Genomic DNA, 50,979 nt, shown 5'->3' on the forward strand with positions numbered 1-50,979 from the left:
CCCCTCTGTCACTTCGTGACATCTCCCCCGCAAGGGGGGAGATTGGCCGGCCGATACATCTCGCCCACCAGACTTCAGTCCCAATTCACCCGAAATGTAATTTGAAAAGGAACCAGAGGCCCGACGTGAGGTGGCGCACGCGGCCCCCCATCTCCCCCCTTGCGGGGGAGATGTCGGCGTAGCCGACAGAGGGGGGTGAAGCCTGCTGCTCACCGCCGGACCTCCCATGTGGTCACCCGTTCCCCGGTCTCCGGATCCTTGCCGTCCTTGAGCTGGATGCCCTGCTCCAGCAACTCGTCGCGGATTCTGTCCGCTTCGGCCCAGTTCTTGGCAGAGATGAAGGCGAGGCGTTCTTGAATGCGCGGCTCGATAGTTGGGTCCATTTTGTCGAATACGATTTTTTCAGTCTCACCATCCGGCTTCTTCTTAAGATTCACAAAACCGAGATGATAAAGAGTGCTTCGAAGCCAATCCCGCGCCTCTTGGTCACCTCTTGAAGCCGATTTGCTCAACTGGTCTAGATAAACCTTGAGGGCAGAGAAATTCAGATCTTCCGACAGAATCTCAACAGCGTGCTCATCCATTCTGAATTTTAGCGAAGCCCCTTCAGAAGCGTCCGCCCATTTCCAAAGAGCCGCTTCCGCCTCCTCCAGCCGCTTCACGCTGAAATCGATCGGCTCCCGGTAATGCGTCATCAGCATGGCGAGCCTCAGCACCTCGCCCGGCCACTTGCGGCCGCCGAATTTCTCCGTCTCCAGCAGCTCCGCAATGGTGACGAAATTGCCCTCGGATTTCGACATCTTCCTGCCTTCGACCTGCAAAAAGCCGTTGTGCATCCACAGGTTCGCCATGCGGTCGGTGCCGTGGGCGCAGCAGGACTGGGCGATCTCGTTTTCGTGGTGCGGGAAGATCAGGTCGAGGCCGCCGCCGTGGATGTCGAAGGTCTCGCCCAGGTGATGCTCGCTCATCACCGAGCATTCGATGTGCCAGCCGGGGCGGCCGTGGATGGTGAGGGTCTGGCCGTTCTCGGTGAAGACACCGTCCCAGCCGGGCTCGTCGGCGGCCGATTCCTTCCACAGCACGAAATCCGCCGGGTTGCGCTTGTGCTCCTCCACCGCGATGCGGGCGCCGGCCTGCTGGTCCTCGAGCTTGCGGTTGGACAGCTTGCCGTAGTCGGGCATCGAGCCCACCGCAAACAGCACCTCGCGGCCCTCGCGGCCGGCCGTGACATAGGCGTTGCCCTTGTCGATCAGCGTCTGGATCATGGTCACCATGCCGTCGATATGGGCGGTCGCGCGCGGTTCGAATGTCGGCGGCAGGCAGCCGAGGGCTGCGGCGTCCTTGTGGAAGCGCGCGGCGGTCTTTTCGGTGACTTTCGCAATCGCCTCGTTGAGCGGCAGGTCGGGATAGTCGCGCAGCGCCCGGGCGTTGATCTTGTCGTCGACGTCGGTGATGTTGCGCACATAGGTGACGTGGGCCTCGCCATAGACATGCCGGAGCAGCCGGTAGAGCACGTCGAAGACGATCAGCGGGCGGGCATTGCCGATATGGGCGAAATCATAGACCGTCGGGCCGCAGACATACATGCGGACATTCTGCGGATCGATCGGCCGAAACTCTTCCTTGACCCGCGTCAGCGTGTTCCAGAATTTCAGTTCGCTCATGTCAACTCCCCGATGCCGGCCCCCGGCCCGGGTCGTTTGTCCTGTTTGTGAAAGAAGACGAAAACGGCCGAGCCAGCGGGGCGCTAGCGAATAATGATGCCGCAGATGCAGGTGGCGCGTGCGCCGTGTGCCGTTTTCATGCTGGTCTTATCCCCGATTGCGCGGGTCCGGTCAAGATGATTGCTGCACCCCTCACCCGGCGAGGAAGCGGGCGATGAGCGAGGCCGACAGCGCCGCCATCACCAGCGCGATCAGCCCGTCGAGCACCCGCCAGGCCGAGGGCCGCGCGAACAGCGGCTCGAGCGCGCGGGCGCCGTAGCCGAGGCCGAAGAACCACAGGAACGAGGCCGACATGGCGCCGAGCGCGAAGGCGAGCCGCGCCGCCCCCTCGTGGCGCGCGCTCAGCCCCCCTACCAGGAGCACGGTGTCGAGATAGACATGCGGATTGAGGAAGGTGAAGGCGAGGCAGGTGAGCACCGCCGCCTTGAGCGATCCCGGCCCGGCCTTGGCCGCCGTGAGCGCCGAGGGCGACAGCGCTCGCCTGAGCGCCATCGCGGCATAGACCGCCAGGAAGGCGGCGCCGCCCAGCGTGACGGCGGCGATCAGCAGCTCGGAGCTCGAGATGATCGCGCCGAGGCCGGCCACGCCGAGCCCGATCAGCACCGCGTCCGACAGCGCGCAGATCAGGCACAGGATGAACACATGCTGGCGCAGCAGTCCCTGGCGCAGAATGAAGGCGTTCTGCGCGCCGATGGCGACGATCAGCGAGCCGCCGAGCAAAAGCCCGGAGATGGCGGGAGCAAGAAGGGAGGTCATCGGATCTAGAACAGTTTCATCTGGTCGGGCGGAGCATCCGCCGGCTTGGGTTTGGCCGCCGGCTTGGCGGGCCTGGCGGCAGGCTCGTCCAAGGGCGCGGCATCGGTCGCCGGCGCCTGCACCTCGGGCCCGGTGTTGGCGACCTTGTTGACGAGGTCGGAGACGCGGATCGCCTCGAAATAACCGTCCGGCGCGGGCGCCATCAGCTCGGCCACGTCGCGCGGCTCCTGGGTGAGGCAGTCGAGCCAGCGCGCGAAATCCTCGGGCCGGATCACCACCGGCATGCGGTCGTGGATCGGCGCGATCTCGCGGTTCGGCCCCACCGTCAGGATCGCCGCCGTGTCGATCTCCGCCCCGTCGGCGCTCATGTAGGTTTCCATCAGCCCGGCGAAGGCGACGATGCCGCCGGCCCTGGGCCGGATCCAGTAGGGGACGGATTTCTGCTTCGAGCCTTTTGGCGGGCGGTGCCATTCGTAGAAGCCCGAGGCCGCCACCAGCACGCGGCGGTGGCGCATGGCGGCGCGGAACGAGGCTTTCTCGATCGCCGTCTCCGAGCGGGCATTGATCAGCAGCGGAAACTCGGCCGGATCCTTGACCCAGCCCGGGATGAACCCCCAGCGCGCCAAGAGCGCCCTGCGGTCGGTGCGGTTGTCGCCCGTCTCCCGGCGGCGGTCGCCGGCCACGATCAGGATCGGCTGCGTCGGCGCTATGTTGTAGCGCGCCGGGAAATCCTCGATCTCCTCGAGCCCGAACAGTTCCTGCACCTCTTCAGGCGTTGCTGTCAGCGAAAAACGGCCACACATCGCCAATCCATGGCTGAGGATTCCCGGAGGGTCAAGAAGCGCGCGAACCGGCGCAAGCTCCGAACGCGAAGACCGCGGCATGGCGGGCGGTCTAGACGGGCGAATTGACCATTCTGTCGGACACGATCCGTCCGTCTTCCAGGGTGACGATACGGTCCGCCAGTTCGAGGATGCGGTTGTCGTGGGTGACCATCACCGTGGTGGTGCCGCGCTTTTGCCCCAGTTTCTTGAGCATCGCCACCACGTTCAAGCCGCTCTCCTTGTCGAGCGCCGCCGTCGGCTCGTCGGCGAAGACGATGTCGGGATTGCCGACCAGCGCCCGGGCCACCGCCACCCGCTGCTTCTGCCCGCCGGACAGGTTGGCCGGCAGATAATCCATCCGATCGGCAAGCCCGAGCAGCGACAAAGCGTGGCGCGCAGCCTCCCGTTCGGCCTCCGGATCATTGAGGCGATGGACCTGCAGCCCCATCTGCACATTCTGCATCGCAGTCAGGCTGCCGTGCAGATTGTGCGCCTGAAAGATGAAACCGAGCCTGCGCCTGAGCGCCTCGTTGAGCGCATTGCCCGCACCCATCAGCTCATGGCCGAGCAGGTTGATCGAGCCGTCCTGCAGGTCGCGCAGGCAGCCCATCAGCGTCAGCACCGTTGTCTTGCCCGAGCCCGAAGGCCCCATCAGCACGGTCAGGCTGCCGCGCGCGACCTTCAGATCGACGTCGAAAATCGCCTGCTTGCGGGCCTCGCCCGTGCCGAACCAATGGTTCAGCCCGGCGACAATGATCGGAAATTCCTCGCTCATCGCCCGCCCCTCAAAACAGGTCTGCCGGATCGGCCGCCGCCAGCCTGCGGGTGGCGATGGCGCCGGACAGCGAGCAGGCGACCAGCGTTCCGATCAGCACGATGACGGCCATGTCCCACGTCATCGCCAAAGGCAGATTGGTGGCCTTCTTCATGCCGGCCAGCAGTCCTGTGCCCACAATCACGCCGGGAATGAAGCCGAACACGGCCAGGATCAACGCTTCCTCAAAGACAATGCCGAGGAAGAATGTCTGCGGATAGCCCATCGCCTTGAAGGTCGCGTATTCGGACAGATGATCGGCGACGTCGGTCGAGAGCACCTGATAGACAATGACGATGCCGACCAGCACGCCGATGATCACGCCGAAGCCGAAAATGATCCCGGTCGGCCGCTTGGTCTGCTGGTATTTCAGATCCTCGGCCTTGGCCTGGGCGTAGGAGCGGATGCGCAGCGACTTGTCGGAGACCAGATCGCGCAACCGGGCAGACACCACATCCGGATCCGCTCCCGGCGCCACCTTGAGCAGAATGTGATCGGGCGCCGCCGACCGGCGCGCCGGAAACAGCGACAGGAAGGTCTGGTCCGACATGATCAGATAGCCGTCGCCGCCAAACCCGCCGCCGCCCTGAAACGTGTCATAGAGCGTCAAGGTCTTGCCGGTCACCTCGAAGCTCGCCGGGGTCTGCGGGCGGATCGCGGCGGCCTCCTCGCGCGGCAGGCCGCGGGTGGCCATGTCGAGAATGCCGGAATCGTTGAGCTGCAGCGTCGCCAGCTTGGGTTTGAGCACCGGGCTCAGGAAATCCGGCAGCGTCGGATCGATGCCGAAGCTGGTGAGCCCCAGCGTCTTGGTCGGCCGCGGCCAGCTTGTGTTGCCGACGAAGATGCCGGTGCCGAGCGTCACCTCCGGATCGGCCTGGGCCTGGAACAGCCATTGCCGCGCGACATTGCCGCCCTCGGTCATGGAATTGGCGTCCGAGGCCGAGATCATGATGTCGGCGGCAAAGAACTCGTAGGGCTTCAGCGTCGCCGTCGCCATCGAGTTCATGATGCCCAGTTGCACGAACACCAGAACATTGGCGAAGGCCACGCCGGAAATGGCGGCTGCGAAGCGGGTGCGGCTGTGGCTCAGTTGCAGCCAGCCGATCGGCAGACGCCCGAACAGCCATTGCAGCCAGCGGTTCATGGATTGCTCTTGGCAGCGGGCGCCAGGGTGCGGGTGTCGATGCGGGCGATGACTTCCAGATTGGTGTAGCGCGCCGCCACCTTGGAGGAAGCCGCGTCCAGTTCGACCATCACCTTGATCACCCGTGCATCGGTATTGGCCGCGGTATCGTCCGACAGCAGGCCCTGGCGTCCGACGGTCAGGCCGATGGATTTGACCCGGCCCTGCAGCGTCTGGCCGATGGCGACGGCCGCCAGTTCCACCGGCTGGCCGATCGCGACATTCGCGATCCGGTCCTGATAGACCTCCACCTCGGCCATCATCTGATCGGTGTCGCCGATCTGCATGATGCCGTCGCTCGGCGGGCGTTCGCCCGGATTGGCCATCGAATCGAGCACCACGCCGCTGATCGGCGACAGAACGGCGGAGCGGATCAGATCCTGCTCGGCGCGGGCGAGCTCCGCCTTGGCGGCGTCGAGATTGCGCGCCGCGACGATCACATCGGGCTGCAACTCGGCTTCCTGGCTTGCAAAGCGCGACAGCGTCGCCTCGGCTTTCTGCACCGCAAGACCCGCCTGGCGCTGGGCTGCGGCGAGCGAATCGAGCGAAGCCTGGGTGATCACGCCGCGTTCGAACAAGGCCTTGGAGCGTTCATAGTCGGCGGCCGCCTCCATGCCTGAACTGCGGGCCTGTTCCAGGGCGGCGAGGGCTTCGGCTTGCGAGTTCTTGACAGACTCGGTGGTCTGCACCAGCGCCGCTTCGCGCACGGCGACATTTGCCTCAGCCTGAAGCACCGCGCCTTCAAGCTGGCCCCGATTGTCCAGCCGCGCCACCACCGCGCCTTTTTCAACGCGGTCACCGATGCTGACCAGCACCTCGGCGATACGGGCGTCGCCGGCGCCGAAGGGAGGCGCCACGATCGACACATCGCCACGCGGCATCAGCCGGGCCAATCCGACAACATCGCTGACCTGCATGGTTGCCGCCATCTCTTTCGGCATTTCCATATTGGGCGGCAGGGCAATCGGCTTCTTCGCACCGCCGCCGGGCTGCAGCCCGGTCAGCGCGTAGAATTTCTGCAAGGCGGTGGGCTGATAATACATGCCGATCACCCCGCCCGAGAACATGAACACCGGAATCAGGAACACCAGGAGGTAGCGCTTGTGAAAGCGGAAACGCCGCCGGGTCACTTGCGGGTGGGCGGAGGCTTGCCGGATGACAGGCAGCGGCAGATCGGTGTCAGGTGGAGTGGTCATGGCGAAGTCCGATTCTCAAGTACCGCGGGATCAAGCTCGATACATAGATTTATTTATATGTTTTCGCAATGCGCAAACCTGCCACGGCGACCGTGGCACACGGTTTCCCGGCCTTGTTCCCTCCGAAACAGCCGGACCCGTTTTCAGGGTTGCCTGCACTGGAAAACTCGCCACATTGCACAGGCTGTGCACGCGGGAGACAAGGCCAGGCCATGAAAGATCACAAGAGCGCACCCCGCCCCGGCCCGGCACTCGCCGTCTCGGTGGCGATCGAGCGGGGCGGCAGGTTCCTGCTGGTGCTGCGCGCCAATCCGCCGGCCCAGCACATGTATGCCTTCCCCGGCGGCCGGGTCGATCCCGACGAGGCGCTGGAGGATGCGGCGCTGCGCGAACTCGAGGAGGAGACCGGGCTGAGGGCGACCAACGCGCGGCCCTTCGCCAGTTTCGACCTCGGCGCGGACGACCCCGGCGGCGGCTCGCACTTCTTTTTGACCGTCTTCCTCGCCGACGATCCGGGCGGGGAGCCGGTGGCGCAGGACGACGCCAGGGAAGTGGGCTGGTTCACTTCCGACGAAATCCGCGCGCTCAGCACACCGCCCAGCATGATCGCCTGCATCGACATGCTGGCTGAGGGCCGGGACCGGCCGCGCTGAGCGCCATCGGCGACGGTCCCGGGCTCCCCTTCCCCCCGTTGGTCGGGATTTCATCCCGCGCTGTCTTGGTGTAAGGAGCGGTCATGTTCCGCTCCCGTGCGCCGATCCTCGCCCTCGTCCTGTCCGTGGCCCTCGCCGGCGGCGTAAGGGACGCATGGGCGCAGGAGGCCGAGGCGACGGAGGAAGAGGCGACCGTGGTGGTGCCGGACCTGCCGCCGCCGCCCTATGAGGCGCGGCTGTTGCGGCTCGCCGAAATCCTCGGATCGGTGCAGTACCTGCGCAATCTGTGCAGTCCGGAGGAGGAAACCGGCTGGCGCGACAGCATGCAGGCGCTGCTCAACAGCGAGACCGCCGGGGAGGCCGATCGCCGCGAGCAGCTCACCGCCGGATACAACCGCGGTTTCCGCGCCTTCGCCTCGGTCTACACCAGTTGCACGGAGGCCGCCGTGGTCGCCGAGGAGCGATACCGTCACGAAGGTGCAACACTTGTGGCGGAAATTGTTTCCCGCTATGGAAATTAACGGTTTGTTAACCGCTATCGACGCAGCCCCGTGCCGGAACGGTTCAAGCCGTGCTAGGCTCGTTAATGTCCTGGTAAGTTAAAGTTGGATTTATGACCCATCCCACCCCGCATACGCCCGAAGAACTCGACGATCTCATCGTCCAGGAGAAGCTTCAGGTCGCCCTCGAGCTCCAGCACGACGCCTGGGCCGAAAGCACGGCCGACGGCATCGAGCCGGAGATCATCGCCGATGCCGCGATGATCACCGCCATCCGCGAGACCGTGCGGGCGCTGGGCGAGGAACAGGCTGAAGCCCTGGTGGAATCGCTCCGGGTCCGTATCCTGGCTGGTGAATTCTCCCCCGAACGTGTGCTACAGTAGGAACTGTGTTTCACTAGGATTATCCGCGGGGATCAAGTTGGCCGGCAAGCCCAAGCGCGAATCGCGAAGCGGCGACATGGCGATCGCATCGGCCATGCTGCTGGCTCTGGCAATCGTTTTTTCCCCCTCCTCTTCCCTGGCGCTGAGCGAGCTGCAGGAAGTGCAGCCTCCGGCCGCGGATACCGGCCAGGCGCCGCCGCCGCTCGATGAACCGCAGATCGGCGAGGATGGCGGCCTGCCGACGCCCGGCCCGATCATCCGCACCCTGCCCGCTCCGGAAAATGACCCGGTGGTCGAGGAACCCGCCGCCGCGGACGCCGCCCCCGTCGACATCCTCACCGATCCCGCGCAATTGCCCGAGCCGGCGCGGCGCATGCGCGAGCTCATCATCGAGGCCGCGTCCACCGGCGAGATCGAAAAGCTGCGCGCGCTGCTGGGCTCCGGCCCCACCGCCACGCAGCTCGCCTTCGGCGAGATCGACGCCGATCCGGTGGAATATCTGCGCTCGGTTTCCGGCGACGGCGCCGGTCAGGAAATCCTGGCGATCCTCATCGACCTGCTCAACACCGGCTTTGTCCGCATCGACGCCGGCGAGCCGGGCGAGACCTATGTCTGGCCCTATTTCGCCGCGCTGCCGCTCGAAAGCCTCACGCCGCCGCAGAAGGTGGAGCTGCTGCGCCTCGTCACCGCCGGCGACGTCGAGGACATGAAGGCCTATGGCGCCTACAATTTCTACCGCATCGGCATCTCGCCCGACGGCGAGTGGCGATTCTTCATGGCCGGCGACTGATCCCGCCCGCGCCCTCCCGCATCCGGGCCCGGACCCGGCTCCGCCCTTGCCCCGCGCCGCGCGACAGCCTACCTATCGGGGACATCCATCCCCGATCAATCCGGAGTGCCCCACCGTGCCAGCCCTAGTCCTCTCCGACCGGAAGATCGTGCGCGTGGACGGCGCGGACGCCGGCCATTTCCTGCAGAACCTGATCACCGCCAATGTCGACTCGCTGCAGCCGGGCGAGGCCCGACCCACCGCGCTGCTGACGCCGCAGGGCAAGATCCTGTTCGATTTCCTGATCTCGAAATCCGGCGAGACCGCCTATGACTGCGACATTCGGGCCGACTGTATGGAAGATTTCATCCGCCGGCTGACGCTCTACAAGCTCCGCGCCGCGGTCAGCTTCGAGAAGCGCGACGACGATACTGTAATCGCCGGCTGGGGCGAGGCCGCGCCCGCGGGCGCGCTCGCTGACCGGCGCTTTCCCGCGGCGACGGGCGTCTGGCGCCTCTATGCCGACGGACCGTCCGCGGATGCCGAGCGGGCCGACTGGGATCGCCTCCGGATCGCCCATGGCGTGGCCGAATCGGGCGCCGATTTCGCGCTGTCGGACGTGTTTCCGCACGACGTGCTGATGGACAAGACCGGCGGCGTCGATTTCAGGAAGGGCTGCTATGTCGGCCAGGAAGTGGTCTCGCGCATGCAGCATCGCGGCACCGCGCGGCGCCGGGTGGCGACCGTGACCGCGGAAGCACCCCTGCCCGCCCGCGGCGCCGATGATCCGGAGCTATCCATCCTGGCGGGCGAAAAATCCGTGGGCAGCCTCGGCAGTACCGAGGGCACGACCGGCCTCGCCATCGTGCGCACCGACCGGGTCGCCGACGCGCTGGCCGAGGGCGCGGCGCTCACAGTCGCGGGAATCCCGGTCACGCTCGCCCTGCCGTCCTGGAGCGGGCTGTCCTTCGACGGCGCTGGCGCCGGCGCTGCGGACGCCTGACCGGTGGCCCCCGGTCCAAAGATCCCGCGCGCTTGGCAGCGCATGCTCTCGGGCCGCAGGCTCGACCTGCTCGACCCCTCGCCGCTGGACGTGGAGATTTCCGACATCGCCCACGGGCTGGCGCGGGTGGCGCGATGGAACGGCCAGACCCGCGGCGACCACGCCTTCTCGGTGGCGCAGCATTCGCTGATCGTCGAGACGATCGTCGGCCGGCTGACCGCGGCCTCGCCCGACACGCTGCAGTTGGCACTGCTGCACGACGCGCCGGAATATGTCATCGGCGACATGATCTCCCCGTTCAAGGCGGTGGTCGGCGGCGGCTACAAAAGCGTCGAGGGCCGCCTCGAGGCCGCCATCCATCTCCGCTTCGGCCTGCCGCCGGTGATGCCCGCGCCGCTCAAGGCGCTGATCAAGCGCGCCGACCGCATCGCCGCCTATTTCGAGGCGACCGAGCTCGCGGGATTCAGCGACGCGGAGGCCCGCGCCTGCTTCGGCCCGCCGCGCGGCATCGGCCGCGAGATGATCGACGTGGCGCCGCGCTCGGCGGCCGAGGTGCAGACGCTTTTCCTCGCGCGCTTCGAGGCCATCGAGGCCTTGCGCCGGCCGGAGCGAGGCTGATGTCCTACATCGTCGTCTGCCGCCTGAACCAGATCGCCGAGACCGCCGTGACCCATGGCGTGCAGGAAATGGTGAGCCTGCTCGCCGAGAACCAGGAGTTTCACCGCCCCGGGGTCATCGACCCGGCCCGCCACCTCAAGCTGGGCCTCAACGACATCGCCGAGCTCCGCCCCGGGCTGACGGCGCCGGGCGAGATCCATGTCGAGCGGCTGATCGGTTTCGCCAGGAGCTGGGACCGGCGCGCGCCGCTGCTGGTGCATTGCTGGCTGGGAATCTCCCGCTCGCCCGCCGCCGCAGCCCTTGTGGCGCTGGCGGTCGAGCCCGACCAGGACGAGATGGCGCTGGCCGAGCGGCTGCGCCAGGCCTCGCCCTTCGTCACCCCCAATCAGCGGCTGATCGACATCGGCGACGCCATGCTCGGCCGCGGTGGACGCCTCGTCCGCGCCGTCAAGGCGATCGGCCGCGGCGCCGATGCCTTCGAGGGCGGATGCTTCCGCCTAACCGTCGGGCCCGGCGACGATCTTCCCGCGAGCCCGCCGCCTTCGCGACGGCGCGGGGGCTGACCGCGCCATGGAACCGAGCCGCATCCCTCCCTTGCGCATCGGGCTCGACGCGGCCATCGTCGCCGTCACCAACCACACCCCGAGCATTCTCACGGTGCCGGAGGCGCCCGGCGCGGGGCCCGCCGACGGCCTGCCCTTCGGCCCGTTCGATCCGGTGCGTCACCGCACCTTCGAGGCCAGCCTGCGCGACAGCGTCGAAAGCCAGACGGCTCTCAACCTGGGCTATGTCGAGCAGCTCTACACCTTCGGCGACCGCGGCCGCCACGTGCTCAGCGACGACGGACGGGACGAGGGCAAGCCGCATCTGGTCTCGGTGGGCTATCTGGCGCTCACGCGGGTGGACGCGGAAAACCCCGAGGCGCTGGCCGCCACCGGCGCGCGCTGGCGCGACTGGTACGAGCTGTTTCCCTGGGAGGACTGGCGCGAAGGCCGCCCGGCCATGCTCGACGCCACCATCCTGCCGCGGCTCCTGCCCTGGGCGCAGGAGCCTGTCGAGCGACCGCGCAATCCGAGCCGCATGGCGCGCATACGCCTCGCCTTCGGGCTCAAGGATTTTCCCTGGGACGAGGAACGGGTGCTCGACCGCTACGAGCTGCTCTATGAAGCGGGCCTGCTCGCGGAGGCCGTCACCGATCAGCGCGTCAAGTCCACCGGGCTGGCCGCGCCGCTCGGCCGCGCCATGCGCTTCGACCACCGCCGCATCGCCGCCACCGCCGTGCAGCGCCTGCGCGCCAAGATCAAGTACCGCCCGGTGATCTTCGAGCTGATGCCGCCGGAATTCACCCTGACGGAGCTGCAGACGACGGTGGAGGCGATCTCGGGCCGCCATCTGCACAAGCAGAATTTCCGGCGGTTGGTGGAGGGCGCCGAACTGGTGGAGCCCACCGGCGCCTCAAGTTCGGCCACCGGCGGCCGGCCCGCGGCGCTCTACCGATTCCGCGCCAAGATCCTGGAAGAGCGCCCCGCCCCGGGTCTGCGGCTCGGCGGACGGGGCTGACGCTGGACCAGGCGCAGCCGGCAACGCCGCGGGCAGCGCATGAAAATCACAGAATTTATGGACTCTCTAGGTGGCGTTCTCTCGTCTCGCCAGCAGTTCCCGGCAATAATGTCACTTATTATCGCCTCGGATGCGAAGGTCATGGTCAAGATCATGCCTTGTTTCGTTTCATCGAGATATTTGCCTCTGATGCAGCGTTGCACGGAAAAATTTCGGGGAAATCGCGTCATTTGAGCGGGGAACGCCGATTTACGATCGACCCGCCCCGCGAAAGACCCTGGAAAACAGGGTCCCGGGTTTGCAACTTGGCCTTCGGTGCGTTAGCCTTTCGTCGCAATCGGAACACAATTCACCTTTTGCGACCTGACGGCCTGCCGCCGGATCTGTCAGGCGCGGAGAGACGCAAGCCTGCAGCGCCTGAGCCAGGCGAACCAAATCAAGAGGGACATTTTATGAGCGACACCAGCGCACCAGGCATACCGGCGCCCGAAGGGCCGACAACGTTGATCGACACCGACTACGAGGTCGGCCAGGACAATGTATCGATGTCGGTGGGCCCGTTCGGCCTCGACATCCACAATCCGGTCTTCGCCATTTCCGGACTGACCATCGTCGCCTTCGTCTTTCTCACCCTCGCCTTCCAGGAGAGCGCGGGCGCGGCCTTCGGTGACCTGCGCGACTGGCTGACCGGCACCTTCGACTGGTTCTTCCTCACCGCCGCCAATATTTTCGTACTGCTCTGCCTGTTCCTGATCGTCTCGCCCTACGGCAAGGTCCGGATCGGCGGCAAGGAGGCGACGCCCGACTATTCCTATTCCGGCTGGTTCGCCATGCTGTTTGCCGCCGGCATGGGCATCGGGCTGATGTTCTACGGCGTGTCCGAGCCGATCTCGCACTTCTCCGCCTCGGTGGCGGAAGGCGCGGGCTCGGCCGAAAGCTGGGCGCCGCTCGGCGGCGCCGCGGGCAACGCCGCCGATTCGCGCGATCTCGGCATGGCGGCGACGATCTTCCACTGGGGCCTGCACCCCTGGGCGATCTACGCCATCGTGGCGCTGGCGCTGGCGCTGTTTTCCTACAACAAGGGCCTGCCGCTCACCATGCGCTCGGTGTTCTACCCGATCTTCGGCGAGCGCGTCTGGGGTTGGACCGGCCACATCATCGACATTCTCGCGGTCTTCGCCACGCTGTTCGGCCTCGCCACCTCGCTGGGCTTCGGCGCTGAGCAGGCCATGGCCGGCCTCAACCACATCTTCGGCATCGAGGTGACGGACTTCTCCAAGGTGATGCTGATCGTGGGGATCACCGGCATCGCCCTGCTCTCGGTCGTCGCCGGCCTTGATGCGGGCGTCAAGCGCCTGTCCGAGATCAACATGGTGCTGGCCGCCCTGCTGCTGGTCTTCGTGCTGCTCGTCGGCCCGACCGTGGCGATCTTCACCGGCTTCTTCCACAATCTCTACGAATATGCGCGCTACCTGCCCGAACTCTCCAATCCGTTCGGCCGCACGGACGACAATTTCCGCCAGGGCTGGACGGCGTTCTACTGGGCCTGGTGGATTTCCTGGTCGCCCTTCGTCGGCATGTTCATCGCCCGCGTCAGCCGCGGCCGCACGGTGCGCGAGTTTCTCACCTGCGTGCTGATCATCCCCTCGCTGGTCTCGGTGTTCTGGATGACCACCTTCGGCGGCACCGCAATCGACCAGCTCGTCAATGACGGCTACCAGATCGTCGTCGATGCGCCGCTCGAGCTCAAGCTGTTCGCCATGCTCGAGGCGCTGCCGCTGCAGCAGATCACCTCGTTCATCGCCATCGTGCTGGTGATCGTGTTCTTCGTCACCTCGTCGGATTCGGGCTCGCTGGTGATCGACACCATCACCGCCGGCGGCAAGATCGACGCGCCGGTGCCGCAGCGCGTGTTCTGGGCCTGCTTCGAGGGCCTGGTCGCCATCGCCCTGCTGCTCGGCGGGGGGCTGGCGGCGCTGCAGGCCATGGCGGTGTCGACGGGCTTCCCGTTCACCATCGTGCTGCTGCTCGCCTGTTTCGCCATCCTCAAGGGGCTGCACAGCGAACCGCGCTGACCCCCGGACAGACGATAACGGAAGGGCCGCCCGTCAGGGGCGGCCCTTTTCGATTCCGGACTTCGGACCAGGCCGAATCGGTGGGTTGAGCACCAAGCCGTCTGCGGCCTGCACCCTCGCTCGGGTGTTTGAAAATCCCCGCCCGAAACGCCGCGAACTGCGCAATATCCGGGCGTCTTGCCCCCGCGATCGGCATTTGCGGCGCCGGGGCTTGCCCGACACTGGAGACATTGCCGATCGCGCCGTCCCGAGCGAGGTTTTGACTTGCGCGGGCGGGCTTTTTGAACAAGTTTGCAGTCCGACTGGCGCACGCCGCGAACAGTGCCCGAAGCTGGATTCCCCCGCCCATGGAACATTACGATTTCATCGTCATCGGCAGCGGGCCCGCCGGCCGCCGCGCCGCCATCCAGGCCGCGAAATTCGGCAGGAAGGTGCTGGTCGTGGAGCGCGGCCGGCGGGTGGGCGGCGTCTCCGTCCACACCGGAACCATCCCCTCCAAGACCCTGCGCGAAACCGCGCTCAACCTCTCCGGATGGCGCGAGCGCGGCTTCTACGGCCGCTCCTACCGGGTCAAGCAGAACCTGACTGCGAGCGATCTGCGCGCCCGGCTCACCATCACCCTGACCCACGAGATCGAGGTGCTGGAACACCAGTTCGCGCGCAACCAGGTGACCACGCTCAGGGGCGACGCCCGCTTCAGGGACCGCAGCACGATCGAGGTGGCGGGCGAGGAAGGCGAGACGTTCCTGTTCACCTCGGACGCCATCCTGCTCGCCGTTGGCACCGTTCCGTTCCGCCCCGACTATGTGCCCTTCGACGGGACCAGCATCTTCGACAGCGACGAGATCCTCGAGCTCACCCACCTGCCCCGGTCGATGACGGTGATCGGCGCGGGCGTCATCGGCATCGAATACGCCACCATCTTCAGCGCGCTCGACGTCCATGTCACGCTGGTGGAGCCGCGCACCACCATGCTCGATTTCATCGACCGCGAGCTGATCGACGATTTCACCCACCAGATCAAGGACCGCGGCATGGTGCTGCGTTTTGGCCGCAAGGCCGAAAGGATCATCAAGCTCGAGGGCGGCGGCTGCGAGATCCAGATGGAGGGCGGCCGCAACATCCGCTCGGAAATGGTGCTGTTCGCCGCCGGACGGATGGGCGCCACTTCCACGCTCAACCTCGAATCCTGCGGCCTCGACAGCGACGCCCGCGGCCGCATCAAGGTCAACCCGACCACCTTCGCGACCGATGTGCCCGGCATCTACGCCGCGGGCGACGTGATCGGCTTCCCCAGCCTCGCCTCCACCTCGATGGAACAGGGCCGCATCGCCGCCTGCCACGCGCTCGGCCAGCAGGCGCACGAGCCGCCGAAGTTCTTCCCCTACGGAATCTATGCGGTGCCGGAGATTTCCACCGTCGGCATGACCGAGGAGGAGGTGATCGAGCGCGGCATCGCCTATGAATGCGGCGTGGCGCGGTTCCGCGAGACCTCGCGCGGCCACATCATGGGCCTCGACACCGGCATGCTCAAGATGATCTTCTCGCTCAAGACCCGGCGGCTGCTCGGCTGCCACATCGTCGGCGAGGGCGCCACCGAGCTGATCCACATCGGCCAGGCCGTGCTCAATCTCAAGGGCACGCTGGATTACTTCGTCGAGAACACCTTCAACTATCCAACGCTCGCCGAAGCCTACAAGATCGCGGCCCTCGACGCCTGGAACCGCATGCCGCAGCATTGAGCGTCCGAGACTGACTGCTCCCGGGGGAGCGCCGCGCGACGCGGCGCCATCCCGCCTTTACCAGATCTCCCCGGATATAAATCTGCCCCGATACGGGTGTTCGGAGCCGATCCGCCGTGAGTCCGTTTCAAGTTTGTCACAGCCTGTGAATTGACAACATACCAACTGGTCGGTATGCAATAAAAGGATGGAGCCCTGGCGACCGCCAGGGAAGGAGACCCGAGGAGGAGACCAGCATGCCCAGCACCATTCGCCTGCACCGCGTCATCGCCGCCAGGCCGGAGAAGATCTATCGCGCCTTTCTCGAAAGCGACGCCGTGGCGAGCTGGATCCCGCCCTACGGCTATCTCTGCACGGTCCATCACCTCGACGCGAAGGTCGGCGGCAGCCACAGGATGTCGTTCCGCAATTTCACCACCGGCCACAGCCACGCCTTCGGCGGCACCTATCTCGAACTCGTGCCAGGCGAACGGCTTGTCTACACCGACAGCTTCGAGGATCCGAACCTGCCGGGCGAGATGCGGGTCACCGTCTCTCTCAAGGCCGTGTCGGTCGGGACCGAACTCAGCATCGAACAGCAAGGCGTGCCGGACGTGATCCCGCCCGAAGCCTGCTATCTCGGATGGCAGGACTCGCTCGACAAGCTGGCGCGGCTGGTCGTGCCCGAGATCAACCAGTAGCCGGGCCCGGGATGGTCGCCGGCGCGACGCCCTAGCCAAGGAATCGGCCTGGCCGCCAAGCCGATGAAATCGTGCCGTGAGGAGACTGACATGCTGACATTGCCCGAAAACGTGACCCGTGCGGCGCAGCCCTACGCCTACATGAGCTTCGAGGTGCGCATGGACGAGATGATGAAACCGGCCGAGGAGGGATTTCCAGCGGTGTTCGACTTTCTCGCCAGGCAGAACATCGAACCGGCGGGCCTGCCGATCTACAATTACCGGCGCATCGACATGGCCGACACGCTCGACGTGGAAGCAGGCGTGCCGGTGACGCGCATGGGTCAGGACAGCGACAGCATCAAATTCGGCACCCTGCCCGCCGGGGCGTTCGTGACGATGCGCTGGCATGGGCATCCCGACAAGCTCGAACCCGTCACCGGCCTGCTGATCGGCTGGGTCCGCCTCACCGAGCAGCCGCTCGACATGGAAGAAAGCCCTCGCGGCGACCTGTTCGCCTGCCGGCTCGAAATCTTCGAAATTGGTCCCGATGAGGAACCCGACATGAACAAATGGGTGACGCAGCTCGCGTTCAAGCTCAAGGACCGCCCGGGCGTCGGCTGAGGCTTGCGAAGCGAGGAGAAGGACGTGGCCATGATGCCGACCATCACCGCCTTTGAACGCTCGCCCGACGGCGGCAGGGGCCTGGCCCGCGACACGCGCGTGCGCTGGGCGCTCGAGGAAACGGGCCGGGCCTACGAGGTTCGCCTGGTCTCCTTTGCCGCGATGAAGCAGCCCGAGCATCTGGCGCTTCATCCCTTCGGACAGATCCCGACCTATGAGGAGGGCGATGTCGCGCTGTTCGAAACCGGCGCCATCGTGCTTCACATCGCCGAACGCCATGCGGGGCTGCTGCCGGATCATCCCGCGGCCCGGAGCCGCGCCATCACCTGGATGTTCGCCGCGCTCAACACCGTGGAGCCGCCGATTCTCGAGCGCGAACAGGCCCCTTACGTGGTGGGCGATCGGCCCTGGCGCGCGGAACTCCTGCCGCTCCTCGACGGCCGGGTGCGCGCCAGGCTCACCCAGCTCTCGGCGCGCCTGGGCGAGGCCGAATGGCTCGATGGCGCCTTCAGCGCCGGTGACCTGATGATGGTCTCGGTGCTGCAGCGGCTGAAATCCTCGGCCGTGCTCAAGGAATTTCCCACGCTCGCCGCCTATGTGGCTCGCGGCGAGGCCCGACCGGCCTACGCCCGGGCTTTCGCCGCCCAATGGAAGGTGAATGCCCGGCAACCGAGCGGCTGACCCGTCGCCTGCCAGACACCCCAGACCAACCCGAAGAACAGGAGAGACCCCAATGACCGACCTCATGACCTGCCTATGGTTCGACCACGGCGAAGCCAAAAAGGCCGCCGAATTCTACGCCGCGACATTCCCTGACAGCCATGTCGGGCGCGCCAACGCCGCGCCCGGCGATTTCCCCGGCGGCCAGGCGGGCAGCGAACTGACGGTCGAGTTCACCCTGCTGGGCCGCAAGTTCGTGGGCCTCAACGGCGGCCCCGTCTTCACGCCGAACGAAGCGGTGAGCTTCATGGTCGTCACCGAAGACCAGGAGGAGACCGACCGCTACTGGAACGCGATCATCTCCAATGGTGGCGCGGCGAGCGAATGCGGCTGGTGCAAGGACCGCTGGGGCTTCTCCTGGCAGATCACCCCGCGGATCCTGCTCGACCTGACGACAAGCCCCGATCCCGCCACGGCCCAGCGCGCCTTCGCGGCGATGATGACCATGCAGAAGATCGACATCGCCGCGCTCGAGGCGGCGGTCGCCGGGGGGTGATCGCTGAAACGGCGCTTGGCGAAATCCGCCGCGGCCGTCTTTCCTAAGCGCTTGGGTTATGGTATTGTCGCAGGATGCCGACGGTTCTGCGCTTCGATGGCCTGCGGGTGGTGATCTATCCCAATGATCATCGGCCCGAGCATGTCCATGTCCGAAGCGCGGATGGCGAGGCGGTGTTTTTGCTGCATTGTCCCGCCGGTCCGCCTGTGTTGCGGGAAAGCTATGGTTTCAACCGGCCTCAACTGACGCGGATCCTGGCTCAGCTGGCACAGGCAGTTGCAGAACTCTGCGAAGAATGGAGGGTGATTCATGACCGTCACTGAGCGGGAGATTGAGCAAGCCGAGACACGGATGGCGGAATTGCGAAAAGGCGGCTTTGCCGTGTCCACGCGCTATGACCGGGCAGCGGACCGCATCGTCATCGAATTGAGCACGGGCGTCCAGATCGCCTTCCCGCCGCATCTGGCGGAGGGACTTGCGGGAGCTTCCCCCGACGATCTTTCGGAGATCGAGATCAGTCCGGCAGGGCTAGGAGTGCATTGGCCGAGGCTCGATGCGGATCTCTATGTGCCCTCGCTTCTGCAGGGTCTGTTCGGCTCGAAAAGCTGGATGGCCGCATCCCTCGGCACCGCTGGCGGCCAGGCGCGCACCCAGGCCAAGGCCGATGCAGCGCGCGCCAACGGCCGCAAGGGCGGGCGTCCGCGCAAGGCGACGGGAGGTCTGTAATCCGACCTACAGCGGCCACACCCAGAGCAGCAGCGGCATGCTGACGGCGACCACCAGCACTTCGAGCGGCAGGCCGAGCTTCCAGTAGTCGCCGAAGCGGAAGCCGCCGGGGCCGAGGATCAGCGTGTTGTTCTGGTGGCCGATCGGCGTCAGGAAGGCGCAGGAGGCGCCGATGGCGACCGCCATCAGGAAACTGTCCGGATTGACCCCGAGCTGCGCCGCGATGCCGATGGCGATCGGGCAGAGCACCGCCGCGGTGGCGGCGTTGTTCATCACGTCCGACAGGAACATGGTGGTGATCAGCACCACCGCGAGTGCGGCCACGGCATTGCCCTGCGCGATCGTGTCGACGAGGAACCGCGCCAGCAGGTCCGCCGCGCCCGAACTCTGCATGGCGCCCGCCACCGGGATCAGCGCCGCCAAGAGCACGATCACCGGCCAGTCGATGGCCGTGTAGATCTGCTGCAGCGGCACGGTGCGGAACAGCATCGTCGCCAGCAGGGCGAGCGCGAAAGCCGGCGCCGCGGGCAACAGGCCCAGCGTGACGATGGCCACCGCGCCCACCATGATGCCGCCGGCGATGAGCGCCATGCGCTTGTCGGGGATGCGCAGTTCGCGCTCGCCCAGCGGCACGCAGCCGCTTTCCTTGACGAATTCGGTCACCACCACCGCCGGGCCCTGGATCAGCAGCAGATCGCCGGACTTGAGCTTGAGCGTGCGCAGCCGCGCCTTGGGCGACGCGCCGTTGCGCGACACGGCGAGCAGGTTGATGCGGTAGCGCGTCCTGAGTCTGAGATCCCGCGCCGAGCGGCCGACGATCGACGAGCCCGGCAGCACCGCCAGTTCGCGCAGCACCAGTTCGTTGTCGGGTCCCTTGTCGGCATCCGCATCGGCGTCCGCCTCCTCCGCCTTGGCCTTGGCCTTCTTGGTCATGGTCTCGACCCCTTCGGGATCGATCTGCTGGTCCTTGGCCGCCGACGAGCCCTTTTCCTCGAGATGGATGTCGAACACCGACACCGCTTCGGCGAGCGCGCCCACTTCCGCCTCGAGCACGAGGATGTCGCCCTGTTTGATGCGGCGCCTCTTGTTGGGAGCGTTGAAGCGGGCCTCGTCGCGCACCAGCGCCACGATCTGCGCGCCGGTTTCGGCGATCTCGCGCTCGAACCCGCTTAGCGTCAGGCCCACCGCCTTGCTCTTCTCCGGCACGCGCAACTCGGTGAGATAGGCCCCGGTGTCGAAGCCCTTGATGTCGACGGATTTGCGCGCCGGCACCAAGCGCGAGGCCGCGAGCGCGATGAAGACCACGCCCACCACCGCCACCGTGACGCCCACGGGCGCGAAATCGAAGATCGCGAAATGCCCCTGCCCCGCCTCGGCCCGGAAGCCCGAGACGATCAGGTTCGGCGGCGTGCCGATCAGCGTGGTCATGCCGCCCAGCACCGTGCCGAAGGCGAGCGGCATCAGCACCTGGCCCGGGGTCAGGTCGATGCGGCCCGACAACTGGATGGCGATCGGCATCAGCAGCGCCATGGCGCCGACATTGTTCATGAACCCCGAGAGCGCCGCGCCCAGCCCCAGCAGCGCGAGCAGGCTCGGCAGCCGCCCGGCATTGCGCGGCAGCAGGCCGCGGGCCAGCCAGTCCACAGCGCCGGTGTTCTGCAGGCCCTGGCTCAGCACCAGCACGCAGGCGACCGTGATGACGGCGGGATGGCCGAAGCCGGCGAAGGCCTCCTCCGCCGGCACAAGTCCGGCGATGACGCAGGCCAGCAGCGCCGCCAGCGCCACCACGTCATGGCGGAACCGCCCCCACAGGAACAGGCCGACGGTGGCCGCGAGGATGGCGAAAATCAGCAAATGGGGGGTGGTCATGAAAAGGAGCCCTTGAAGGTCGGTCGCCTGCCATAATGCCTGTAGGATCAAATGGATCCATCGAGATGGAAATGTTTATTGCGGGCATGGTCCAAGCCGTGCGTCCGCTTCATCCACGCGCGGATGCGAGGTGGCCGCGAAGGGCTGGACGCGCCCCCGCCACGCGTCCGGACCGCCGCAAAGGCCACGCCCCCGCCCCGCCGTCCTCCTCGGGCTTGTCCCGAGGAGCGACCGGCCCATCGGCTTTAGGACTGGACCCACGGTTGCGGTGCCGGCTTCTGTAGACCCTCGCCACAAGGGCGAGGGTGACGAGCCGTGGGGGTGGATGGAGTGACGGCGGCTTGTAACCGGCATGACGGCGACAGAGGGCGGCGGGTCCGCGGCGTGGCAGCGGCCTCATCCGGCCGCCCCGCGCAGCCCCCTCACCCGATCGCGATATCGAGCCCGATGTCGAGCGTCGGCGCCGCCATCGTGATCTTCGAGGTGGAGATGAAGTCGACGCCGGTTTCGGCGATGGCGCGGATGGTGTCGAGGCTGACATTGCCCGAGGCCTCGAGCGTGATCGGTCCCCGCTTGGCCGCCCGGTTCATCGCCACCGCCTCGCTCAGCATCTCGGGGCCCATGTTGTCGAGCAGGCAGACATCGGCGCCCTCGTCCAGCACCTCGGCGAACTGGGCGAGCGTGTCGACCTCGATCTCGATCTTGACGAGATGCCCGGCGAAGGCCTTGGCGGCCCTGAGCGCCGCGGCGATGCCGCCGGCGACCGCGATGTGGTTGTCCTTGATCAGGATCGCGTCGTCGAGCCCGTAGCGGTGCGACGAGCCACCGCCGCAGCGCACGGCGTATTTCTCCACCGCGCGCAGGCCGGGAATGGTCTTGCGGGTGCAGGTGACCCTGGCGCTTGTGTGGGCGATGGCGTCGGCGAAGCGCGCCGTATAGGTGGCGACGCCCGAAAGATGCATGAGATAGTTGAGCGCCACCCGCTCGGCCGAGAGCACGCCGCGGGCCGGACCGGAGATGCGGGCGATCGTCGCCCCCGGCTCGACCCTTGCGCCGTCCGCGACCAGCGCCTCGAAGTTGATCGCCGGATCGATCAGCCGGAAGGCGGCCGCGGCCAGCGGCAGTCCGGCGATCACGCCGGCCTCGCGGCTGTTCATTGCGGCCGTCGCCCGCCGGTCGGGACCGATGGTGGCATTGGTGGTGATGTCCCCGGCGCGGCCGAGATCCTCGATCAGCGCCGCGCGCACCTGATCCTCGATCATCAGCCCCGGCAGTTCGGGAAGATAGGCAGTCGTCATGCGTCAGCTCTCCAGCAGATCGGGGATGATGCCATGCGCCTGGCCAAGGGTCAGGAGCGTGCGCCGCTTCCAGGCCGCGTCCTCCGCCGGGAAATCGGTGCGGAAATGCCCGCCGCGGCTTTCGGTGCGGTTGAGCGCGCAGACGGCGATCAGCTTGGCCGTGGTGATGACATTGTCGAAACGGACCGAATGGCTGTCACGCGCCAGCCGCAGGATCGTGCGGAGCGCCGAGCGCATGCCCTCGCCGTCGCGCAGCACGCCCAGATTGGCGCTCATGGTCTGCCGCAGCAGCGCCATGTTGGGATGGTCCTTTTCCATGAGATGCTCGGTGGAGGTGATCGAGCCGTCCTGCCAGTCGGCGGGCGCATCGGGCCCGATCTCGGCTTTCAGCGTCTCGGCGATGCGGGCCGAGAACACCACCGCCTCGAGCAGCGAGTTCGAGGCCAGCCGGTTGGCGCCGTGCGCGCCGGTCGAGGTGCATTCGCCGCAGGCCCAGAAGCCCGGCAGCGACGAGCGGCCGTCGATGTCGGTCCAGATGCCGCCCATGAAGTAATGCGCCGCCGGGACCACCGGGATCATCTCGCGCGCCGGGTCGATGCCAGCCTCCTGGCAGTAGCCGAAGACGGTGGGAAACTCGGCGGCGAAATCGGGAACCGCCGTGCGGCAGTCGAGAAAGGCGCCGCGGCCCGCCTTCACCTCGGCGAAGATGCCGCGCGCCACCACGTCGCGCGGCGCGAGTTCGGCGTCCTTGTGCAGCGGCAGCATGAAGCGTACGCCGTCGCGGTTGTGCAGCGTCGCGCCGTGGCCGCGCAGCGCTTCGGTCGCGAGCGGCGCCGGGTCCTTGCCGACATTGATGGCGGTGGGGTGGAACTGCACGAATTCCATGTCGGCCATGCGCGCGCCGGCGCGCGCGGCCATGCCGATGCCGCCGCCGCGGGCTTCGGTGGGGTTTGTCGTCACCTCGTAGAGATGGCCGACGCCGCCGGTGGCCATCACCACGTTCGAGCCGGTGATGCGGTGCAGTTCCTCGCCGGCGCCGGCCTTGTCCCGGGCGATGACGCCGGTCACGCGGCCGTCCTCGACGATCAGGTCCTCGACCACATAGCCTTCCAGCACCCGGATCGACGGCGTCCTGCGCACCGAGGCGACCAGCGCCTCCATGATGGCGCGCCCGGCCATGTCGCCGCGCACGCGCACGATCCGGCTTTGCGAATGCGCCGCCTCCCGGCTGACGGCCAGATGGCCCTCGAGATCGCGGTCGAACGGCACGCCGTAGCCAAGGAGATCGAAGATGCGCGCCGAGGCCTCGGTCGCCATGGTGCGGATGATCTCCTCGTCGACGATGCCGTCGCCGGCGATGATGGTATCCTGCACATGGCTCTCGATCGTGTCGCCCTCACCCACCGCGGCGGCGATGCCCGCCTGCGCCCAGGCCGACGACGCGCCTCGGCCGATCGGCGCCGCGGCCAGCACGGTGACCGCCTTGGGCGCGAGCTTCAGCGCGCAGAACAGGCCCGCCAGCCCGCCGCCGATGATGACGACCTCGTCCGATCGCTTGACCGCTTTCGGCTGATGGATGGCGATCGCGGTCGAAACCATGGCATGCTCCCTGCTGGTGGTGGCGGCGCGCGGCCGCTGTGCCGGATCGTCAGTTCTTGAGGTTGATCATCCGCTCGACGGCGAGCCGCGCGCGGCCGGCGATGGCCGGGTCGACCAGCACTTCCTCGGTCATGAACAGCAGGCTGTCGAGGATCTTGGGCAGCGTGATGCGCTTCATGTGCGGGCAGAGGTTGCACGGCTTGATGAACTCGACGCCCTCGACCTCGCTTTCGACATTGGACGCCATCGAGCATTCGGTCACGAGCAGCACGCGCGAGGGCCGCGTGTCCTTGACATAGTTGATCATGCCGGCGGTCGAACCCGAATAGTCGCAGACCGCGATCACGTCCGGGTGGCACTCGGGATGGCCGATGATCTCGATGGTCGGATCGGCTTCCTTGTAGGCAAGCAGCTCTTCCGCCGTGAAGCGCTCGTGCACCTCGCAGTGGCCCTTCCAGGTCAGGATCTTCTTCTTGGTCTGCTTGGCGACATTCATCGCCAGGTACTCGTCCGGGATGCACAGGATCGTGTCGGACTCGAAGCTTTCGCACACGGCCACCGCATTGGACGAGGTGCAGCAGATGTCGGTCTCGGCCTTCACGTCGGCCGAGGTGTTGACGTAGGTCACCACTGGCACGCCGGGATAGCGCTCCTTCAGCAGCCGCACATCCGCGCCGGTGATCGATTCCGACAGCGAGCAGCCGGCCTTGATGTCGGGGATCAGCACGGTCTTGTCCGGGTTGAGCAGCTTCGAGGTCTCGGCCATGAAGTGCACGCCGCACTGGACGATGATCTCGCCGTCGACCAGCGAGGCCTCGCGCGCGAGCTGCAGCGAATCGCCGACGATGTCGGCGACGCAGTGGAAGATGTCCGGCGTCTGGTAATTGTGCGCGAGGATCGACGCCCCGCGCTCCTTCTTGATGCGGTTGATCGCATGGATATAGGGCGCGTAGACGGGCCACTCGATCTCGGGGATGTGGCGGCGCACGCGATCATAGAGATGGGCGGTTTCCCGCGCCACGGCCGGGGTGTATTTGAGTTCCGGGCGCTCCATCACCCCGAACCGCTCCGCAGCGCTCGGCATGGTCTTCGCAGCCGGTGCGCGCGTCAGTGTTTCCAACCGGGTCATGGCAACCCTCCCGTCAATCTCTATTATGCTCAAATTGAGCATAATTGGGTTCAAAAGAAGCCCGGCGATGCCGGGCACTCCCCACATAAGACGGAACCGGCCCGATTGCAAGCGAGGCCGGCGCGGCCTTTTCTTCGCCGGCTGCGCGTCAGCCGAACGTCCTGCTCGTCCCGGCATCCTCCTGCGCCGCCGCGGACGGAACGGCCAGCCCCTGGTGAGGCGAGCGACGGGTGCGACCGGTCCGCCCCGGGCCCGGCCTCGCTGACCTGGCCAAGATCGCCGAAGATCGCGCCCACTGGGCCGTCGGCAAAGGCGCGGTTCGCCCTATTCGCCGGACCGGTGGCCGCTGCGCAACAGCAGCCTTTGATAGAACCGGCCGATGACCATCAGCGACACCCCGAGGCCGATGAAGGAGAAGGCCCGCAAGGCGCCGGTCAGCGCCGACATGTCGATGAGAAACACCTTCGCGACCGTCAACGAGATGACCGCCGCCGACGCCGCCCGCAAAGCCAGCGACCGTGCCACCAGGCCCAGCGCCAGCGTGCAGCCGCCCATGATCAGCCATGCCACCGAATAGGCCCAGATCTCGGCGTCGGACGTGCTGCGCAGAAATCCGACCCTCCCGCCCTGAAACCCGTGCCGCACCATCAGCGACACATAGATGAACAGCAGCACGGCACCGGTTGCCCCATAGCCGATCCGGTACCATCTGGGCCGGGTTGCCGGCGCGAGGTAGCCGGTCAGGGCGGCAAGCAGGCCGGGGATCAGGTAACCCGGCAGCAGCAGGTTGAACACCCGCCCTTCGCCGACGGTCGCCTGGCTGAGGAACGGATTGAAAAACAGGATCAGCCCGATCACCATCGCCGCGATCCCCAGCGCCCCGACGACAAGCGAGGCCAGCGGAAACACGCTCGCGTCGCTGCGCCGGGCGGCCCATTGCAGCCCGATTGAAAAGCCCAGCGCCGCAATCGACTGGGTGGCCATGTCGATCAGGCCGAACCGGGCTCCGGCAATGTCGCCACCGGCGATGAAATGGCGCAGCTCCAGCGCCACGAACAGACCGGCCAGAGCCAGACCGAAGGCGATCACCAGTTCGCCGGGCCGGCGTCCGCCCGATCCGCGCAACGCCAGGCCGCCCCCGATCAAGAGCGCGGCCGGCAGGGCAATGATCACGATCAGCCTGTTGAAGAACGGCGTCGCGCCGATGGCATCGGCGGAAAACGGTGCGTTGAAATAGAGCCCGGAGGCCGCCAGCAGGGCAAGCACCACGGCAAGCCAGCCGAGCGCCGGCACCGGCCGTCTGCCATGGACCTGGCAGGCGCCGGCTGCGGTGACCGCAAACCCGAGCGGCATCCATTGACGCGTGAGCAGGATGGCCACGGCCAGCCCCGCAAGCGCCACCGCGCCCACCGCCAGCCATGCCGGAGCCGCGGCCGACCAGTCATCCGGTCTTGCGCGGCCGAATTTTTCGGTCAGGCCAACCATCATCGCCGCGAGCGCCAGCGCCGCGAGCCCGGTCGGAACATGGGTTTCGAAGGGGGCGATCGACAGATAGATCACCGCCATGGTCAGGACAATTATGGCGCTCAGGGCGACCGAAAGCCGCCCGGCCGCGCGCGGGGCGGTGGCCGCCGCCCGGAGCCCGAGGAACACGGCAAGCAGGACGGACGGAACCGCCAGCAGCAGGGCGCTGCGGACAAAGCCGCCGACATCCGGCGCCAGAAGACCTTCGCGGATATCGAGGCCCGAGGTGATGCCCGCGATCTCCGGAAAATCGATTCGCAGCGACATCAGCGCCACGACGATCAGCACCGCCGACAACGGGGCGATGGGCGACAGCGCCGGCCAGATCCCCCCGGCGGCGACCAGCAGCGCGGCGAGGACGGACACCACCAGCAGCAACGGCACCTGTGTGTCCCAGATCAGGATGGCGAGAACTCCAACCAGCACGATGCCAAGCACCGCCCCGATCGCAAGCCGCGCCGACGGCCGGTCCTCGAGCGGATCGGGACGCGCCTCGATGCCGGCGACCAGGCTTGCGACGTGAACGACAAGCAACGCCACGAGCAGGATTCCGAGCGTCACCCAGACTGTCAGCGTCGGGATCGTCAACAGCAGCAAGGCCAGCCCCGTCGACCCGGCGATGCCGCCGATCGCCAGCCAGCGCCAGCGGCGAATCCGGGCGACGCCCATGACGGCGGCGGTCACCACCAGAATGTGGGCGGCGAACGCCACCGGGTTGGGTTCCTGCGAGGAGACCAGCAGAGGCGAGGCATAGGCGCCGATCAATCCGAGAGCCGCGAGTTTCGGGCCGTGGACCGCGGACAGGAGCAGGCTGGCGATGCCGAGAATCGTCAGGCCGACAAACGCGACGGCCGGGCCGACAAAACCGTAGAGCGCGTAGGCGGCATAGACCGTGCCGAAGGCCCCGACTGCGCCGGCCCCGGTGAGTATCCCCGGAATATCGGCGCTCATCAGCGTCGGCATTGCCTCCTGCCGGTCGCGGCGGCGCATGAATTCCCCGGCGCCGAACAGGGCCAGCGACAGGAGCGCGCCCAGGGTGATCCGTGCGCGCGGCCCGAGCAGGCCCGCCTCGATGGAGTAGCGCGCCAGGAACAGAACGCCCAGGGCAACGGCAAACCCGCCAAGCAGCGCCGACCAGCGGCCACCGATCAGGCTCTCCAGATCCATGCCCTTTCCTGGGCCCGATACGACTGCAGCCGCGGCCTCCGGCGCACCGGCGTCAGTCCCCCCGCGCGGCTCACGACCGGTCTCGACGGCGTCCGGCTGCCCGGTCTCGGCGTCGGTTGCAGGCCCGGCGGAACCCGCCACCTCGGCGGCCTTCGGCTCGGGAACCTGCGGCTCCGGGCCGGTGCCGGTGATTTCGGGCGCATCCCGCAGCGCCTCTTTCCGGTCATCGCCGGTCTGCGGGGCGGAGGCCGCCGCTCCCGCGGGCTGAAGGCGGTCAAGTTCCCGCCGCAGCGATTCCAATTGTTCGGCCATCCTGCGCTGGTCAAGCGAAACAGTCCGCACCCACAGGGCCAAGACAAACAGAAGCAAAAAAACAAGCCAGGAGAACATGAGGAAATCCACTAGAATGAATGGCCCTGATAATACATTGGCACATCCGCCCACAACCATGGTGTGCGAAATCAGCCACCAGTGTCGACTTTCGCGGTTAACGAGTGGCGAACATCAAATTCGCTTATCCCACCGTTCAATCAAATGCGCTTGTCGAATGGGAGGAAATCCCTAAAGTCGCGTCAAACTCCTGGAGCCCCCATGTCCGAAATCCGTTCCGCTTCCGCCCGGCCTCCCCTTCCCTGGCTGATCATCGCCGCCGGCTGCGCCATTGCGCTGCTGTCCTTCGGCCCGCGCTCGGCCATGGGCTTCTTCCAACTGCCGATGCTGGCCGACACCGGCTGGGACCGCACCACCTTCGGCCTCGCCATGGCGATCCAGAACCTGTTTTGGGGCCTGGGCCAGCCGATCTTCGGCGCCATCGCCGACAAGTTCGGCACCTGGAAGGTGCTGGCCCTGTCCTCGCTGCTCTATGCGGGTGGCCTGTTCATCATGTCGGTGGCGCCGAGCCCCGGCTGGTTCTACATCGGCGGCGGCGTGCTGGTGGGTCTCGGCATCGCATCGGCCTCCTTCGGCATCGTGCTCGCGGCATTTGCCCGCAACGTCGCGCCCGAGCGCCGCTCGATGGCCTTCGGCATCGGCACCGCGGCGGGCTCGGCCGGCATGTTCGTCTTCGCGCCGCTGAGCCAGGGCCTGATCGACGCCTATGGCTGGCAGGAGGCGCTGGTCTGGATGGCGGCGATGATGTTCATCATCCCGTTCCTGGCGATCCCGCTGCGCGGCAATTCGAGCTCCGGCACCCAGTCGTCGGTCCAGTACAAGCAGTCGATCGGCGCGGCGCTGCGCGAGGCGCTCGCGCACAAGAGCTACGTGCTGCTGGTCTCGGGCTTTTTCGTCTGCGGCTTCCAGGTGGCCTTCATCACCGCCCATTTCCCGGCCTATCTGGGCGACATCGGCATCGACAGCTCCTATGCCGTTCTGTCCTTGGCGCTGATCGGCTTCTTCAACATCATCGGCTCGCTCTCGTCGGGCTATATCGGCCAGTTCTATTCCAAGACCATGTCGCTGGTCTGGATCTATCTCGGCCGCTCGTTGGCCGTCACCGTGTTCCTGCTGGTGCCGCAGACCGGAACCACGGTGGTCATCTTCGCCATCGTCATGGGCCTGTTGTGGCTGTCGACCGTGCCGCCCACCAATGCGCTGGTCGCCATCATGTTCGGTACCCGCTATCTCGGCATGCTCGGCGGCATCGTTTTCCTGTCCCACCAGATCGGCTCGTTCCTCGGCGTCTGGCTCGGCGGCTATCTCTACGACATGTTCGGCAGCTACGATCCCGTCTGGTGGCTGGGCGTGGCGCTCGGCATCTTCGCCGCCATCGTCCACTGGCCGATCCAGGAACGCGCCGTCGACCGGCCGGTGCTGACAGCCGCGGAATGAGCCGGGTGGCGCTCTGCCTCGCCTGCGCGGCGGCCCTGGCGCTTGCGGCAGCGCCGGCCACAGCGGTGGCGGGCGGCGTTTCCTCCACGGTGGCGGCAGGCACGGCCGACGCCGGAGCGGACGCAGTCCTCGCCGCGCCAGACCGGCTCGACGCGATCCTGCCCGATGCGCCGCTGATCCTCCATCTCTGGGCCACCTGGTGCGCGCCCTGCCGCGCGGAACTGCCGGAACTGGCCGCGTTCCGCGCCACCCTGCCCGCAGATCTCGGCGACCGGCTGGTCGTCGTCTCGGTGGACACCCGTCCGCTCGCCGAGGTCCGGCGCTTTCTCGAGGGCGACATGGATCTGCCGGACTTTGAGACCTACCGTGTCGATCCGGCGGAGGCGGGAAGCCGTTTCCAGGTCACCGGCTATCCGCTGACCCTGTTCCTTGACCGCGACGGCGCGGTGACGCGGCGCATCTCCGGCGCGGCGCCCTGGCCGGACGAGGGCTTCCGCGACCAGGCACTCGAGCATCTGGGCGCGGGAAGCTAGAGGATCTCGCGCTCAGTGCGCATGGCCGGCGTGGGAATGGCCGGTGGCGTCTTCCGCCTCGACCTCGACATCCACGTCGACATGGCCGATGTCGAACGCAACCTCGACCTCGATCACGTCGCCTTCTGCCAGCGGCCGGGTGAGGCCGCCGATCCGCAGCGCCAGGCCCTCGGGCTCGAGATGCAGATCGCCGCCGTCCTTCACCGGCACCGCCGGCAGCGCGACGGGGGCGGCAACGCCGTCCTTGAACGTCATGCCGACCAGCGCCACCGAGGCGCCGAGATCGCTCTCGCCGCCGGTCAGCGACACCGGCTTGCCGGAGCGGTTCTCGATCTCGAAGAAGACCAGCGCCTCGGCCCCGGTGGTGGCCCGCGTCCAGGCGTGGATGATCCTGACCCCGTCGAGCTCGCTCACATGCTCGGCCGGACCGTGATCGTGGCCTTCTTTCTCCGCAGCGGAGGCCGGAAGCGTGAGGCAGAGGACAAACAGCGCGGATGCGGCAAGGCGTCGGACCATGGCGGGCTCCTTCAGTTTCTCAGATCGGCGATGACCGGGCGGTTGAGCGCGAGGAAAGCCGGCGTCAGCGCCAGCAGCAGGGTGAGGCTCACGAAACCGGCGATGAGATGGAATTCCGGCCAGGCGAGCCCGGCGCGCACCAGGATATCGGTGCGGCGGCTGATCTCGCGCGAGATCAGGCCGGCGGCGGCGAAGCCCGCGCCGAGACCCAGGACCGCGCCGCCGGCGATCAGCGTCGCCGCGTAGCACCAGACCACCGCGAAGACGAAGCGCCGCGGCGCGCCGAGCGCCCTGAGAAGCGCCAGCCGCCGCGAGAACAGGCGCGTGAGCACGACGAGCCCGGTGAGCACGCCGGCGGTCACCAGCACCTGGGTGACCACCGCCATCAGCGACATGATCTGGCGGACATCGCCCATCAGCGCGTGCAGCCGCGACAGCACCGCGCCCGGGAAAAACGCCATGGTCTTGTCCGTGGTGAAGTCGGATTTGAGCGCGTAATTGGCCCATAGCGCATCCGCATGCACCATCACCGCCGGCGTTCCCGGGAAATAATCCGTATCAAAGGGTGGCCCGATCTGCCCCGCGCGCTCCGGCGCGTGGCCGTTGGCCAACCCATGGACCTCCCACACGGCTTCCACCGGCACCAGGATGGCCTTGTCCCAGGGACTTCCGGTCGCAGCCATCCGGCCGACGATCACGGTTTCGGCGCCGGCATGGGCCTCGTGCTCGGCGCCGTCGCCCACCCCGTGGGCCGGGGTGAAGCTCGCCCCGAGCGGCACCTCCACCGCGGATCCGGCCACGGCCTGCCCGGTGCGGGAGAACATCTCCCCCTCGGCCAGATCCCCGGACAGGTGCGCGATGAAGCCGGGCGTCGTGCCCACCACCGGATAGCCCTCGAAACTGTCGCCATAGGCGATCGGCGCCGCAAGGCTCACATTCTCGTTGGAGACGATCTTCTCATAGGTCTCGCCGTCAAGCAGCGGCACGTCGCTCGGCTGCAGATAAACGCTGGCGAACAGCATGGTGATCTCGCTGCCCGGAGCCGAGACGATCAGGTCGAATTTCTCCGCGGCGCGGGCGGTGCCCTGGCGCAGGCCGCGCTCCTGGGCGGTCAGCCCGACGCCGAGACCGACCGAAACAGCAATCAGCGCGACGAACACAAGATTGGTCCAGCGGTAGCGCCACAGCAGCGAGCGGACCAGCAGGAACGGCCGGTAGCCGAAGGTGACGACAAGTCCGGTCAGCACCGCCGGCGCCAGCAGCAGCAGCAGGATCAGTATGTCCTGGGCCGTCGGGCTCAGCCCCTGCCAGCCGTCGAGGAGGATCTCAGGCATCAAGCGCCCCTTCCCGGAGCCGGCCGTCGATCACCTCGACCAGGCGGTCCATCCGCTCGAGCAGGGTCCTGTCATGGCTCACCGCAATGAGCGTCTTGCCGCCGGTGCGGGCGAGATCCACCAGGTCGTCGATCATCCGGTCGGCCGTGTCGCGGTCGAGGCTCGCGGTGGGTTCGTCGGCGAGGATGATGGCCGGGTCATTGGCGAGCGCGCGGGCGATGGCCACGCGCTGGCGCTCGCCGCCCGAGAAACTGTCGACGGTGCGGGCCGTGTCGCCGATCCCCAGCCGCTCCAGGACCGCACCCGCGCGGCTGCGGATCGAGGCCGCGCCGCCGCGCGCGCCAAAGGCTGCGGCCAGGGCCGCATTGCCCTGGGCCGTCAGTTCCTCAAACAGCAGGAAATCCTGAAACACCAGGCCTATATGGTCGCGCCGGAACCGGGCCCGCTCGCTCTCGCCCAGCGCCACCAGATCGGCCGCGCCCCAGCGGATCACTCCCCTGGCGGTGGGCTGCAGTCCCGCCAGCGCATAGAGCAGCGTCGACTTGCCGGCGCCCGAGGGGCCGCGGATGCCGATCGACTCGCCGGGCGCGATCGTCAGGCTTTCCGCCCGCACCAGCACCCTGCCCCCGGCCCCCGTGACGGACAGGTTGCTGACCTCGAGCGGCAGCCCCCGCACCGGTCAGGCCCTCTCGTAGACGGCGTCGACCAGTCGCACCCGGCTGACGAACTGCGTGTCCGGATCGGTGAAGGTTCCGAGTTCAAGCTTGCCGCGGACGTTGATGCGCGTGTTGAACGAGATCACCTCGATGACGCGCTTGGCATAGATGGCGAGAATGTCGTCGGGCCACTGCGCTTCGGTTTCGCAGAACGGACAGACGGCGAGCGGCCGGTTGGTCAGCACGAAGAAATTGGTTTCCGCCTTCAGCGGCGGCGCCATGAAGCCGCTGATCGAGACCCTCTGGCCTTCGCGCGCGAGCGCGTAGTCGGAGAAGCTCAGATCCTTGTTGTAGAGATCCCTGAGCTTGACCGTCTCCTCGCCGAATGCCGGAACGGGCATCAGCGCCAGGGCCGGGCAGCCCAGCGCTGCCGCGAGAAAATGTCTTCTGTTCATTGGCCTGCTCCTTGTCCGGAGGAAAAATCCGCCCCCGGCAGTGGGAAAGGCCCGCGCTTGCGGGCCCTTCCCGGTTTGTCCGCGCGCCGCTTACTTGGCGTTTACGGCGTAATCCATGACGTGGAAGATGTAATTCTGCTCGATGACGCCATCGAACAGGTGCGCCCACGGGCCCTTGGCCATCACCGCGACGTCCTCGCCCGAATGGGTTTCCGACGACATCGGGATCAGCGCCTGCTGCAGGTAGTCCTTGTCCATGGCCTGTTCGTTGGTCAGGTCGGGACGCGAACCGGTCCACTGGGTGTCCTGCTTGAGCACCGAACCCGCGCCGTTGAGGAAGCCGGCAACCGTGTAGGGCTTGCCGTCGTCGCTCAAGAGCGGCGTGCCGGTGTGCTCGACGCCGGCGCCGTTGACATCGTAGCACAGGCCGGTGATCGGCGAGCCGCGGCCGCAATAGCCGTTGAACGAGATCGCATGCTCGTGGTCGGCGGTGACGATGATGAGCGTGTCTTCGTCATTGGTGAGTTCGTCGGCGAGCGCGATGGCGTCGGCGAAGGCCTTGCCGTCGGTCAGGGTGCGGTAGAGGTTGCCGTCATGGTTGGCGTGGTCGACGCGACCGCTTTCGACCATGAGGTAGAAGCCGTTCTCGTTGCCCGACAGGCTCTTGATGGTGGCCGCGGTCATTTCGGCCAGCGAAGGTTCGCCGGTGCGGTCGGCTTCGTATTTCATGTGCGAGGATTCGAACAGGCCGAGAACCGGAGTGGTTGCGGCGTCGCCAAGCGCTGCGAAGGTTTCGTCGTTCCAGACATATTGCGCGCCGGCTACCTTGGCTTCCTCGATGAGGTTGCGGCCGTCGGTGCGCTTTCCGCCCTTGTCTTCCTCATCCTTGGCGTCGGCGGGGATGAACATGCCGCGACCGCCGCCCAGGGCGATGTCGATGACGCCGGCCTTCATCTGCTCGATGAGTTGGTCGGCGATGTCCTTCTGGGCGCAGCCTTCCGGCAGCGCACCGTTGTGTTCCCAGTCGCGCTGGGCGGTCTTGGCGTAGACGGCGGCCGGCGTCGCATGGGTGATGCGGGCGGTGGAGACGACGCCCACCGACTTGCCCGCCTCGGAGACGATTTCGGCGAAGGTCTTGAGCTGGTGATCGAGGCCGGCGGCGCAATCGGCTTCGGCGACAGTCTCGTCGATGTTGATCATGCCGTTCTTGGACTTGACGCCCGTGTTCATGGCGGAGGCGGTCGGCGCGCTGTCGGCGGTCTGGCCGTTGGTGGTGTAGGTCTTCACCAGGGCCAGGTTCGGAAAGGCTTCCTGCGGCTGCACGTAATCATCGCCCAGGCCACCGGCCTGCTGGCCCGAGAACAGGCGGATGGCGTAGTTGGTGCCGACGCCGTTGCCGTCAGCGGTGAACAGGATGACGTTCTTGGCGCGGCCGGTAATCGGCTGGCGCGCCACCATCTCCTGGATCCTCGCCTGCGCGTCGGTGAACCATTTGGAATCCTTCTGCGGGAGCTCCTGAGTGAGCGCCACGTTGGTGGACAGTAGGACTGCAAGCGATGCAATCAGCAGGTTTTTCATGATGATCTCCGTTGTCTCATACGAGCGAGTTTGGCCCGGATCCTTGTTAGGACGGAGTCATGACAGGCAGATTACACCCGTCTGCCGCTGCCCGAAAAAAGCCGCAATGTCCGCCGGTCTTCACGGCGGTGCGCGCGACCCGGGCCGGCCGGAGCGTCACCGCATCAGCTTCTCGATCGGGAAGATCGCGCAGGTCTCGGTGCCGTGCGCGAGCAGCTTTCCGGACGCGTCGCGCAGGAACGACTCGGAGGTGGCGATGGTCTTGCCGCGATGCAACACGCGGCCCTCGCAGGACAATTCGTCCATGCCCGGCAGGATCGGCCGGGTCAGGTTGAGCTTGAACTCGACCGTGGTGTAGCCCTCGCCGGGGGCGAGCGTCGTCATCACCGCGCAGGCAAGCGCCGAATCCATGATCGTCGCCGCCCAGCCGCCATGGATGGTGCCGAGCGGATTGAGGTGATCGGTGGTGGGAACGCCGGAGAACACGATCAGACCCTCCTCGACCCGTGTGAGCCAGAAGTTCAACGTCCTGGCCATGGCCGCGCCGGGCAGCCGACCGTCGAGGATGCCTTGCATGACCGACAGGCCGCCTTCGCGCGCCACCAGCTCGAGGGGAACAATACCCGAAAACTGCCGGACGGCCGGATTGTCTGGCGCTTCGCTCATGAGACCTGCTCCTCGTCGCGCATCGCGACCGTGGGGGATTGCGGCATCGCCTTGAGCGCCGCGGTGCAAAAGCTCTCGCGGCTGACCGGCGGCTCGATGCCGCGGGCCTCGAACACATGCCGGTTGAGGAAATAGCCGCTCAGGCGGAACGCCTGGCCGAGCGTCTCGGCATCCGTGCAGGGCACGTTCCGGTCGGCCAGGAATTCCGGCAGCGCCAGCAGCCGGTCGGCCCAGGGCGCCCCGGCGCCGGCGGAGACGGCGCGGCCGGTCTTGGGCGAGACATAGACGAGACCGGATCGCGCGCCGGTGGCGGCGCAGGCGCTCAGATCCAGCCCGAACCCCAGATCCTCGAGCACCGCGAGCTCGAACCGGACATAGAGCGCCCCGGCCTCGGCCGGCGTGTCGAGACTGTCGAGAATGATGGCGAAGGCGTCATGCAGGCGGGGATGGGAATCGCGCTCGGGCAGCAGCCGAAGCAGCGCCGCCATGGTCTGGACCCCGTGCAGGCCGATGGCGCTCTGCATCAGGTGCCCTGCCCGGCCGTTGATAAGCTCGACCTGGTACTGGCCTAGATGCTCATCGAGCCGGGCGCGCCAGACCAGGTCCACCGAATTGCCGGGCTGCAGCACCGGCTGCAGCCGCTTGGAGCGGCCGCCGCGGACGATGCCCATGTGCCGTCCATGCGCGTGGGTCATCACCTCGGCGATGACCGAGGTCTCGCCATGCTTCCTCAGGCCCAGGATGATTCCCTCGTCGCGCCATTCCATCGGCTGACTCTTGACCCGTCAGTGCGGAAATTCAAGCCCGATCTCGCGGTAGCGCTCGGGATCGTTGCCCCAGTTGCTGCGCACCTTGACGAACAGGAACAGGTGCACTTTCTGCTCCAGGATCTCGGCGATCTCCTTGCGCGCGGCCTGGCCGATGGCCTTGATGGTCTCGCCCTTGTGGCCGAGCACGATCTTCTTCTGGCTGTCGCGCTCGACATAGATCACCTGCTCGATCCTGACCGAGCCGTCCTTCTTCTCTTCCCAGCGCTCGGTCTCGACATGCGAGGCGTAGGGCAGTTCCTGGTGGAGACGCAGATAGAGCTTCTCGCGGGTGATCTCCGCGGCGAGCTGGCGCATCGGCAGGTCGGAGATCTGGTCCTCGGGATAGTACCAGGGACCCTCGGGCAGCGTTTTCGCCAGATAGTCCATCAGGTCCTTGCAGCCGGAGCCAGTCAGCGCCGAGATCATGAAGGTCTCGGAGAACTCGGCCTTCTCGTGGCAGGCGGCCGTCAGCGCCAAGAGCGTGTCGCGCTTGACCTGGTCGATCTTGTTGAGCACCAGCACCTTGGGATGATGCACGTCGGCGAGCGAATCGAGCAGCGCCTCGGCGTCGCCCTTGATGCCGCGCTCGGCGTCGATCATCACCAGCACCAGGTCGCCGTCCTTGGCCCCGCCCCAGGCCGAGGTCACCATCGCCCGGTCGAGCCGCCGCTTGGGCGTGAAGATGCCGGGCGTGTCGATGAACACGATCTGCGTCCGGTCGTGGATGGCGATGCCGCGGACGATCGCCCGGGTGGTCTGCACCTTGTGCGAGACGATCGACACCTTGGCGCCGACGAGCTGGTTCATCAGCGTCGACTTGCCGGCATTGGGCGCGCCGATCAGCGCGACGAAGCCCGAGCGGGTCGGGGCTTGCGGGTCAGACGGAGGGGCGTCCTGTTCGGGGGAGTCAGTCATGATGTTTTCCTGCGCCGGGTTGCCAGACGCCTTCGCGTTCGAGAAGAGCGGTCGCGGCCACCTGTTCGGCCGCGCGTTTGGATCGGCTTTCGCCGCTGGCGGGCTCAGTCCCGCCAACTTCGACAACCACGTTGAACACGGGATCGTGGTCGGGTCCCGAGCGGCTGGTCACCCGATAGACCGGGGTGACGCCGAAGCGCGCATGCGCCCATTCCTGCAATTCGGTCTTGGCGTCGCGCCGCGCGCCGCCATCGGCCAGCGAGCGGGTTTTCCAGTATTTGTGGATGAACGCCCGCGCGGCCTCGAGCCCGGCGTCGAGATAGATCGCCGCGATCAGCGATTCCACCACGTCGGCCCGCACATTGGCCATGCGGGTGCCGGTGAGCTTCTTGACGTCCGCGCCGGTGCGGATGAATTCGTGCAGCCCCAGCTCGTCGGCGACCTCGCCGCAGGTCTGGGCGCTCACGAGCTGGTTGAGGCGCACCGACAATTCGCCCTCGCTGGCGTCGCGGAAATGCGAGAACAACAGTTCCGCCACGCACAGGCCCAGCACCCGGTCGCCCAGGAATTCCAGCCGCTCGTAGTTCCCGCCCGCCGGATTGCGGATGCTGGCATGGGTCAGCGCCCGCTCCAGCCGCTCCGGATTGGCGAAGTGGTGGCCGATCCGCTCCTCGACGCGGGCGATGATGTCCGACGTCTTTTTCGCGGCGCGCTTCATCGCTGCGCGGATTTGAAGAACCGGTCGAACCTGAGGTCGGTCGGCCATTTCCAGATTTCGAGCGGCGAGGACTCCTCGGCGATCGAGAAGAAGATGATCGTCGCCCTGCCGACGAAATTCTCGAGCGGCACGTAGCCGACGTCGAAACGGCTGTCGAGCGAGTTGTCGCGGTTGTCGCCCATCATGAAGTAGTGGCCTTCGGGGACCACGAATTCGCGGGTGTTGTCGCCGGGCGAATTGGGATTGATGTCGAGCGTGGTGTAGCTCACCCCGTTGGGCAGCGTTTCCCTGTAGACCGGAACCGGCGTGCCCTGGTTGTAGCGGCCTTCGGGCTGGTACTCGCCCACGAGCTCGCGCGCGACCGGCTCCCCGTTGATCGACAGCACCCCGTCGGTAACCTGGATGCGGTCGCCCGGAAGCCCGATCACGCGCTTGATGTAGTCGATCTTCGGATTACTCGGCAGGCGGAACACCGCCACGTCGCCGCGCTCGGGGTTCTCGCCCCAGATGCGACCGGAAAACAGGTCGGGGGAGAACGGAATCGAATATTTGCTGTAGCCGTAGGAATATTTCGACACGAACAGATAATCGCCCACCAGCAGCGTCTCCATCATCGATCCCGAGGGGATGCTGAAGGGCTGGAACAGCAGGGTGCGGATGATCACCGCGAGAAGCAGTGCCTGGACAAGCACCTTGACGTTTTCCCAGAGGCCGCTGGAATGACTTTTCGTTGTATCTGACACGCGTTGAATTCCTCAGGTAGGGCGCGGAAGCGCTTTCTCTAACGGTTTGCATCGTTCGCGGCAACACCGCGCATGGAAGTCCTGCCGTCCCGCGCAAGGTTGGAGTTCCATGCCGCGTTCAAATGGAATTCATTTGGCCGATAAGGACACGCATTGCGCAGGCCGCCACGCCGCCGGACGGGCAGAAACGGACCTTGCGGTCCGGCATCATCTCCGGGCAAGCGCCTCGATGATGAGGAAGGCCTGCGCCATCGGATAATCATCGGTTATTGTCAAATGAATGGCGCAGGTCATGCCCTCGGGCGTCATTTCATCCAGCCGTCGGGCGGCGCCGCCGGTCAGCACCATGGTCGGCTTGCCGCCGGGCAGGTTGACCACGCCCATGTCGCGCCAGAAGACGCCCTTGGAGAGGCCGGTGCCGAGCGCCTTGGCGCAGGCCTCCTTGGCCGCGAACCGCTTGGCGTAGGAGGCGGCGCGGGTGGCGCGCCGGTCGGAGCGGATCTGTTCCACCTCGGTGAAGCACCGGCGCGTGAAACGCTCGCCATGCCGCTCGAGGGTCTTCTCGATCCGCCTGATATCGACGAGATCGCTGCCGATACCGATGATCATGCGCGCGTTGCCCTGTCGGCGGCCCGTTCGCGGCGCGCCGCCGCCATGTCCTGGATCCGCGCCTTGGCCCGTTCGGCAAGACGCGACTTCCTGCGCGCCTGAAACGCCCGCACGCCCCAATAGGTGAGGATATAGAAGCCGACGGCGCAGATGATGCCGGGCGGGATCGATCCGATCAACATCGGTTTGAGCACCGGATCCCAGAGCTGGCTGATATCAAGGTGCCTGAGCAGGGCCTCCAGATTGACGTGCTTCTCGTGCCCGCCGGTCTCGATGCCGATCAGCAGGTTGCCGAGCTTGAGCGTCGAGGCCCAGATGAAGGGAAACGACAGAGGATTGCCGAAGGCGGTTCCGAGCGCCGCGGCGACCATGTTGCCGGCAAGGACATAGGAGATCGCGAAGGCCAGGATGAAATGGAATCCGAGCAACGGCGTCCAGGAGGCGAACACGCCCGCCGCGACGCCCGCGGCAATGGCGTGCGGCGTCGCCGTCAGCCTCAGCACCCGCTTGATGAAATACTGGAACGACCGCCCAAAGGATCTGCGTGGCCAGAGCGCGGTGCGCATCCGGTCAAGGAATCCCTGGGGTTTTCGGCGACGAAACAGCATGGGTGTCCGTATATGCCTCTCTTTGTGTCAGCCCTAAGTCAGCGCGGAAAATTTCATTCCGAAAGCCATTGCCGGCGGTCCGTCGGCATGACTATGCACGACAACAGCGAAGAACTGGTAAAAAAACCTTCGCGTGAGATGGCCGCAAGCGGCGGGCGGCGGCACGGATGCAGGCCGCGCCCGCAGGGTTCAAATGGGCGCGCGCGAGCGGGAAATCAAGGCTGCGCGGCCGCGAGTGGGCCGACGCGGGGCGCACCTCTATTCGTAGACCCGCTCGACCGTGGAGACCGATCCCAGCCCCTTGATCTGGGTGATGAGCTGGTTGAGGTGCTTGAGATCCCAGACCTGCAGGTCGATCAGCATCTCGGTGAAATCGGCGGCGACGCGGACCATCGACAGGGTCTGGATATTGGTCTCGCTGGTGGCCACCGCCTGCGCCACTTCCGCAAGCGTCCCCGGCGCATTGATGGCGGTCACCAGGATGCGCGCCGGAAACCGGTTCTTGTTGTTCTCGTCGATGTCCCAGCGGATGTCGATCCAGCGGTTGGGTTCGTCGTCGAACTTGGTCAGGCCCGGCGACTGGATCGGATAGATGGTGATCCCCGCCCCCGGCTCGAGAATGCCGACGATGCGGTCTCCGGGCACCGCGCCGCCCGGACCGAAGCGGACCACCGAATTGTCGTCCATGCCGCGGATCGGCATCGCGTCCATGTCCGGATCGGGTCCGATCTTGCGCGTCGTCGTCGCCGTCTTCTGCGATTTGTTGAGCCCCGGCAGCTTGAAGATCAGCCCCGCGGCGCTGCGCAGGTTGAACCAGCCCTCGTCGGCGGGCTTGCGCGGCGAGACCCGGGTCTCCTGGTGGTTGGGATAGACCGCCTTGAACACGTCCTCCGAGACCAGCTCGCCGCGCCCGACGGCGGCCAGCATGTCCTCGACATCCTTCTGGCCCAGGCGGTAGAGCACGGGCTTCAGCCCCTCGCGCGACAGCGGCTTGCCGGCGCGGGTGAAGGTGCGCTCGAGAATGCGCATGCCGAGCCCCGAATACTGCTTGCGCACCGCCGCCTTGGTGGCCCGGCGGATCGCCGCGCGGGCCTTGCCGGTGACGACGATTTCCTCCCAGGCCGGCGGCGGCACCTGCACGCCCGAGCGCAGGATCTCGACTTCGTCGCCATTGGCGAGCCGCGTCACCAGCGGCATGATCCGGCCGTTGATCTTGGCGCCGACGCAGGTGTCGCCGACATCGGTGTGGACCGCATAAGCGAAATCGATCGGGGTCGCGCCGCGCGGCAGCGCGATGAGCTGGCCCTTGGGCGTGAAGCAGAACACCTGGTCCTGGAACAGCTCGAGCTTGGTGTGCTCGAGGAACTCCTCCGGATTGTCGCCCACCGACAGCGCCTCGATGGTCTGGCGCAGCCAGGAATAGGCGCGCGAATCCTTCGACAGCAGCCCCTCGCCGCCGGTCGTGGCGTCCTTGTAGAGCGCATGCGCCGCCACGCCGCGTTCGGCGATGTCCTGCATCCGGCCGGTGCGGATCTGCAGCTCGACGCGCTGCCGCGACGGGCCGACGATGGTTGTGTGGATCGAGCGGTAATCGTTCTGCTTGGGCGTCGAGATATAGTCCTTGAAGCGTCCCGGCACCACCGACCAGCGCATGTGCACGATGCCGAGCGCCCGGTAGCAGTCGGCCTCGGTGTCGACGATGATGCGGAAGCCGAACACGTCCGAAAGCTGCTCGAAGGACAGCGACTTGGACTGCATCTTGCGGAACACCGAATAGGCCTTCTTCTGCCGGCCCTTCACCGTGGCCTTCAGGCCCTCGTGGCTGAACAGCGCCGACAGCTCGTCCTCGATGGTGTGGATCAGGTCGCGGTTGCGCTTGGAGAGTTCCGCGAGCTTGCCGGTCACCGTCTCGTAGGCTTCGCGGTTGATGTTCTTGAAGGCGAGCTCTTCCAGCTCCTCGCGCATGTCCTGCATGCCCATGCGCCCGGCCAGCGGCGCATAGATGTCCATGGTTTCCTCGGCGATGCGGGCGCGCTTTTCCGGCGGCACATGCTCGAGCGTGCGCATGTTGTGCAGCCGGTCGGCGAGCTTGACCAGCAGCACGCGCACGTCGTCGGAGATGGCGAGCAGCAGCTTGCGCAGGTTTTCGGCCTGCTTGGCGCGCTTGGTGACCAGATCGAGCTTCTTGATCTTGGTCAGCCCCTCGACCAGCCGGCCGATGTCCTCGCCGAACAGCTCGTCGATCTCGGCCCTGGTGGCGGTGGTGTCCTCGATCGTGTCGTGCAGCAGCGCCACCGCGATGGTGGATTCGTCGAGCCGCATCTCGGTGAGGATCGCGGCCACTTCCAGCGGGTGGGAAATATAGGGATCGCCGCTGGCGCGCATCTGCTTGCCATGCTTCTGCATGGCGTAAACATAGGCCTTGTTGAGCAGGGCCTCGTTGACGTCGGGCTTGTATTTTTGCACGCGCTCCACGAGCTCGTACTGACGCATCATCGCAAGGACTCTCCACGACAAGAAAATGCGCCGAATCGAACGACCGGCGCATTGTCCCGCATCAGTTGTCTCTCGGCTCCAGGATCAGGTGTCGCCAATCCGGTGCAGACCGGCGCACTTTCATCCCGACGCTTAATAGTCGTCGCTTTTCTCCGGCGGGACAAGCCCTTCAATGCCGGCAAGCAGATCTTCTTCCGACATCGAGCCGAAGGAGACGGATTCGGGCTGATCGTCCTCGGCGGCCGCTTCTTCCACGGCTTCGCCGGCGGGGATGAACCGGCCCGGATCGGGCTCGGGCTCGTCCACTTCGACATGCTTCTGCAGCGAGTGGATCAGATCTTCCTTGAGATCGCCCGGAGACAGGGTCTCGTCGGCGATTTCGCGCAAGGCGACGACCGGATTCTTGTCGTTGTCGCGGGGGATGGTGATCGAAGCGCCCTGCGAAATCTGGCGGGCGCGGTGACTGGCGAGAAGCACCAGCTCAAAACGATTATCAACTTTGTCGATGCAATCTTCGACTGTGACGCGGGCCATTGCCTGTCCTTTACAAACTGCTCTGGGGGAGTTGACCATGCGATAAACACATTGTGTGGCTATTTCAAGTCTTTTGGAACAAAAGCCGCCGCGCCCGGGTTCTGGCGCAGAAGCGATGGCCGGATTGCAGCCAAAGTCGGGATGTGAAATTATGGACGAGTTGATTAGTATCCGCGCATATTTATCAAGCCGGGCACTTGAAAAATATCGCCTGCCGCAGCATCTGCTCACAAATCACAACATATTGAGTCGCGAAAATGCATCTGAATGGTAACTGTCTGATAACCAAGAAGTTCGAAGTCGAGCTAGTTTGTCATGATGGTGCCGCTTTGAGCCAAAATACGTTGTAAACGCCTTTTGAGAGGAATCTAGTAAGTGTTTGATCCGAGAGAGAAAATCGCACTTTTTATCGATGGGGCAAATCTCTATGCCGCGTCCAAAAGCCTGAATTTCGATATCGACTACCGGAAATTGCTCAAGGCCTTCCAGTCCCGCGGCTATCTGTTGCGCGCCTATTATTACACCGCCCTGATCGAGGACCAGGAGTATTCCTCGATCCGGCCGCTGATCGACTGGCTCGACTACAACGGCTACAAGGTGGTGACCAAGCCCGCCAAGGAATTCACCGATTCCATGGGCCGCCGGAAGGTCAAGGGCAACATGGACATCGAACTCGCCATCGATGCCATGGAACAGTCCGAAGTGGTCGACCATCTGGTCATTTTCTCCGGCGACGGCGACTTCACCTCGCTGGTCGAGGCGCTGCAGCGCAAGGGCCGCAAGGTGACCGTGGTCTCCTCGCTGTCCTCGCAGCCGCCGATGATCGCCGACGACCTGCGCCGCCAGGCCGATTATTTCATCGACCTGACCAGCCTGAAGGCCGAAATCGGCCGCGACCCCTCCGAGCGTCCGATGCGCCCCGCCGCGGTCGTGGAAGATGACGACGAGGATTTCGACGACTGATCACCCCTGACCCCGATCATGACTGCAGCCTCTGCCCGCGGCTGCGGGGCTTCATCCTCGAGAACCGCAGGCTGCATCCGGATTGGCACAACGGGCCGGTCCGCACCTGGTATCCGCCCGAAGGACCCGGCGCGGTCAGGCTGCTGATCGTCGGCCTCGCCCCGGGCCTGCGCGGCGCCAACCGAACCGGACGGCCGTTCACCGGCGATCAATCGGGCGACCTGCTGTATGCGACGCTGGGAAAATACGGGCTTGCCGAAGGACAGTTCGGGTCCCGGCCCGACGACAGCCTGCGCCTCAGCGCGACCGCGATCACCAACGCCGTGCGCTGCGTGCCGCCCGGAAACAAGCCGGTCGGGGCGGAAATCAACACCTGCCGCGGCTTCCTGGCGGCCACGATTGCCGAGCTTCCAGGCCTTGAGGTCATCGTCACCCTGGGAAAGATTTCTCACGACAGCACGGTCCGCGCCCTCGGCGACACCCCCGCGCGTCATCCGTTCGGTCATGCAAAACAAACCGAAATCAACGGGACCCGGATCGTGTCGAGCTACCATTGCTCGCGCTACAACACCAACACCGGCCGGCTGACGCCTCAGATGTTCGAAGCGGTGTTTGAGAAGGCGACGCAGCACCTCGCCGCCTGAGCCTGCTTCATCGGCCGCCCCGGCGACGTCGGCCCGCTCGCGTCGCCATCGACGCGAGGCCTATCCGCGATCGCGCAGCAATCTGGATTTGTCCCGGTTCCAGTCCCGTTCCTTCTGGGTCTCGCGCTTGTCGTGCAGCTTCTTGCCCTTGGCCAGCGCCAGTTGCAGCTTGGCAAGGCCCTTGTCGTTGAAATAGATCTTGAGCGGCACCAGGGTCATGCCGTCGCGCTGGACCGCCTGGCCCAGCCGCGCAATCTCGCGCGACTTGAGCAGCAGCTTGCGCCGCCGCCGCGGCTCATGGTTGAACCGGTTGGCCTGCAGATATTCCGGCACATAGGAATTGATCAGCCACATCTCACCGCCTTCCTCATTGGCGTAGGATTCGGCGATATTGGCCTTGCCTTCGCGCAGCGACTTCACTTCGGTGCCGGCGAGCACCAGCCCGGTTTCGATCGTGTCGACGATCTCGTAGTTGAAACGGGCCTTGCGGTTTTCCGCGACGATCTTTCCGTGCTGCGACTTGTCTTCCTTCTTTGGCGCCATGCTCAGGTCACCACGCCGGCCCGCGCAAGCGCGGCGTCGAGCAGCGCCGCGGTGGTGTGCTCCACCGTGGTCAGCGGCGAGCGGACCACGTTCTTCACCTGGCCCATCTTGCCCAGGCAGTACTTGACGCCGGCCACGCCCGGCTCGGCGAAGATCGCCTTGTGCAGCGGCATCAGCCGGTCGAGCATCGCCAGCGCCGCGGTGTAGTCGCCCCTCAGCGTCGCTTCCTGGAACTCCGCGCATTCTCTCGGCGCCACATTGGCGGTGACCGAGATGCAGCCGACGCCGCCATGGGCATTGAAGCCCAGCGCCGTCGGGTCTTCGCCCGAAAGCTGCACGAAGTCCGGCCCGCAGGCGCCGCGCTGCTCGGGCACCCGGGCGAGATTGCCGGTCGCATCCTTGACGCCGATGATGTTCGAAAAATCGCGGTTGAGCGCCGCCATCGTCTCGACCGACATGTCGATGACCGAGCGCGGCGGGATATTGTAGATGATGATCGGCAGGCTGATCGCCTCGGCCACCGCCTTGAAGTGCTGGTAAAGCCCGCGCTGCGTCGGCTTGTTGTAATAGGGCGTCACCACCAGCACGGCGTCGGCGCCGGCCTTTTCGGCATGCACCGCCAGTTCGATCGATTCAGCGGTGTTGTTGGATCCGGCGCCGGCGATCACCGGCACGCGGCCGGCGGCGACTTCCACGCACAGTTCCACCACGCGCTTGTGTTCAGCATGGGTGAGCGTCGGGGATTCCCCGGTCGTGCCGACGGGCACCAGGCCATGGCTGCCGGCCTTGATCATCCGCTCGACATGGCCGGCGAAGCCGTCCTCGTCCACCGCGCCAGTTTCGGTGAAAGGGGTGATGAGGGCCGGAATGGAACCCTTGAACATGCTGATCTCCAAAAACTGTAACTCTGCACCCTAAGGCTCAGTCATTCATATCTCACGCAGCCGATACAGGAAATCCGTGATGTGGAAAAGCCTTGCGAGGCTTTGGCGCGCGCTTTTGCGGCAAATCGGGCGTCTCGCCTTCTGCGCCCGTCGCCGCGCCGCAGATTGTCCGCATTTGTGGCGGAAGGTGGCATTCGAGGAAAACCGATAAGCCTTTGTTAAGATCTGCTTCACCGGCGCCTGATAAATCTGGGAGGTGATCCGCCCGCCCGCCCCACGGCGCAATCATGCCGAACGGAAGATGAAGATGCCGAAGACCGCCCTTGCAGCGCTGCTCGTTGTTTCAACCGTGCTCGCGACCTTCACCGCCGCGGCGCCGTTGCCGACCGGCGCCATTCCCCTGCCCGTGCCGCGGCCCGCCGTCAGCAGCGAAACCACCGGCGCGGTCCCCAAGCCGAGCCTGATCTCCGACGCGGCGCAGCCGGCGAGCCGCGAGCTCAAGGCGGGCCTCGAGGCTCTGGGAAACGGCGATGCCGCGGCGGCGCGGACGATCCGCGACACCATGGCCGGCGGGACCCTCGATCATCACATCCTGACCTGGGCGATCGCGCTTTCGGGCCTCAAAGGCGTGCCTTCGGCCGAGATCGCCATGGCCGCCACCGAGCTCGAAGGCTGGCCGGGCCTCACCTCCCTGCGCTCGCTGTCCGAACGCGCGCTGTATTTCGAAAATCCCCCGGCGGCGCAGGTGCGCGCGGCCTTCGGCGACACCAGGCCCGAGACCGCCAAGGGCGCCATCGTGCTGATCCGGGCCCTGCTCGAGACCGGCGACGCCCGGCGCGCCCGCGCGCTGGCGTCGAGCTTCTGGCGCACGGTCGCCATGGACAGCGGCGAGTCGCGGGTCTTCCTCACCGAATTCGCCGCCCTTCTCGACAAGAAGGACCATTTTCGCCGCATGGAAATGCTGCTCTACGACGATCACGTCAATGACGCCAAGCCGCTGGCCGACAAGGCCGAGGCGCAGTCGCTCTACCGGGCCTGGACCGCGGTCATCCGCTCTCCGGCCAAGGCCGCGGGCGCCATCGCGGCGGTGCATCCCTCCTGGCACAACGAGCCCTCCTATCTCTACCTGCGGATAAGGCACCTGCGCGAACTCGAGCGCAACAAGGAGGCGGCGGCGTTGCTCGCCAGGATGCCGCGCGATCCCGCCCTGCTTGTCGATCCGGACGAGTGGTGGGTCGAAGCGCGGGTCATCAGCCGCGGCCTTTACGAGGACGGCGACGCCAAAACCGCCTACAAGCTCGCCGCCGCCCATCTGGCGCAGAGCCCTGAAGAGTTCGCCGAGGCCGAATTCCACGCCGGCTGGTATGCGCTCAGGGGTCTCAAGGACGCCAAGACGGCGCGGAAGCACTTTTCCGCGATCCTCACCGTCGCCGACGGCCAGATCTCCAGGGCGCGGGCCAATTACTGGATGGGCCGCGCCGCCGAGGCGGGCGGCGGCGGCAAGTCCGCGGACTATTACGCGCTGGCCGCGCAGTTCCCGTCGACCTTCTACGGCCAGCTCGCCAGCGCCCGGCTGGGGCGCAAGACGCTTGCCATCGCCTACCCCTCGCCGTCCCAAGCCGACCGGGTGCGGTTCTCGGGCCGCGAGGCGGCCAAGGCCATCCGCAAGCTCGAGGACGCGGGCTTCGACTGGCGCGCCGACATTCTCTACCGCGCGCTCGCGGCCGAACTCGACAGTCCCGGCGAAGTGGCGATCCTTGCCGCCATGGCCGAACGGCGCGGCGACCACCGCGTCTCGCTCCAGGTCGGCAAGATCGCCTGGAACCGCGGCCTGGACGTGGCCGCGCTCGCCTATCCGCTCGGCGCGGTGCCGGCCAGCGCCAATATCTCCGGATCGGGCAAGGCGCTGGCCTATTCGATCGCCCGGCAGGAAAGCGCCTTCAACAAGGCGGCCGTCTCGCCCGCCAACGCGCGCGGCCTGCTGCAGATCCTGCCCGGCACCGCCAAGGGCGTCGCCGCCCGCCACGGACTGCCCTATTCGCAGGAGCGCCTGACCACCGACGCCGGCTACAACGCGACGCTCGGCGCGCATTTCCTGGGCGAGCAGATCAGCGATTTCGGCGGCTCCTACATCCTCACCTTCATCGCCTACAATGCCGGCCCGCGCCGGGTGCCGCAATGGATCGAGCGCTTCGGCGACCCCAGGGGCCGCCCGCTCGACGAGGTGATCGACTGGATCGAGATGATCCCGTTCACCGAGACCCGGCATTACGTGCAGCGGGTGATGGAGAATTACCAGGTCTACAAGGCGCGGCTCGGCCAGCCGGCGAGCATCGAAGAGGATCTCCGCTTCGGCCGCCGATGAAGCCTGTCGCACCGCGGTAAAAATGCGCTATAGGCACTGCATACTGGCACGACCCGACAGAACAGGACCTGACGATGGCGGACAACAGACCCGGCACGGCCGGCATGGCGGCGACCGGCACGCATGAGCCGGACACGCATGAAGATGTGTATTTCTCCGCCGGCGACGGCCTGAGGCTGCATGCCGCCGATTACGGCCGCCACGATCCCGCCACCCGTGAGCGCCTGCCCGTCGTCTGCCTGCCGGGCCTGACCCGCAACACCCGGGATTTCCACGATCTGGCGCTGCTGCTGTCGCGCGACGCCAAGGCGCCCCGCCGCGTCGTCAGCTTCGATTACCGCGGCCGCGGCCTGTCCGGCTGGGACAGGGATCCCGCGCGCTACACCATCCTGGTCGAGGCCGAGGACGTGCTGGCCGGCATGGCGGCGCTGGGGCTCGAACACGCCATCTTCATTGGCACCTCGCGCGGCGGCCTGATCATGCATGTGCTGGCGGCGACGCGGCCCGGCGTGATGGCGGCGGGCGTGCTCAACGACATCGGCCCGGTGATCGAGGGCGCGGGCCTGGCGCAGATCAAGGCCTATCTGTCGCGCACGCCGAGCCCCGGCAACTGGGAGGACGCGGCGCGGATCCTCAGGGAGGCCCACTCCAAGAGCTTTTCGGCCCTGTCGGAGTCCGACTGGGCCGATTTCGCCCGGGCCGTTTACGTGGAGAAGAAGGGCAAGCTCGTCCCCGACTACGACCCTGCCCTGCTGCACGGTCTCAAGGGCATCGATCTCAACACGCCGCTGCCGACCCTGTGGCCGCAATTCGAGGGCCTGGGCCGCATGCCGCTGCTGGCGCTCAGGGGCGAACACTCGGCCCTGCTCTCCGAAAAGACACTTGTCGAGATGAAAGCCCGCGTCCCGTCGCTGCAGACGGTCACCATACCGGGGCACGGCCACGCGCCGGTCCTGCATCTGTCGGGCATCCCCGAGATCCTGCGCCAGTTCTTCGCATCCGTCGACAGGCAGCGGCGGCACTGAGCGGCTGCCGCGACGCCTGACCGGCGGCGGCCAGCACTCGGGGACGGTCGCGGACTAGCTCTTGCCGCCACGCCCGGGCTTGCCCGCGGAACTCTCGACCTCTCCCCTGGCGACGCGCTGGGCGAATTCGGTGGAGCCGCCCTTGGCGAGGATCTTGGCCTGGCCCACCCAGTCCTCCCGCTCGATGCGTCCGGAGAAGGACAGTTGCTCGCCGAACCGGGCCTGGTCCGTCTTGGTCCAGGCGGCGATCTGGGCGAAGCTGTTGATCCCCGCGGCATTCAACTTGGCCTCGATCTGCGGCCCCACGCCCTTGATCTGCTTGAGATTGTCGGGGATGGACGCGGCCTCGGGCCTGGCCTTGGCGGTTTTCGCCCTGGATGCCGCCGGCTTCGCCTCCGCGGCTTTCGCCGTCCGCGCCTTGACCGCGGCGGGGTTGGGCGCCTCCGGCGCGGCTGCGGTCTTTGCCTTAGCCGCCTTGGCCGCGGCGGGCTTGGTCGATGCCGGTTTCGCAGCGGCCTTGCGCGCGGCGGGTTTGGCGGGTTTGGACGCTACAGCCGGCTCGTCGGGGACCACGGGAACTATCGTCGCCGGAGCGACCGCGCCCGCCTGCGGCGCCACCGCCGGGACCGGAGCGGCCACGGGACGCGGCGGCAGGTCCTCCTCGCGCGGCGCCCTCGAGACGGGTTCGTAATGCGGCCTCGACGAGGCCAGCTCGCCCGCGGTCGAGGTGCGCGCCGCGCCCGCATGGGTGATTGCGCCGGCCGCGCCCGAATGATGCCGCGGCGTTCTGAGCCGGCCCTTGAGCCAGCATCCGAACAGGCATCCCAGCCCGAAGGCGACGGCGGCGAAAAACAGTGTCTGCAAAAAGAACATGGTCATTTCTCCCACTCCGAACGAGCGCAACCGGCCATCAGCTCCGCTTGCCGCCGCATGTCTTCCATCCCACCAGCGCGCCGATCAGGAACGCGCACAGCACCCACAGCCAAATATGCGAGAACATATACCACATGGTGTTTCCCCTCCGGTTCATTCCGGTTCGCTGAGGACGCGGAACTCGATGCGGCGGTTGGCCGCCTTGCCCGCGTCGGTTTCATTGTCTTGCAGCGGACGGCTTTCGCCGTATCCGACGGCCCGCATGCGCTCCGCCGAAACGCCGGCGGCACTCAGATACTCAAGCACCGATTGCGCCCGGCGCTGCGACAGGGCCAGATTGTCCGCCTCCGAGCCATCGGCATCGGTGTGGCCGGCGATCTCCAGCCGCGCCGTGCCGCATTGCCGCGCGGCGAAGGCGATCCGGTCGAGATAGCCATGCGAATGGTCGGCGATCGCCGCCTGCCCGGTTTCAAACAGCACGGTGTTGAGCCCGGCCAGCCGGTCGAGTTCCGCCTGGCAGGCGGCCGCCGGCAGGACCTTGTCCGGAACCGTCGCGATGTCGATGGCGGGCTCCGCGCTGAAACCCGCGGGCAGCCCCTCGGCCAGGAGCCGCGCGACCTCGCCGGACGCTGCCTCGCTCAGGGCGATGCCGCGCACGGACACGGTGCCGTCGGCGATCCGCGCCTCGCCGTCGCCGAGCCGGCTCAGCGCCTGCAGCGCGGCCAGCGCCGCGGCCTCGAGCCCTTCCGGCGCGCCGGCGGCGATGTCCTGGGCATCGTCGATGCTGAGCGTGCCGAACTTCAGGCCGGCGGCGGCAAGCAGCCTGTCGCGCGCCTCCTCGTTTGGCAGGGACCCGCTCAGCGTCAGCAGATCGCCCTCGCGCCGCGCCGACCATTCCAGCGCCTGGCCCCGGGCCGCGCCGATGTCGGCGGTGCCGAGCGTGACGCCGCCCGGCAGACGCTCCGACAGGCTCTGCTGGATCCGGCGGAAGGCCTCGCCGTCGACGGCCTGGCCTTCCAGATTGAGCACCCGGCCGCTGACGGCGGCGGTTCCCTCGGCAAGATCGGACAGGAT

The 50,979-nt window shown here is 66.6% G+C and carries 51 protein-coding genes; 22 read left to right on the plus strand and 29 right to left on the minus strand.

All coding sequences use genetic code 11. The features are described from left to right. Positions 1-209: 209 nt before the first annotated feature. The 6 genes from cysS to LL06_RS25635 form a co-directional block, all read right to left on the minus strand. Entirely contained in the window at positions 210-1,664 is a 1,455-nt protein-coding gene (gene cysS / locus LL06_RS25610) for a cysteine--tRNA ligase (RefSeq protein ID WP_035533802.1), read from the minus strand. A 192-nt stretch (positions 1,665-1,856) separates the two neighbouring features. Continuing rightward, the gene (locus LL06_RS25615) at positions 1,857-2,480 is read right to left on the minus strand and encodes a LysE/ArgO family amino acid transporter (RefSeq protein WP_035533803.1); all 624 of its coding nucleotides are present in this window, start codon (positions 2,478-2,480) and stop codon (positions 1,857-1,859) included. Between the two features lie 5 nt (positions 2,481-2,485). Further along, the gene (locus LL06_RS25620) at positions 2,486-3,283 is read right to left on the minus strand and encodes an SOS response-associated peptidase (RefSeq protein WP_035533804.1); all 798 of its coding nucleotides are present in this window, start codon (positions 3,281-3,283) and stop codon (positions 2,486-2,488) included. 91 nt (positions 3,284-3,374) lie between these two features. Further along, entirely contained in the window at positions 3,375-4,079 is a 705-nt protein-coding gene (locus LL06_RS25625; RefSeq protein WP_035533805.1) for an ATP-binding cassette domain-containing protein, read from the minus strand. A 10-nt stretch (positions 4,080-4,089) separates the two neighbouring features. Continuing rightward, positions 4,090-5,262 carry an FtsX-like permease family protein gene (locus tag LL06_RS25630; protein ID WP_035533806.1) on the minus strand — a complete coding sequence of 391 codons (1,173 nt, stop codon included), beginning with the start codon at positions 5,260-5,262 and terminating at the stop codon, positions 4,090-4,092. After that, positions 5,259-6,497: an HlyD family efflux transporter periplasmic adaptor subunit gene (locus LL06_RS25635; RefSeq protein ID WP_052161915.1), complete on the minus strand. Its 1,239-nt coding sequence runs from the start codon at positions 6,495-6,497 to the stop codon at positions 5,259-5,261. The genes LL06_RS25630 and LL06_RS25635 overlap by 4 nt, the downstream gene beginning before the upstream one ends. Before the next feature lie 212 nt (positions 6,498-6,709). Between LL06_RS25635 and LL06_RS25640 the strand changes: the two genes are divergently transcribed. From LL06_RS25640 to LL06_RS25715, 16 genes are all read left to right on the plus strand, one after another. Then, positions 6,710-7,150 carry an NUDIX hydrolase gene (locus LL06_RS25640; RefSeq protein ID WP_052161916.1) on the plus strand — a complete coding sequence of 147 codons (441 nt, stop codon included), beginning with the start codon at positions 6,710-6,712 and terminating at the stop codon, positions 7,148-7,150. An 83-nt stretch (positions 7,151-7,233) separates the two neighbouring features. Next, positions 7,234-7,671, plus strand: a complete 438-nt coding sequence (locus tag LL06_RS25645; protein ID WP_035533816.1) for a TIGR02301 family protein — start codon at positions 7,234-7,236, stop codon at positions 7,669-7,671. Between the two features lie 92 nt (positions 7,672-7,763). After that, entirely contained in the window at positions 7,764-8,033 is a 270-nt protein-coding gene (locus LL06_RS25650) for a hypothetical protein (protein ID WP_035533818.1), read from the plus strand. A 37-nt stretch (positions 8,034-8,070) separates the two neighbouring features. Continuing rightward, complete coding sequence (locus tag LL06_RS25655; RefSeq protein ID WP_244447226.1) at positions 8,071-8,823, plus strand: hypothetical protein; 753 nt, start codon at positions 8,071-8,073, stop codon at positions 8,821-8,823. Positions 8,824-8,938: 115 nt separating this feature from the next. Further along, positions 8,939-9,805, plus strand: coding sequence for a folate-binding protein YgfZ (locus LL06_RS25660; protein ID WP_035533820.1), 867 nt, complete (start codon positions 8,939-8,941; stop codon positions 9,803-9,805). A gap of 3 nt (positions 9,806-9,808) precedes the next feature. After that, positions 9,809-10,423: an HD family hydrolase gene (locus LL06_RS25665; protein WP_035533822.1), complete on the plus strand. Its 615-nt coding sequence runs from the start codon at positions 9,809-9,811 to the stop codon at positions 10,421-10,423. Continuing rightward, a complete protein-coding gene (locus tag LL06_RS25670; protein WP_035533824.1) occupies positions 10,423-10,986 on the plus strand; it encodes a tyrosine phosphatase family protein in 564 nt (187 codons plus the stop codon). Before LL06_RS25665 ends, LL06_RS25670 begins: the two co-directional genes overlap by 1 nt. A gap of 7 nt (positions 10,987-10,993) precedes the next feature. Then, entirely contained in the window at positions 10,994-11,983 is a 990-nt protein-coding gene (locus LL06_RS25675) for an NAD regulator (RefSeq protein WP_035533826.1), read from the plus strand. Between the two features lie 452 nt (positions 11,984-12,435). Next, complete coding sequence (locus tag LL06_RS25680; RefSeq protein ID WP_035533827.1) at positions 12,436-14,058, plus strand: BCCT family transporter; 1,623 nt, start codon at positions 12,436-12,438, stop codon at positions 14,056-14,058. A 347-nt stretch (positions 14,059-14,405) separates the two neighbouring features. Continuing rightward, positions 14,406-15,800: a Si-specific NAD(P)(+) transhydrogenase gene (gene sthA / locus LL06_RS25685; protein WP_035533829.1), complete on the plus strand. Its 1,395-nt coding sequence runs from the start codon at positions 14,406-14,408 to the stop codon at positions 15,798-15,800. A 236-nt stretch (positions 15,801-16,036) separates the two neighbouring features. Further along, a complete protein-coding gene (locus LL06_RS25690; protein WP_035533831.1) occupies positions 16,037-16,480 on the plus strand; it encodes an SRPBCC family protein in 444 nt (147 codons plus the stop codon). A 90-nt stretch (positions 16,481-16,570) separates the two neighbouring features. Next, entirely contained in the window at positions 16,571-17,083 is a 513-nt protein-coding gene (locus LL06_RS25695; RefSeq protein WP_035533833.1) for a GyrI-like domain-containing protein, read from the plus strand. 30 nt (positions 17,084-17,113) lie between these two features. Next, positions 17,114-17,764, plus strand: coding sequence for a glutathione S-transferase family protein (locus tag LL06_RS25700; protein WP_035533888.1), 651 nt, complete (start codon positions 17,114-17,116; stop codon positions 17,762-17,764). Positions 17,765-17,816: 52 nt separating this feature from the next. Continuing rightward, the gene (locus LL06_RS25705) at positions 17,817-18,299 is read left to right on the plus strand and encodes a VOC family protein (RefSeq protein ID WP_035533835.1); all 483 of its coding nucleotides are present in this window, start codon (positions 17,817-17,819) and stop codon (positions 18,297-18,299) included. A 74-nt stretch (positions 18,300-18,373) separates the two neighbouring features. Continuing rightward, entirely contained in the window at positions 18,374-18,622 is a 249-nt protein-coding gene (locus tag LL06_RS27130) for a DUF4160 domain-containing protein (RefSeq protein WP_081964201.1), read from the plus strand. Further along, positions 18,609-19,025: a DUF2442 domain-containing protein gene (locus LL06_RS25715; RefSeq protein ID WP_035533839.1), complete on the plus strand. Its 417-nt coding sequence runs from the start codon at positions 18,609-18,611 to the stop codon at positions 19,023-19,025. Before LL06_RS27130 ends, LL06_RS25715 begins: the two co-directional genes overlap by 14 nt. Before the next feature lie 6 nt (positions 19,026-19,031). Here the strand turns inward: LL06_RS25715 and LL06_RS25720 are convergent, their stop codons facing one another. The 5 genes from LL06_RS25720 to LL06_RS25740 form a co-directional block, all read right to left on the minus strand. Beyond that, on the minus strand, positions 19,032-20,894 hold the full coding sequence (locus LL06_RS25720; protein ID WP_035533840.1) for an SLC13 family permease: 1,863 nt from the start codon (positions 20,892-20,894) through the stop codon (positions 19,032-19,034). A gap of 422 nt (positions 20,895-21,316) precedes the next feature. Further along, positions 21,317-22,192: a carboxylating nicotinate-nucleotide diphosphorylase gene (gene nadC, locus LL06_RS25725; protein ID WP_035533842.1), complete on the minus strand. Its 876-nt coding sequence runs from the start codon at positions 22,190-22,192 to the stop codon at positions 21,317-21,319. Between the two features lie 3 nt (positions 22,193-22,195). Next, entirely contained in the window at positions 22,196-23,791 is a 1,596-nt protein-coding gene (locus LL06_RS25730) for an L-aspartate oxidase (protein WP_035533844.1), read from the minus strand. Positions 23,792-23,840: 49 nt separating this feature from the next. Beyond that, the gene (nadA, locus tag LL06_RS25735; protein ID WP_052161917.1) at positions 23,841-24,920 is read right to left on the minus strand and encodes a quinolinate synthase NadA; all 1,080 of its coding nucleotides are present in this window, start codon (positions 24,918-24,920) and stop codon (positions 23,841-23,843) included. Between the two features lie 324 nt (positions 24,921-25,244). Then, positions 25,245-27,611: a DUF2339 domain-containing protein gene (locus LL06_RS25740; protein WP_161785030.1), complete on the minus strand. Its 2,367-nt coding sequence runs from the start codon at positions 27,609-27,611 to the stop codon at positions 25,245-25,247. Positions 27,612-28,202: 591 nt separating this feature from the next. Between LL06_RS25740 and LL06_RS25745 the strand changes: the two genes are divergently transcribed. Next, complete coding sequence (locus LL06_RS25745; RefSeq protein WP_035533848.1) at positions 28,203-29,438, plus strand: MFS transporter; 1,236 nt, start codon at positions 28,203-28,205, stop codon at positions 29,436-29,438. Between the two features lie 5 nt (positions 29,439-29,443). Beyond that, the gene (locus tag LL06_RS26635; protein ID WP_161785031.1) at positions 29,444-29,971 is read left to right on the plus strand and encodes a TlpA disulfide reductase family protein; all 528 of its coding nucleotides are present in this window, start codon (positions 29,444-29,446) and stop codon (positions 29,969-29,971) included. Between the two features lie 12 nt (positions 29,972-29,983). On the opposite strand, the gene LL06_RS25755 is transcribed toward LL06_RS26635, so the two are convergent. The 14 genes from LL06_RS25755 to rpoZ all read right to left on the minus strand — a co-directional run bounded on the left by LL06_RS25755 (position 29,984) and on the right by rpoZ (position 42,608). Continuing rightward, the gene (locus tag LL06_RS25755; RefSeq protein ID WP_035533850.1) at positions 29,984-30,487 is read right to left on the minus strand and encodes a copper chaperone PCu(A)C; all 504 of its coding nucleotides are present in this window, start codon (positions 30,485-30,487) and stop codon (positions 29,984-29,986) included. Positions 30,488-30,498: 11 nt separating this feature from the next. Next, on the minus strand, positions 30,499-31,821 hold the full coding sequence (locus tag LL06_RS25760; RefSeq protein ID WP_035533851.1) for an FtsX-like permease family protein: 1,323 nt from the start codon (positions 31,819-31,821) through the stop codon (positions 30,499-30,501). Then, complete coding sequence (locus tag LL06_RS25765; protein ID WP_035533853.1) at positions 31,814-32,497, minus strand: ATP-binding cassette domain-containing protein; 684 nt, start codon at positions 32,495-32,497, stop codon at positions 31,814-31,816. The genes LL06_RS25760 and LL06_RS25765 overlap by 8 nt, the downstream gene beginning before the upstream one ends. Before the next feature lie 3 nt (positions 32,498-32,500). Continuing rightward, positions 32,501-32,932: a hypothetical protein gene (locus LL06_RS25770; protein WP_035533855.1), complete on the minus strand. Its 432-nt coding sequence runs from the start codon at positions 32,930-32,932 to the stop codon at positions 32,501-32,503. A 90-nt stretch (positions 32,933-33,022) separates the two neighbouring features. After that, the gene (locus LL06_RS25775; protein WP_035533857.1) at positions 33,023-34,510 is read right to left on the minus strand and encodes an alkaline phosphatase; all 1,488 of its coding nucleotides are present in this window, start codon (positions 34,508-34,510) and stop codon (positions 33,023-33,025) included. A 156-nt stretch (positions 34,511-34,666) separates the two neighbouring features. Next, complete coding sequence (locus LL06_RS25780) at positions 34,667-35,176, minus strand: PaaI family thioesterase (RefSeq protein ID WP_035533859.1); 510 nt, start codon at positions 35,174-35,176, stop codon at positions 34,667-34,669. After that, a complete protein-coding gene (gene recO, locus LL06_RS25785) occupies positions 35,173-35,943 on the minus strand; it encodes a DNA repair protein RecO (protein WP_035533861.1) in 771 nt (256 codons plus the stop codon). The genes LL06_RS25780 and recO overlap by 4 nt, the downstream gene beginning before the upstream one ends. Positions 35,944-35,961: 18 nt before the next feature. Beyond that, complete coding sequence (era, locus tag LL06_RS25790; protein WP_035533864.1) at positions 35,962-36,900, minus strand: GTPase Era; 939 nt, start codon at positions 36,898-36,900, stop codon at positions 35,962-35,964. Beyond that, complete coding sequence (gene rnc, locus LL06_RS25795) at positions 36,893-37,618, minus strand: ribonuclease III (protein WP_035533866.1); 726 nt, start codon at positions 37,616-37,618, stop codon at positions 36,893-36,895. Before rnc ends, era begins: the two co-directional genes overlap by 8 nt. Further along, a complete protein-coding gene (lepB, locus tag LL06_RS25800; RefSeq protein ID WP_035533868.1) occupies positions 37,615-38,361 on the minus strand; it encodes a signal peptidase I in 747 nt (248 codons plus the stop codon). The genes rnc and lepB overlap by 4 nt, the downstream gene beginning before the upstream one ends. A gap of 207 nt (positions 38,362-38,568) precedes the next feature. Then, entirely contained in the window at positions 38,569-38,970 is a 402-nt protein-coding gene (acpS, locus tag LL06_RS25805) for a holo-ACP synthase (RefSeq protein ID WP_035533870.1), read from the minus strand. Next, positions 38,967-39,578: a DUF2062 domain-containing protein gene (locus LL06_RS25810; RefSeq protein WP_052161919.1), complete on the minus strand. Its 612-nt coding sequence runs from the start codon at positions 39,576-39,578 to the stop codon at positions 38,967-38,969. The genes acpS and LL06_RS25810 overlap by 4 nt, the downstream gene beginning before the upstream one ends. A gap of 258 nt (positions 39,579-39,836) precedes the next feature. Then, a complete protein-coding gene (locus tag LL06_RS25815) occupies positions 39,837-42,074 on the minus strand; it encodes a bifunctional (p)ppGpp synthetase/guanosine-3',5'-bis(diphosphate) 3'-pyrophosphohydrolase (RefSeq protein WP_035533872.1) in 2,238 nt (745 codons plus the stop codon). 132 nt (positions 42,075-42,206) lie between these two features. Beyond that, entirely contained in the window at positions 42,207-42,608 is a 402-nt protein-coding gene (gene rpoZ / locus LL06_RS25820; RefSeq protein WP_035533874.1) for a DNA-directed RNA polymerase subunit omega, read from the minus strand. A 375-nt stretch (positions 42,609-42,983) separates the two neighbouring features. On the opposite strand from rpoZ, the gene LL06_RS25825 reads away from it, so the two are divergent. Both LL06_RS25825 and LL06_RS25830 read left to right on the plus strand, forming a co-directional pair. After that, on the plus strand, positions 42,984-43,571 hold the full coding sequence (locus LL06_RS25825) for an NYN domain-containing protein (protein WP_035533875.1): 588 nt from the start codon (positions 42,984-42,986) through the stop codon (positions 43,569-43,571). Positions 43,572-43,642: 71 nt separating this feature from the next. Further along, positions 43,643-44,215, plus strand: a complete 573-nt coding sequence (locus LL06_RS25830) for a uracil-DNA glycosylase (protein WP_345775695.1) — start codon at positions 43,643-43,645, stop codon at positions 44,213-44,215. A 60-nt stretch (positions 44,216-44,275) separates the two neighbouring features. On the opposite strand, the gene smpB is transcribed toward LL06_RS25830, so the two are convergent. After that, a complete protein-coding gene (gene smpB / locus LL06_RS25835; protein ID WP_035533880.1) occupies positions 44,276-44,758 on the minus strand; it encodes an SsrA-binding protein SmpB in 483 nt (160 codons plus the stop codon). A 2-nt stretch (positions 44,759-44,760) separates the two neighbouring features. Beyond that, positions 44,761-45,642, minus strand: a complete 882-nt coding sequence (gene dapA / locus LL06_RS25840; RefSeq protein WP_035533896.1) for a 4-hydroxy-tetrahydrodipicolinate synthase — start codon at positions 45,640-45,642, stop codon at positions 44,761-44,763. 307 nt (positions 45,643-45,949) lie between these two features. Between dapA and LL06_RS25845 the strand changes: the two genes are divergently transcribed. Together LL06_RS25845 and LL06_RS25850 are read left to right on the plus strand one after the other, a co-directional pair. After that, positions 45,950-48,007 (plus strand): lytic transglycosylase domain-containing protein, encoded by a 2,058-nt coding sequence (locus tag LL06_RS25845; RefSeq protein WP_152599786.1) that lies wholly within the window; start codon positions 45,950-45,952, stop codon positions 48,005-48,007. A 104-nt stretch (positions 48,008-48,111) separates the two neighbouring features. After that, positions 48,112-49,032, plus strand: coding sequence for an alpha/beta hydrolase (locus LL06_RS25850; protein WP_052161921.1), 921 nt, complete (start codon positions 48,112-48,114; stop codon positions 49,030-49,032). 54 nt (positions 49,033-49,086) lie between these two features. Here the strand turns inward: LL06_RS25850 and LL06_RS27840 are convergent, their stop codons facing one another. Further along, positions 49,087-49,911: a hypothetical protein gene (locus LL06_RS27840; RefSeq protein ID WP_052161920.1), complete on the minus strand. Its 825-nt coding sequence runs from the start codon at positions 49,909-49,911 to the stop codon at positions 49,087-49,089. Between the two features lie 147 nt (positions 49,912-50,058). Beyond that, on the minus strand, positions 50,059-50,979 hold a 921-nt coding region (locus tag LL06_RS25860; protein WP_161785032.1), incomplete at its 5' end, for an OmpA family protein.

The organism is Hoeflea sp. BAL378 (assembly GCF_000759435.1).
GTDB lineage: Bacteria > Pseudomonadota > Alphaproteobacteria > Rhizobiales > Rhizobiaceae > Hoeflea.

Coding starts and splice junctions, on each gene's coding strand:
- LL06_RS25780 (WP_035533859.1), bottom strand. CDS start 35,176: ATGAGCGAAGCGCCAGACAATCCGGCCGTCCGGCAGTTTTCGGGTATT.
- LL06_RS25775 (WP_035533857.1), bottom strand. CDS start 34,510: ATGAAAAACCTGCTGATTGCATCGCTTGCAGTCCTACTGTCCACCAAC.
- LL06_RS25845 (WP_152599786.1), top strand. CDS start 45,950: ATGCCGAAGACCGCCCTTGCAGCGCTGCTCGTTGTTTCAACCGTGCTC.
- LL06_RS25715 (WP_035533839.1), top strand. CDS start 18,609: ATGACCGTCACTGAGCGGGAGATTGAGCAAGCCGAGACACGGATGGCG.
- LL06_RS25675 (WP_035533826.1), top strand. CDS start 10,994: ATGGAACCGAGCCGCATCCCTCCCTTGCGCATCGGGCTCGACGCGGCC.
- dapA (WP_035533896.1), bottom strand. CDS start 45,642: ATGTTCAAGGGTTCCATTCCGGCCCTCATCACCCCTTTCACCGAAACT.
- sthA (WP_035533829.1), top strand. CDS start 14,406: ATGGAACATTACGATTTCATCGTCATCGGCAGCGGGCCCGCCGGCCGC.
- LL06_RS25620 (WP_035533804.1), bottom strand. CDS start 3,283: ATGTGTGGCCGTTTTTCGCTGACAGCAACGCCTGAAGAGGTGCAGGAA.
- LL06_RS25760 (WP_035533851.1), bottom strand. CDS start 31,821: ATGCCTGAGATCCTCCTCGACGGCTGGCAGGGGCTGAGCCCGACGGCC.
- rpoZ (WP_035533874.1), bottom strand. CDS start 42,608: ATGGCCCGCGTCACAGTCGAAGATTGCATCGACAAAGTTGATAATCGT.
- LL06_RS25695 (WP_035533833.1), top strand. CDS start 16,571: ATGCTGACATTGCCCGAAAACGTGACCCGTGCGGCGCAGCCCTACGCC.
- acpS (WP_035533870.1), bottom strand. CDS start 38,970: ATGATCATCGGTATCGGCAGCGATCTCGTCGATATCAGGCGGATCGAG.
- LL06_RS25740 (WP_161785030.1), bottom strand. CDS start 27,611: ATGGATCTGGAGAGCCTGATCGGTGGCCGCTGGTCGGCGCTGCTTGGC.
- nadC (WP_035533842.1), bottom strand. CDS start 22,192: ATGACGACTGCCTATCTTCCCGAACTGCCGGGGCTGATGATCGAGGAT.
- recO (WP_035533861.1), bottom strand. CDS start 35,943: ATGGAATGGCGCGACGAGGGAATCATCCTGGGCCTGAGGAAGCATGGC.
- LL06_RS25670 (WP_035533824.1), top strand. CDS start 10,423: ATGTCCTACATCGTCGTCTGCCGCCTGAACCAGATCGCCGAGACCGCC.
- LL06_RS25745 (WP_035533848.1), top strand. CDS start 28,203: ATGTCCGAAATCCGTTCCGCTTCCGCCCGGCCTCCCCTTCCCTGGCTG.
- LL06_RS25680 (WP_035533827.1), top strand. CDS start 12,436: ATGAGCGACACCAGCGCACCAGGCATACCGGCGCCCGAAGGGCCGACA.
- LL06_RS27840 (WP_052161920.1), bottom strand. CDS start 49,911: ATGACCATGTTCTTTTTGCAGACACTGTTTTTCGCCGCCGTCGCCTTC.
- LL06_RS25690 (WP_035533831.1), top strand. CDS start 16,037: ATGCCCAGCACCATTCGCCTGCACCGCGTCATCGCCGCCAGGCCGGAG.
- rnc (WP_035533866.1), bottom strand. CDS start 37,618: ATGAAGCGCGCCGCGAAAAAGACGTCGGACATCATCGCCCGCGTCGAG.
- LL06_RS25650 (WP_035533818.1), top strand. CDS start 7,764: ATGACCCATCCCACCCCGCATACGCCCGAAGAACTCGACGATCTCATC.
- LL06_RS25705 (WP_035533835.1), top strand. CDS start 17,817: ATGACCGACCTCATGACCTGCCTATGGTTCGACCACGGCGAAGCCAAA.
- LL06_RS25815 (WP_035533872.1), bottom strand. CDS start 42,074: ATGATGCGTCAGTACGAGCTCGTGGAGCGCGTGCAAAAATACAAGCCC.
- LL06_RS25635 (WP_052161915.1), bottom strand. CDS start 6,497: ATGACCACTCCACCTGACACCGATCTGCCGCTGCCTGTCATCCGGCAA.
- nadA (WP_052161917.1), bottom strand. CDS start 24,920: ATGACCCGGTTGGAAACACTGACGCGCGCACCGGCTGCGAAGACCATG.
- LL06_RS25770 (WP_035533855.1), bottom strand. CDS start 32,932: ATGAACAGAAGACATTTTCTCGCGGCAGCGCTGGGCTGCCCGGCCCTG.
- smpB (WP_035533880.1), bottom strand. CDS start 44,758: ATGGCGCCAAAGAAGGAAGACAAGTCGCAGCACGGAAAGATCGTCGCG.
- LL06_RS27130 (WP_081964201.1), top strand. CDS start 18,374: ATGCCGACGGTTCTGCGCTTCGATGGCCTGCGGGTGGTGATCTATCCC.
- LL06_RS25720 (WP_035533840.1), bottom strand. CDS start 20,894: ATGACCACCCCCCATTTGCTGATTTTCGCCATCCTCGCGGCCACCGTC.
- LL06_RS25615 (WP_035533803.1), bottom strand. CDS start 2,480: ATGACCTCCCTTCTTGCTCCCGCCATCTCCGGGCTTTTGCTCGGCGGC.
- LL06_RS25630 (WP_035533806.1), bottom strand. CDS start 5,262: ATGAACCGCTGGCTGCAATGGCTGTTCGGGCGTCTGCCGATCGGCTGG.
- LL06_RS25810 (WP_052161919.1), bottom strand. CDS start 39,578: ATGCTGTTTCGTCGCCGAAAACCCCAGGGATTCCTTGACCGGATGCGC.
- LL06_RS25625 (WP_035533805.1), bottom strand. CDS start 4,079: ATGAGCGAGGAATTTCCGATCATTGTCGCCGGGCTGAACCATTGGTTC.
- era (WP_035533864.1), bottom strand. CDS start 36,900: ATGACTGACTCCCCCGAACAGGACGCCCCTCCGTCTGACCCGCAAGCC.
- LL06_RS25850 (WP_052161921.1), top strand. CDS start 48,112: ATGGCGGCGACCGGCACGCATGAGCCGGACACGCATGAAGATGTGTAT.
- LL06_RS25645 (WP_035533816.1), top strand. CDS start 7,234: ATGTTCCGCTCCCGTGCGCCGATCCTCGCCCTCGTCCTGTCCGTGGCC.
- LL06_RS25700 (WP_035533888.1), top strand. CDS start 17,114: ATGATGCCGACCATCACCGCCTTTGAACGCTCGCCCGACGGCGGCAGG.
- cysS (WP_035533802.1), bottom strand. CDS start 1,664: ATGAGCGAACTGAAATTCTGGAACACGCTGACGCGGGTCAAGGAAGAG.
- LL06_RS25730 (WP_035533844.1), bottom strand. CDS start 23,791: ATGGTTTCGACCGCGATCGCCATCCATCAGCCGAAAGCGGTCAAGCGA.
- LL06_RS25640 (WP_052161916.1), top strand. CDS start 6,710: ATGAAAGATCACAAGAGCGCACCCCGCCCCGGCCCGGCACTCGCCGTC.
- LL06_RS25755 (WP_035533850.1), bottom strand. CDS start 30,487: ATGGTCCGACGCCTTGCCGCATCCGCGCTGTTTGTCCTCTGCCTCACG.